The 54527-nt window shown below is 72.8% G+C and carries 49 protein-coding genes; 17 read left to right on the top strand and 32 right to left on the bottom strand.

Translation table 11 applies throughout. The features are described 5' to 3' along the window. Positions 1–481: 481 nt before the first annotated feature. From tyrS to argC, 10 genes are all read right to left on the bottom strand, one after another. Positions 482–1759 carry a tyrosine--tRNA ligase gene (gene tyrS, locus ACH34T_RS41550; RefSeq protein ID WP_396026517.1) on the bottom strand — a complete coding sequence of 426 codons (1278 nt, stop codon included), beginning with the start codon at positions 1757–1759 and terminating at the stop codon, positions 482–484. 106 nt (positions 1760–1865) lie between these two features. Next, a complete protein-coding gene (locus ACH34T_RS41555; RefSeq protein WP_396026518.1) occupies positions 1866–2501 on the bottom strand; it encodes a DNA-3-methyladenine glycosylase in 636 nt (211 codons plus the stop codon). A 45-nt stretch (positions 2502–2546) separates the two neighbouring features. After that, entirely contained in the window at positions 2547–3965 is a 1419-nt protein-coding gene (gene argH / locus ACH34T_RS41560; RefSeq protein ID WP_396026519.1) for an argininosuccinate lyase, read from the bottom strand. A gap of 183 nt (positions 3966–4148) precedes the next feature. Continuing rightward, positions 4149–5345: an argininosuccinate synthase gene (locus tag ACH34T_RS41565; protein WP_396026520.1), complete on the bottom strand. Its 1197-nt coding sequence runs from the start codon at positions 5343–5345 to the stop codon at positions 4149–4151. Between the two features lie 69 nt (positions 5346–5414). Next, positions 5415–5918 (bottom strand): arginine repressor, encoded by a 504-nt coding sequence (locus tag ACH34T_RS41570; protein WP_396026559.1) that lies wholly within the window; start codon positions 5916–5918, stop codon positions 5415–5417. A gap of 8 nt (positions 5919–5926) precedes the next feature. After that, complete coding sequence (gene argF / locus ACH34T_RS41575) at positions 5927–6844, bottom strand: ornithine carbamoyltransferase (protein ID WP_396026521.1); 918 nt, start codon at positions 6842–6844, stop codon at positions 5927–5929. Then, positions 6841–8064, bottom strand: a complete 1224-nt coding sequence (locus ACH34T_RS41580; RefSeq protein ID WP_396026522.1) for an acetylornithine transaminase — start codon at positions 8062–8064, stop codon at positions 6841–6843. The genes argF and ACH34T_RS41580 overlap by 4 nt, the downstream gene beginning before the upstream one ends. Further along, positions 8061–8975 (bottom strand): acetylglutamate kinase, encoded by a 915-nt coding sequence (gene argB / locus ACH34T_RS41585; protein WP_396026560.1) that lies wholly within the window; start codon positions 8973–8975, stop codon positions 8061–8063. The genes ACH34T_RS41580 and argB overlap by 4 nt, the downstream gene beginning before the upstream one ends. A 47-nt stretch (positions 8976–9022) precedes the next feature. Then, entirely contained in the window at positions 9023–10180 is a 1158-nt protein-coding gene (gene argJ, locus ACH34T_RS41590) for a bifunctional glutamate N-acetyltransferase/amino-acid acetyltransferase ArgJ (RefSeq protein ID WP_396026523.1), read from the bottom strand. Then, complete coding sequence (gene argC, locus ACH34T_RS41595; protein WP_396026524.1) at positions 10177–11205, bottom strand: N-acetyl-gamma-glutamyl-phosphate reductase; 1029 nt, start codon at positions 11203–11205, stop codon at positions 10177–10179. The genes argJ and argC overlap by 4 nt, the downstream gene beginning before the upstream one ends. A 170-nt stretch (positions 11206–11375) precedes the next feature. Between argC and ACH34T_RS41600 the strand changes: the two genes are divergently transcribed. Genes ACH34T_RS41600 through ACH34T_RS41610 form a run of 3 tightly spaced genes read left to right on the top strand, consistent with a single transcriptional unit; the run spans position 11376 to position 13731 of the window. Then, positions 11376–11891 carry a MarR family winged helix-turn-helix transcriptional regulator gene (locus ACH34T_RS41600; protein ID WP_396026525.1) on the top strand — a complete coding sequence of 172 codons (516 nt, stop codon included), beginning with the start codon at positions 11376–11378 and terminating at the stop codon, positions 11889–11891. Further along, positions 11888–12856 carry an ATP-binding cassette domain-containing protein gene (locus ACH34T_RS41605; RefSeq protein ID WP_396026526.1) on the top strand — a complete coding sequence of 323 codons (969 nt, stop codon included), beginning with the start codon at positions 11888–11890 and terminating at the stop codon, positions 12854–12856. The genes ACH34T_RS41600 and ACH34T_RS41605 overlap by 4 nt, the downstream gene beginning before the upstream one ends. After that, the gene (locus ACH34T_RS41610) at positions 12853–13731 is read left to right on the top strand and encodes an ABC transporter permease (protein ID WP_396026527.1); all 879 of its coding nucleotides are present in this window, start codon (positions 12853–12855) and stop codon (positions 13729–13731) included. Before ACH34T_RS41605 ends, ACH34T_RS41610 begins: the two co-directional genes overlap by 4 nt. A gap of 210 nt (positions 13732–13941) precedes the next feature. On the opposite strand, the gene ACH34T_RS41615 is transcribed toward ACH34T_RS41610, so the two are convergent. Continuing rightward, positions 13942–15558 carry an ABC-F family ATP-binding cassette domain-containing protein gene (locus ACH34T_RS41615; protein ID WP_396026528.1) on the bottom strand — a complete coding sequence of 539 codons (1617 nt, stop codon included), beginning with the start codon at positions 15556–15558 and terminating at the stop codon, positions 13942–13944. A gap of 262 nt (positions 15559–15820) precedes the next feature. On the opposite strand from ACH34T_RS41615, the gene ACH34T_RS41620 reads away from it, so the two are divergent. The 4 genes from ACH34T_RS41620 to ACH34T_RS41635 all read left to right on the top strand — a co-directional run bounded on the left by ACH34T_RS41620 (position 15821) and on the right by ACH34T_RS41635 (position 21216). Beyond that, entirely contained in the window at positions 15821–18553 is a 2733-nt protein-coding gene (locus ACH34T_RS41620; RefSeq protein ID WP_396026529.1) for an ATP-binding protein, read from the top strand. A gap of 136 nt (positions 18554–18689) precedes the next feature. Further along, the gene (locus ACH34T_RS41625; protein ID WP_396026530.1) at positions 18690–19643 is read left to right on the top strand and encodes an ATP-binding cassette domain-containing protein; all 954 of its coding nucleotides are present in this window, start codon (positions 18690–18692) and stop codon (positions 19641–19643) included. Further along, the gene (locus ACH34T_RS41630; RefSeq protein ID WP_396026531.1) at positions 19640–20425 is read left to right on the top strand and encodes an ABC transporter permease; all 786 of its coding nucleotides are present in this window, start codon (positions 19640–19642) and stop codon (positions 20423–20425) included. Before ACH34T_RS41625 ends, ACH34T_RS41630 begins: the two co-directional genes overlap by 4 nt. Further along, positions 20422–21216, top strand: coding sequence for an ABC transporter permease (locus ACH34T_RS41635; RefSeq protein ID WP_396026532.1), 795 nt, complete (start codon positions 20422–20424; stop codon positions 21214–21216). The genes ACH34T_RS41630 and ACH34T_RS41635 overlap by 4 nt, the downstream gene beginning before the upstream one ends. Positions 21217–21296: 80 nt before the next feature. Here the strand turns inward: ACH34T_RS41635 and pheT are convergent, their stop codons facing one another. The 8 genes from pheT to infC all read right to left on the bottom strand — a co-directional run bounded on the left by pheT (position 21297) and on the right by infC (position 29416). Further along, positions 21297–23774: a phenylalanine--tRNA ligase subunit beta gene (pheT, locus tag ACH34T_RS41640; protein WP_396026533.1), complete on the bottom strand. Its 2478-nt coding sequence runs from the start codon at positions 23772–23774 to the stop codon at positions 21297–21299. Next, on the bottom strand, positions 23774–24883 hold the full coding sequence (pheS, locus tag ACH34T_RS41645; RefSeq protein WP_396026534.1) for a phenylalanine--tRNA ligase subunit alpha: 1110 nt from the start codon (positions 24881–24883) through the stop codon (positions 23774–23776). The genes pheT and pheS overlap by 1 nt, the downstream gene beginning before the upstream one ends. A gap of 141 nt (positions 24884–25024) precedes the next feature. Next, complete coding sequence (locus ACH34T_RS41650) at positions 25025–26125, bottom strand: ATP-binding protein (RefSeq protein WP_396026561.1); 1101 nt, start codon at positions 26123–26125, stop codon at positions 25025–25027. A gap of 227 nt (positions 26126–26352) precedes the next feature. Beyond that, entirely contained in the window at positions 26353–26847 is a 495-nt protein-coding gene (locus ACH34T_RS41655; RefSeq protein ID WP_396026535.1) for an STAS domain-containing protein, read from the bottom strand. 278 nt (positions 26848–27125) lie between these two features. Beyond that, positions 27126–27941 carry a TrmH family RNA methyltransferase gene (locus ACH34T_RS41660; protein ID WP_396026536.1) on the bottom strand — a complete coding sequence of 272 codons (816 nt, stop codon included), beginning with the start codon at positions 27939–27941 and terminating at the stop codon, positions 27126–27128. A 34-nt stretch (positions 27942–27975) separates the two neighbouring features. Then, positions 27976–28356 carry a 50S ribosomal protein L20 gene (rplT, locus tag ACH34T_RS41665; protein WP_083980979.1) on the bottom strand — a complete coding sequence of 127 codons (381 nt, stop codon included), beginning with the start codon at positions 28354–28356 and terminating at the stop codon, positions 27976–27978. A gap of 79 nt (positions 28357–28435) precedes the next feature. Continuing rightward, on the bottom strand, positions 28436–28630 hold the full coding sequence (gene rpmI, locus ACH34T_RS41670) for a 50S ribosomal protein L35 (protein ID WP_396026537.1): 195 nt from the start codon (positions 28628–28630) through the stop codon (positions 28436–28438). 234 nt (positions 28631–28864) lie between these two features. Next, on the bottom strand, positions 28865–29416 hold the full coding sequence (infC, locus tag ACH34T_RS41675; RefSeq protein ID WP_205717825.1) for a translation initiation factor IF-3: 552 nt from the start codon (positions 29414–29416) through the stop codon (positions 28865–28867). A 629-nt stretch (positions 29417–30045) separates the two neighbouring features. Here infC and ACH34T_RS41680 point away from each other — a divergent pair. Together ACH34T_RS41680 and ACH34T_RS41685 are read left to right on the top strand one after the other, a co-directional pair. Further along, a complete protein-coding gene (locus ACH34T_RS41680; protein ID WP_396026538.1) occupies positions 30046–30555 on the top strand; it encodes an NUDIX domain-containing protein in 510 nt (169 codons plus the stop codon). A 10-nt stretch (positions 30556–30565) separates the two neighbouring features. Then, a complete protein-coding gene (locus ACH34T_RS41685) occupies positions 30566–31570 on the top strand; it encodes a carbohydrate kinase family protein (RefSeq protein WP_396026539.1) in 1005 nt (334 codons plus the stop codon). Here ACH34T_RS41685 and ACH34T_RS41690 read toward each other — a convergent pair. Continuing rightward, positions 31504–32208, bottom strand: coding sequence for an HIT family protein (locus tag ACH34T_RS41690; RefSeq protein ID WP_396026540.1), 705 nt, complete (start codon positions 32206–32208; stop codon positions 31504–31506). The genes ACH34T_RS41685 and ACH34T_RS41690 overlap by 67 nt on opposite strands. Positions 32209–32414: 206 nt before the next feature. On the opposite strand from ACH34T_RS41690, the gene ACH34T_RS41695 reads away from it, so the two are divergent. After that, positions 32415–33827 carry a prenyltransferase/squalene oxidase repeat-containing protein gene (locus tag ACH34T_RS41695; RefSeq protein ID WP_396026541.1) on the top strand — a complete coding sequence of 471 codons (1413 nt, stop codon included), beginning with the start codon at positions 32415–32417 and terminating at the stop codon, positions 33825–33827. Between the two features lie 43 nt (positions 33828–33870). Here ACH34T_RS41695 and ACH34T_RS41700 read toward each other — a convergent pair whose 3' ends face one another. The 8 genes from ACH34T_RS41700 to ACH34T_RS41735 form a co-directional block, all read right to left on the bottom strand. Further along, positions 33871–34719 carry a shikimate dehydrogenase gene (locus tag ACH34T_RS41700; RefSeq protein ID WP_396026542.1) on the bottom strand — a complete coding sequence of 283 codons (849 nt, stop codon included), beginning with the start codon at positions 34717–34719 and terminating at the stop codon, positions 33871–33873. Then, complete coding sequence (gene mltG, locus ACH34T_RS41705) at positions 34692–35852, bottom strand: endolytic transglycosylase MltG (protein WP_396026543.1); 1161 nt, start codon at positions 35850–35852, stop codon at positions 34692–34694. Before mltG ends, ACH34T_RS41700 begins: the two co-directional genes overlap by 28 nt. Further along, positions 35849–36307 carry a Holliday junction resolvase RuvX gene (gene ruvX, locus ACH34T_RS41710; RefSeq protein ID WP_396026544.1) on the bottom strand — a complete coding sequence of 153 codons (459 nt, stop codon included), beginning with the start codon at positions 36305–36307 and terminating at the stop codon, positions 35849–35851. Before ruvX ends, mltG begins: the two co-directional genes overlap by 4 nt. Positions 36308–36362: 55 nt before the next feature. Beyond that, positions 36363–39032 carry an alanine--tRNA ligase gene (alaS, locus tag ACH34T_RS41715; protein ID WP_396026545.1) on the bottom strand — a complete coding sequence of 890 codons (2670 nt, stop codon included), beginning with the start codon at positions 39030–39032 and terminating at the stop codon, positions 36363–36365. 2 nt (positions 39033–39034) lie between these two features. Continuing rightward, the gene (locus tag ACH34T_RS41720) at positions 39035–39400 is read right to left on the bottom strand and encodes a hypothetical protein (protein ID WP_396026546.1); all 366 of its coding nucleotides are present in this window, start codon (positions 39398–39400) and stop codon (positions 39035–39037) included. Continuing rightward, on the bottom strand, positions 39397–39918 hold the full coding sequence (locus ACH34T_RS41725; protein WP_396026547.1) for a DUF948 domain-containing protein: 522 nt from the start codon (positions 39916–39918) through the stop codon (positions 39397–39399). Before ACH34T_RS41725 ends, ACH34T_RS41720 begins: the two co-directional genes overlap by 4 nt. Positions 39919–40042: 124 nt before the next feature. Then, positions 40043–41317 (bottom strand): replication-associated recombination protein A, encoded by a 1275-nt coding sequence (locus tag ACH34T_RS41730; protein ID WP_396026562.1) that lies wholly within the window; start codon positions 41315–41317, stop codon positions 40043–40045. Positions 41318–41454: 137 nt separating this feature from the next. Further along, positions 41455–42249 carry a phosphatase PAP2 family protein gene (locus ACH34T_RS41735; RefSeq protein WP_396026548.1) on the bottom strand — a complete coding sequence of 265 codons (795 nt, stop codon included), beginning with the start codon at positions 42247–42249 and terminating at the stop codon, positions 41455–41457. A gap of 144 nt (positions 42250–42393) precedes the next feature. Between ACH34T_RS41735 and ACH34T_RS41740 the strand changes: the two genes are divergently transcribed. The 4 genes from ACH34T_RS41740 to ACH34T_RS41755 all read left to right on the top strand — a co-directional run bounded on the left by ACH34T_RS41740 (position 42394) and on the right by ACH34T_RS41755 (position 44839). Beyond that, a complete protein-coding gene (locus tag ACH34T_RS41740) occupies positions 42394–42843 on the top strand; it encodes a hypothetical protein (protein ID WP_396026549.1) in 450 nt (149 codons plus the stop codon). Positions 42844–42947: 104 nt separating this feature from the next. Further along, entirely contained in the window at positions 42948–43565 is a 618-nt protein-coding gene (locus tag ACH34T_RS41745; RefSeq protein WP_396026550.1) for a DUF3105 domain-containing protein, read from the top strand. Then, a complete protein-coding gene (locus ACH34T_RS41750; protein ID WP_396026551.1) occupies positions 43562–44200 on the top strand; it encodes a DUF305 domain-containing protein in 639 nt (212 codons plus the stop codon). Before ACH34T_RS41745 ends, ACH34T_RS41750 begins: the two co-directional genes overlap by 4 nt. 72 nt (positions 44201–44272) lie before the next feature. Next, a complete protein-coding gene (locus ACH34T_RS41755; RefSeq protein ID WP_396026552.1) occupies positions 44273–44839 on the top strand; it encodes a TIGR03086 family metal-binding protein in 567 nt (188 codons plus the stop codon). Between the two features lie 403 nt (positions 44840–45242). Here the strand turns inward: ACH34T_RS41755 and ACH34T_RS41760 are convergent, their stop codons facing one another. Together ACH34T_RS41760 and ACH34T_RS41765 are read right to left on the bottom strand one after the other, a co-directional pair. Beyond that, positions 45243–46478 (bottom strand): DUF349 domain-containing protein, encoded by a 1236-nt coding sequence (locus ACH34T_RS41760; RefSeq protein WP_396026553.1) that lies wholly within the window; start codon positions 46476–46478, stop codon positions 45243–45245. Positions 46479–46551: 73 nt separating this feature from the next. Further along, positions 46552–47523: a peptidylprolyl isomerase gene (locus ACH34T_RS41765; protein ID WP_396026554.1), complete on the bottom strand. Its 972-nt coding sequence runs from the start codon at positions 47521–47523 to the stop codon at positions 46552–46554. 28 nt (positions 47524–47551) lie between these two features. Between ACH34T_RS41765 and ACH34T_RS41770 the strand changes: the two genes are divergently transcribed. Genes ACH34T_RS41770 through aspS form a run of 3 tightly spaced genes read left to right on the top strand, consistent with a single transcriptional unit; the run spans position 47552 to position 51297 of the window. Next, entirely contained in the window at positions 47552–48247 is a 696-nt protein-coding gene (locus tag ACH34T_RS41770) for an MBL fold metallo-hydrolase (RefSeq protein ID WP_396026555.1), read from the top strand. 12 nt (positions 48248–48259) lie between these two features. Then, on the top strand, positions 48260–49540 hold the full coding sequence (gene hisS / locus ACH34T_RS41775) for a histidine--tRNA ligase (RefSeq protein WP_396026556.1): 1281 nt from the start codon (positions 48260–48262) through the stop codon (positions 49538–49540). Beyond that, complete coding sequence (aspS, locus tag ACH34T_RS41780) at positions 49537–51297, top strand: aspartate--tRNA ligase (RefSeq protein ID WP_396026557.1); 1761 nt, start codon at positions 49537–49539, stop codon at positions 51295–51297. Before hisS ends, aspS begins: the two co-directional genes overlap by 4 nt. A gap of 40 nt (positions 51298–51337) precedes the next feature. Here aspS and ACH34T_RS41785 read toward each other — a convergent pair whose 3' ends face one another. Both ACH34T_RS41785 and ACH34T_RS41790 read right to left on the bottom strand, forming a co-directional pair. Then, positions 51338–53512: a RelA/SpoT family protein gene (locus tag ACH34T_RS41785; protein WP_396026563.1), complete on the bottom strand. Its 2175-nt coding sequence runs from the start codon at positions 53510–53512 to the stop codon at positions 51338–51340. A gap of 426 nt (positions 53513–53938) precedes the next feature. Next, complete coding sequence (locus ACH34T_RS41790; RefSeq protein WP_396026558.1) at positions 53939–54463, bottom strand: adenine phosphoribosyltransferase; 525 nt, start codon at positions 54461–54463, stop codon at positions 53939–53941. Positions 54464–54527 lie beyond the last annotated feature (64 nt).

A 54527-nucleotide genomic window follows, 5' to 3' on the forward strand; every position in this document is an offset into this window, starting at 1 on the left:
GATCCAAAAACAGACCCGGCCGTATAAAGGCACTGGCTTTTAACACGCTGTTGAGTTCTCAAGAAACGGACACCCACCGCGCCGTGAACCCGCTCCCGCAGGCCCCGGCTCCGGGGCAACCCTTCTAGCCTAGCCGATTCGCCCTGTTTGTCAAAATCTGGGCAGTTCGACCTCGTACGTCCGTTTCCGGACAGAGACAGGTCTCAACCCGGTTGGTTCGTCGAGGGTTTTCCCCTGAGGCCGGGCCGCTTGTCGCGTCCCGCTCCCCCGTGGGGCGTGTAAAACATTAGGTCCCGCCCCGGGGGCCGTCAAATCGACGTTGTGCGGCGCGAAACCCCAGCTCAAGTACGGTTTTCAAGACCTGAATCATGCCCGGCGACGGATCCTTGTAACCGCACTGTGACGTGTATTTGCCGAAGTTTGCCCCCGACATGGCGCCCGCCCGCCCGGAGAGGCTCCGGACGGGCGGTCGCGGACGGGCTCAGGACGCGATGACCTCGACGCCGCCCACGCTGCGCTTGCCGCGTCGCAGGACGAGGAAGCGGCCGTGGAGCAGGTCCGCGGCGGCGGGCGTGGCGTCCTCCGACTCGACCTTGGCGTTGTTGAGGTAGGCACCGCCCTGGGCGATCGCCCGCCGTGCTTCGGACTTGCTCTTGCACAGCCCTGAGGCCGCCAGCAGGTCGACGACGGTCGGCAGCTCGCCCGGGGCCACCTCGGCGCGGGGTACCTCGGCCAGTGCGGCTTTCAGCGTGCGTTCGTCCAGCTCCTCCAGGGCGCCTTGGCCGAACAGGGCGCGGGAGGCGGCGATGACCCGGGCGGTCTCGTCCGCGTCGTGGACGAGCGTGGTCATCTCCTCCGCGAGCGCCCGCTGCGGGGCCCGTGCGGCGGGACGGTCGGCCCCCTGCTTGACCAGATCGTCGATCTCCTCATGGGAGCGGAAGCTGAAGACCTTGAGGAACTTCTCCACGTCCCGGTCGTCGGCGTTGAACCAGAACTGGTAGAACGCGTACGGCGAGGTCAGGTCGGGGTCGAGCCAGTAGGTCTCGCCGCCGGCGGTCTTGCCGAACTTGGATCCGTCCGCCTTGGTGAGGAGCGGGGTCGTGAGCGCGTGCGCGCTGCCGCCCTCGACGCGGCGGATGAGGTCGACCCCGGCGGTGAGGTTGCCCCACTGGTCGCTGCCGCCGGTCTGGAGCAGGCAGCCGTGCCGCCGGTAGAGCTCCAGGAAGTCCATCGACTGGAGCAGGACGTAGCTGAACTCGGTGTAGCTCATGCCGGTGGTGTCGAGCCTGGCCTTGACGGTCTCGCGGGCCAGCATCCGGTTGACCGGGAAGTGCTTGCCGATGTCGCGGAGGAACTCGATGGCGGACATGGGGGCCGTCCAGTCGAGGTTGCTGACCATCGTCGCGCCGGTGGGGCCCTCGCCGAAGTCGAGGAACTTCGACACCTGGCCGCGGATGCGCTCGACCCAGCCCGCCACGGTCTCCGCGGAGTTCAGGACGCGTTCGGCGCTCTTGCCGCTCGGGTCGCCGATCAGGCCGGTGGCGCCGCCGACGAGGCCGATGGGCCGGTGCCCGGCCAGCTGGAAGCGGCGCAGCGTGAGGATCTGGATCAGGTTGCCGAGGTGCAGCGAAGGGGCCGTCGGGTCGAAGCCGCAATAGAGGGTGACCGGTCCCGCGGCGAGCAGGGCCCGCAGATCGTCCAGGTCGGTGGACTGCGCGATCAGGTCGCGCCACGCGAGATCGTCCAGGATGTCGGTCACGGTCTCCTCGTTCCGGCTTGCGTTCGGTGTGCCCACCAGGGTGCCCGGGCGGGCGGGTGTCACGCCAACGATATTCAGCGCCCGATCGCGTTCGGGGCACGGCGCGTCAGTCGCCGGCGGTGATCTTCTTGCGCTGCCTCGGGACGTGCGCGCGGTACGGGGAGACGGTCGGGTCGGCGTCGATCCAGAACCGCCACGGCACCTCCTTGGCGCCGTTGACGCCGGTGCGCGGACCGTTGCGGATGAGCGCGGGGTCGGCGGGTTCACCGGCGAGGACGGTGAGCGGCCCGCCGGGCGTGCAGACGTCCAGGCCGTTCTGCTCGCGGGCGATGCCGAGCGCCTGGCAGAGCCGAGCCGGGCCGCGGGCCAGGTCGCGGACGGACGAGCGCGGCCGCCGGGCACGCGCCGTCTCCTCCCCCGCGACGATCTCGCCGGCGCGGAGAAGGACCGCCATTGACGTCCCGTCCGGGCCGCACACGAGGTTCACGCAGAAGTGCATGCCGTAGGTGAAGTAGACGTAGGCGTGGCCGGGCGGGCCGAACATCACGGCGTTGCGGGGCGTCCGGCCGCGGTAGGCGTGGGAGGCGGGGTCGAGGGGGCCCGCGTACGCCTCGACCTCGGTGAGCCGGACCGCGACCTCGCCGCCGGGCGTGCGGTGGGTGAGCACGTGCCCGAGCAGGGACGGCGCCACCTCGTCGACGGGACGGTCGAAGAAGTCCCGTGGCAGCAGCGCTCCGTTCATCGCGTCACCTCAGGGCGAAGATCTCCGTCGATCATGCGGACCAGGTCAGGCGTCCGAGCCGGCGGCCCAGGCGGCGTGCTCGTTGACGAGGCCGCGGAGCGCGCCGAGCTGCTCGCGGACGCGGTCGGGCGCCGTCCCCCCGTACGCCTTCCGGGACGCCAGCGCCCCCTGGACGTTCAGGACCTCGCGGACGTCCGGCGTCAGATGCGGCGACACCTTGGCGAGCTCCTCGTCGGTGAGGTCGTCGAAGTCCTTGTCGTTGACCTGGCACCAGACGACGAGGTGCCCGACGACCTCGTGGGCGTCGCGGAACGCGGTGCCGCGCCGGACGAGCAGCTCGGCGAGGTCGGTGGCGAGTGCGAAGCCGTCCGGCGCGAGGGCCTCCAGGCGCTCGGTGTTGACCCGCATGGTCGCGATCAGCCCGGACATGGCGGGCAGGACGAGCAGCAGCGTCTCGACGGCGTCGAACGCGCCCTCCTTGTCCTCCTGGAGGTCGCGGTTGTAGGTGAGCGGCAGGCCCTTGAGGGTGGTGAGCAGGCCGACGAGGTGGCCGATGAGGCGTCCGGCCTTGCCGCGCGCCAGTTCGGCGACGTCGGGGTTCTTCTTCTGCGGCATGATCGACGACCCGGTGGCGTAGGTGTCGTCCATCTCGATCCAGCGGAACTCCTGCGACGCCCAGAGGCAGATCTCCTCGCCGAGGCGCGACAGATGGACGCCGATCAGCGCGGCGGCGAAGAGGAACTCGGCGACGAAGTCGCGGTCGGCGACGGCGTCCATGGAGTTGGGCGCGGCGGCGTCGAAGCCGAGCTCGGCGGCCGTGGCCTGCGGGTCGAGCGGCAGGGACGACCCGGCGAGCGCGCCGGACCCGAGCGGGGAGATCGCGGCGCGCCTGTCCCAGTCGCGGAGCCGGTCGACGTCGCGGGTGAGCGGCTGGACGTGCGCGAGGAGCTGGTGGGAGAACAGCACGGGCTGCGCGTGCTGCAGGTGCGTCATGCCGGGCGCGGCGACGCCGAGGTTGTGCTCGGCCTGCGCGATCAGCGCGGTCTCCAGCTCGACGAGGCGGGACACGATCTGGCGGGCGTGGTCGCGCAGGTAGAGGCGCAGGTCGGTGGCGACCTGGTCGTTGCGGCTGCGGCCCGCGCGGAGTTTGCCGCCGAGCGCGCCGAGCCGCTCCAGCAGGCCGCGTTCGAGGGCGGTGTGAACGTCCTCGTCGGCGACCGTGGGGCGGAACTCGCCGGTGCGGCAGGCCTCCTCCAGGCCGTCCAGGGCGCCGATCATGCGGTCGAGCTCGTCGTCGGTGAGCAGCCCCGCCCGGTTGAGGACGCGGGCGTGCGCGCGCGAGCCCATCAGGTCGTAGGGGGCGAGCCGCCAGTCGAACTGGACGCTCACCGAGAGCCGCGCGAGCGCGTCCGACGGGCCGCCTTCGAACCGGCCGCCCCACAGCCGCGTCGGTGCCTTCGTCACGAAAATCCTCTTCTTCCCGCCGCTGAACGTATTTGACGTCTCAATCTCACCACGCCCGGGCGCAGACGCACGACGTGGGGACGCCGTGGTCACGGAGTCCCCACGCGGTGCCGCGGCGTCCGCCACAGGGTACGGCGAAAACCCGTGCCGGCGGCGGGCAGCCGTCTCGGGCGGCCTTCCCGGTCAGGCCTCGCGGTCGCGCTTGGCGGCGATCTTGCTGGGCAGGCTCCACAGCTCGACGAAGCCCTTGGCGAGGCTCTGGTCGAAGGTGTCGCCGGTGTCGTAGGTGGCGAGGTCGTAGTCGTAGAGGGACGCGCCGCTGCGCCGTCCGGTGACGACGGCGCGGCCGCTGTGCAGGGTCAGCCGGACGTCGCCGGACACGCGCTTCTGCGCGTCGGCGATGAACGCGTCCAGGGAGTCCTTCAGCGGCGAGAACCACAGGCCGTCGTAGACGAGCTCGCCCCACCGCTGGTCGACGGACCGCTTGAAGCGGGCCAGGTCGCGTTCGACGGTGACGTTCTCCAGCTCCATGTGCGCGGTGATCAGCGCGATCGCGGCGGGGGCCTCGTAGACCTCGCGGCTCTTGATGCCGACGAGCCGGTCCTCGACCATGTCGATCCGCCCGACGCCCTGGGCCCCGGCGCGCCGGTTCAGCTCGGCGACGATCGCGTACGGGGTGAGCGGGCGGCCGTCCAGCGCGACGGGCACGCCGGACGCGAACGTGATGACGACCTCGTCGGCCTCGCGCGGCTCGGCGGGGTCGGCGGTGTAGTCGTAGACGTCCTCGATGGGGCCGTTCCAGATGTCCTCAAGGAAGCCGGTCTCGACGGCGCGTCCCCACAGGTTCTGGTCGATGGAGTACGGGGACTTGGCCGACACGTCGATCGGCAGGCCCTTCTCCTCGGCGAACGCGATGGCCTTGTCGCGCGTCCAGGCGAAGTCGCGGGCGGGCGCGATGACCTTCAGGCCGGGGTCGAGCGCGGACAGGCCAGCCTCGAACCTGACCTGGTCGTTGCCCTTGCCGGTGCAGCCATGCGACACGGTCGTGCCGCCGAACTTCTTGGCGGCGGCGACGAGGTGCTTGACGATCAGCGGCCTGGACAGGGCGGACAGCAGCGGGTAGCGGTCCATGTAGAGGGCGTTGGCCTGCATGGCGGGGACGCAGAAGTCCGCGGCGAACTCCTCCTTGGCGTCCACGACGACGGCCTCGGCCGCGCCGCAGGCGAGGGCCCGCTTGCGGATGGTCTCCAGTTCGTCGCCGCCCTGGCCGACGTCGACGGCCACCGCGATGACGTCCCCGCCGGTCTGCTCGGCGAGGTACGGGATGGCGACGGAGGTGTCCAGGCCCCCGGAGTACGCGAGTACGACGCGCTCGCTCATGATCGTTATCTCCTGTGCGAAGTGGGTGCGGGTTCGGGTCTTACCTGCTGGGACGGGCCGTCACCGGCCCTAACTTCGTCGTTCGCGTCCGTCGGTCAGCCTGAGGAGCGCCTGCGCGACGTCGTCGCCGCCGGTCGGGTCGCGGGCGACGACTCGATCCTCGTCATCGCCCGCGACGGTGCCGAGGATCGACGGCCATTCGGCGTGGTCGATCGCCGACGCCAGGTACTGCGCGGCCCCGGGCGGGGTCCGGACCATGACCAGGTTCGCCGACGCCTCGGCGGAGACGAGCAGCTCCGCGGCGAGGCGGGTGAGCCGTCCGGTGAAGGTCTCGGCGGCGCCGGTGCGGGCCCGCCGGATCCGGTCGCCGCCCTCCCCCGGGACGGCGTAGATCAGGCTGCCGTCGTCGGCGCGCAGCCGCACCGCGCCGATCTCCACCAGGTCGCGCGACAGCGTGGCCTGGGTGACGTCGACGCCCTCGTCCGCGAGGAGCTTGGCGAGCTCGCCCTGCGAGTGGACGGGATGCCGGGTCAGCAGCTCGATCACCCGGGCGTGCCGGGCGGCCTTGGTCATGGGGGTCGTCACCGGGAGCGCTCCAGCAGCCAGATCAGCAGCGCCTTCTGAGCGTGCAGGCGGTTCTCGGCCTCGTCCCAGACGCGGCTCCGCGGGCCGTCCAGGACGGACGCGGCGATCTCCCTGCCGCGGTAGGCGGGCAGGCAGTGCAGGACGATCGCGTCCGCGCCGGCGAGGGAGAGCAGGTCCTCGGTGACGGCGTACGGCTCGTAGAGGGCGGTGTCCTTGCCGTCCTGGCCCATGGACACCCAGGTGTCGGTGGCGAGGACGTCGGCTCCGGCGGCGGCCTGCTTCGGGTCGTCGGTGACGGTCACGGACCCGCCGGTCGCGGCGGCGATCTCGGTGGCGCGGGCCACGACGGCGGGGTCCGGCGGCTGGGACGCGGGCGCGCCGACGCGGACGTGCATCCCGGCGGTGGCGCAGCCGAGCAGGTAGGAGTGGGCCATGTTGTTGGCGCCGTCGCCGAAGTAGGCGAGCGTGGCGCCGGGGAGGTCGCCCTTCGCCTCCCGGACGGTCTGCAGGTCGGCGAGGATCTGGCAGGGGTGGAACTCGTCGGTGAGGGCGTTGACGACCGGGACGGTGGTTCCGGCGGCCATCTCGTCGATGCGCTCCTGCCCGGCCGTCCGCCACACGATGGCGCTGACCTGGCGTTCCAGGACGCGGGCGGTGTCGGCGATGGTCTCGCCGCGGCCGAGCTGGCTGGTTCCGGCGTCCATGACGAGGGGGTGGCCGCCGAGTTCGGCGATGCCGGCGGCGAACGACAGCCGCGTCCGGGTGGACGGCTTGTCGAACAGCACGGCGACGGACCGCGGGCCGTCGAGGGGCCGGAAGCGGAAGCGGTCCCGTTTCACCTCGGCGGCGAGGCCGAGCACCTCGGCCTGTTCGGCGGGCGTGAGGTCGTCGTCGCGGAGGAAGTGCCTGGTCATGCTGAATTCTCCGTCTTGGGGGCGGCGGCGTCGAGGATCGCGGGGAGCGCGGCGGTGAACGACCGCGCCTGCCCGGCGGTGAGGATCAGCGGCGGGGCGATGCGCAGGGCGTCCGGCGCGAGCGCGTTGATCAGGAATCCGGCGTCGCGGGCGGCGGCCTCGACGGCGGGCGCGTGCGGTCCGGTGAGCACGGCGGCGCGCCACAGCCCGCGGCCCCGCACACCCTTGAGCAGCGGGTGGTCGATGGCGCGGATGCCGTCGGCGAGGGTCTCCCCCACGGATGCGGCGTTGGCGAGCAGGCCGTCCTTCTCGATCGTGGTGAGGACGGTGAGCGCCGCGGCGGCGCTGACGGGGTTTCCGCCGAACGTGCTGCCGTGGTCGCCCTTCGCGAACAGGTCGCCGTGCGGGCCGAACGCGACGCACGCCCCGATCGGCAGGCCGCCGCCGAGGCCCTTGGCGAGGGTCAGGACGTCCGGCTTGGCGTTCTCGTGCTGGAACGCGAACCAGGCGCCCGTCCGGCCGATCGCGGACTGGATCTCGTCGGCGACGAACAGCGCGCCGGTGGCGTCGCAGATGGCGCGGGCGGCGGCGAAGTACCCGTCGGGCGGGGGGACGACGCCCGCCTCGCCCTGCGTGGGCTCCAGGAAGACGGCGGCGCAGTTCTCGTCCACGGCGGCCTTGAGCGCGCCGGCGTCGCCGTAGGGGACGAACCGGACGTCGATGCCGTACGGCCCGAACGGCTCCCGGATCGCCGCCTTCCCGGTCAGCGACAGCGCGCCCATGCTCCGGCCGTGGAAGCCGTTCTCCGCCGCGACGAAATACGACCGGCCGCTGTGTTTCCGCCCCCGGCCATTGCCGTACTTGATGGCGAGTTTCAGCGCGCATTCGTTCGCTTCGGTGCCGCTGTTGCTGAGGAACACCTTCCCGTCGCCGCCGTCCCCGTTGAGAAGGCCGAGGAGGCGTTCGGCGAGCAGCACCTCAGGCTCGTGCAGGAACAGGTTGGACGTGTGCGCCAGCGTCGCGACCTGCGACGACACCGCCTCGACGAGGGCCGGGTGGCCGTGGCCGAGGGAGGTGACCGCGATTCCCGCGATCAGGTCGAGGTACTCGCGTCCGTCGACGTCCCACACGCGGCAGCCCTCGCCGCGCGCCAGCGCCAGCGGCGGGACGCCGTAGTTCGGCATGAACGCGGCCTCGAACCGTTCCCTCAGGTCGCTCATGCCGAAACCTCCTGCGCGGGGCCCGGGGGGCTGGGGAGGACCATCGTTCCGATCCCTTCGTCGGTGAAGATCTCCAGGAGGAGGGAGTGCGGGACGCGCCCGTCCAGCACGTGGGCCTGCGGGACGCCGCCGCGCACGGCCGCCAGGCAGGCCTCCATCTTCGGGACCATCCCTGCCGACAGGTCGGGCAGTAGGACGGCCAACTCGTCGGCGGTGAGCCTGTCGATCACGTCGTCGCTCCCGGGCCAGTCGGCGTACAGGCCCTCGACGTCGGTGAGGACGACGAGCTTCGCGGCGTCCAGCGCGACGGCCAGCGCGGCGGCGGCGGTGTCGGCGTTGACGTTGTAGACCTCGCCGTCGTCGCCGCGCGCGATGCTGGAGATCACCGGGATGCGGCCGTCGTCCAGCAGCGCCCGCAGGGCCCCGACCTGCACCTCGACGATCTCGCCCACCTGGCCGATGTCGACGGCCTCGCCGTCCACGACCGCCTGCTTGCGCTCGGCGGTGAACAGGTGCGCGTCCTCGCCCGACATGCCGAGCGCGAACGGGCCGTGCCGGTTGATCAGCCCGACGACGTCGCGCTGCACCTGGCCGGTCAGCACCATCCGGACGACCTCCATGGCCTCCGGCGTCGTCACCCGCAGCCCGGCGGTGAACGTCGAGTCGATGCCGTTGCGGGCGAGGGCCGCGTTGATCTGCGGGCCGCCGCCGTGCACGATCACCGGCTTCAGCCCGGCGTAGCGGAGGAACACGACGTCCTCGGCGAAGGAGTGGCGCAGCTCCTCGTCGGTCATCGCGTGGCCGCCGTACTTGATCACGACGGTGGTGCCGTGGAACCGCTCCAGCCACGGCAGCGCCTTGATCAGCGTCTCGGCCCTGCTCATGAGTTCGCTACGCTCACCGGCGGCCATGACGCCGAGGCGGTTCTTGCGCATGTCCGCGCCCGAGGTGACGGCCGTCATGTGGAGTACGCCGAGTTCTCGTGGACGTAGTCGGCCGTGAGGTCGGTCGTCCAGACGGTCGCGCTGTGCGGGCCCGCCGACAGGTCGACGGTGATCGTCACGTCGCGGGGGCGCAGGTCGACCTTGTCGCGGTCGTCGCCGAACGAGCCGTTCCGGCACACCCACACGCCGTTGATCGCGACGTTCAGCTCGCCGGGCTCGAACACGGCGTCGGTGGTGCCGACCGCCGAGAGGACGCGGCCCCAGTTCGGGTCCTCGCCGTGGATGGCGCATTTGAGGAGGTTGTTACGGGCGATGGAGCGCCCGACGGTGACCGCGTCGCCGCCGGACGCGGCGCCGACGACCTCGATCGCGATGGCCTTGGACGCGCCTTCGGCGTCCACGAGCAGCTGCCGGGTCAGGTCGGCGCACACGTCGGTGAGCAGCGCGGTGAACTCGTCCTCGGCGGGGACGACCCCGGCGGCGCCGGACGCCAGCAGCAGCACGGTGTCGTTGGTGGACATGCAGCCGTCGGAGTCGAGCCGGTCGAGGGTGACGCCGGTCGCCGCGCGGAGCGCCCGGTCCAGGACGTCGGCGGGCAGGTCGGCGTCGGTGGTGATCACGCTGAGCATGGTCGCCAGGGACGGCGCCAGCATGCCCGCGCCCTTCGCCATCGCGCCGATCATGTAGCCGCCCGGCCCCTGCCGGAAGGAGATCTTCGCGACGGTGTCGGTGGTGCGGATCGCGTCGGCGGCGGCGAGCCCGCCGTCGCCGCGCGACAGCTCGGCGGCGGCCTTGTCGACGCCGGGGAGCAGCAGGTCCATCGGGAGGCGCTCGCCGATCAGGCCGGTGGAGCAGACGGCGATCTCGCCGGCGGAGTCGTCCAGGACGCCCGCGACCTTCTCGGCGGTGGCGTGCGCGTCCTGGAAGCCGGGGGCGCCGGTGCATGCGTTGGCACCGCCGGCGTTCAGCACGACGGCGTGGACGCGTCCGCCCTTGAGAACCTGCTCCGACCACAGGACGGGCGCCGCCTTCACGCGGTTGCGGGTGAAGACGCCGGCGGCCGCGCGGGACGGCCCGTCGTTGACGACGAGGGCCAGGTCGCGGTTTCCGCTGGGCTTCAGCCCGGCGACGACGCCGGCGGCGCGGAACCCCCGGGGGGCGGTGACGCTCAAGGGGACACTCCGATCGTGGTCAGGCCGAGTTCTTCGGGGAGGCCGAGGGCGAGGTTGGCGCTCTGCACGGCGCCGCCCGCGGTGCCCTTGGCGAGGTTGTCGACGGCGGCGACGGCGACGACGCGTCCGGCGGCCTCGTCGAGCGCGACCTGGACGAGCGCGGTGTTGGCGCCGAGCGTCATGGACGTGGCGGGCCACCGGCCGTCCGGGAGGAGGCCGAGGAACGGCTCGCCGGTGTACGCCTTGCCGTAGGCGGCGCGCAGCGCGGCGGCGGTGACGCCGGGACGGGCCTTGGCCGTGCAGGTGGCGAGGATGCCGCGGCTCATCGGCGCGAGCGTCGGCGTGAAGGAGACCGTGACCGGTTCGCCCGCGACGTCGCTCAGGTTCTGGACCATCTCCGGTGTATGCCTATGCGTCCCGCCGACGGCGTAGGCGGACACCGAGCCCATGACCTCGCTGCCCAGCAGGTGCGGTTTGAGCGCCCGTCCCGCGCCGGACGTGCCGGACGCGGCGACCACGACGACGTCGGGTTCGGCGAGCCCGGCGGCGAACGCCGGGAACAGCGCGAGCGTGACGGCGGTCGGGTAGCAGCCGGGGACGGCGACGCGACGCGCCCCGCGGAGCGCCTCGCGATGGCCGGGCAGTTCGGGCAGTCCGTAGGGCCAGGCGCCCGCGTGGGGCGTCCCGTAGAACTTCTCCCAGTCGGCCGGGTCGGTGAGCCGGTGGTCGGCGCCGCAGTCGATGACCAGGACGTCCTCGCCGAGTTCCGCGGCGAGCGGCCCCGACTGTCCGTGCGGCAGCGCCAGGAACACGACGTCGTGGCCGGACAGCGTCTCCGGGGTGGTCTCGGCGAGGACGCGTCCGGCCAGGGAGCGCAGGTGTGGCTGGTGCGCGCCCAGTTCGGCGCCCGCGTTGGAGCCCGCGGTCAGCGCGCCGATCTCGAACTCTGGATGTCCCGCCAGGATGCGCAGCAGCTCGCCGCCCGCGTATCCGCTGGCGCCGGCGACCGCCGTCCGGATGCCCATGTCCCACTCTGCCCTTCGGGATCGATAAGCAAGAGTATGCATGATGCTGGATGCCTATTCAATATCGCCGCCGTCCTCCGGGCCCGGTGAGACGAGCGCCACAGAGCCGGACATATATTTAGATAGCTAAAGATTTGCCCTCTAACCATCAGATCTCTAACATCACGGCCATGGAGAACCTTGGCTTCGGGGACCTGAAGACGCTCGGGCCCATGGAGGAGTGGCCGATCGGCCGCCTCTTCGGCCTGGCCTCACGGCTGGCGCATCCGGTGTTCTCGCGGATCATCGAGAAGCACGGCATCAGCCCCGCCGGGTTCTTCGTGCTCCGCATGCTCATCGTCGAGGACGGGCTGCGCCCCGGCGAGGTCGCCAAGCGGCTCCTCGTCACCCCCGCGACGATCACCTCGGTGGTCGACACGCTGGAGCGCAACGGGCACGTCAGGCGGGAGCGCTCGTACCGCGACCGGCGCGGCGTGATGCTGCGCATCACCGACTCGGGACGGCAGCTGCTCGCGGAGAAGTCGAAGCCCATCGGACGAGACCTCTCGCAGGTGTACGACGTCGTGGACGAGGCCGACGAGGCCGCAGTCCGGCGGTTCCTCGTCGGCCTCATTAAACGGTTCGAGGATTTCCCGGCCGAAGAGGACGATTCACACAGCGATGAAGCGAAGGGAGACGGCGCGTGACCGAACCCCCAGAAGCCGCCGTTAGGACGGTCGACCTCAAGAAGACCTATCCGGCGTCCGGGCCGCGTCCGGCGGTGCCCGCCGTGCAGGGCATCGACCTCGACGTCCCGCGCGGCGAGTTCTTCGGGCTGCTCGGCCCGAACGGCGCGGGCAAGTCGACCACCATCGGCATGCTCACCACCCTCGTCGTGCCGACCGGCGGCAGCGCCCGCGTCTGCGACCTGGACGTGGTGAAGGACGCCGTCGAGATCAAGCGCCGCATCGGCGTCGTGTCGCAGAACAACACCCTCGACAGCGACCTGACCGTCGCCGAGAACCTGGAGTTCCGGGGCCGGTACTTCGGGCTCGGCGCCCGCGACGCCCGCAGGCGCGCGGGCGAGCTGCTGGAGCTGTTCGGGCTGACCGAGCAGCGCGGCGGCAACCCGTTCGAGATCTCCGGCGGGCAGGCCAAGCGGGTCATGATCTGCCGCGCCCTCATGCACGGCCCCGAGGTCCTGTTCCTGGACGAGCCGACCGCCGGGCTCGACCCGCAGACCCGCACCAACCTGTGGGAGGTGCTGCGCGGGCTCCAGGCCGCCGGGCAGACCATCCTGCTCACCACCCACTACATGGAGGAGGCGGAGGCGCTCTGCGACCGGGTCGCCGTCGTCGACCACGGCAAGATCCTCGCCAGCGGCACGGTGGACGAGCTGAAGTCCAGCGCGGGCGCCGACACCGTCATCACCGTGACCTACGACGCCGCCGCCCCGGACGGGATCCACGCTCTCTCCGAGCGGGAGGGCATCAGCAAGGTCGAGGTCAACGACGGCCAGGTCCGCGTGTTCGCCGCCGACTCCGACGGCCTGCTCGGCGAGCTGGTCACGATCGGCTCCCGCGCCGGCGTCGGCGTCACCGACGCCACCCAGCTCCGTCCCAGCCTGGAGACCGTCTTCCTCACCCTCACCGGAAGGGAATACCGCGAATGACCGCGTCCGCCGCCCCGGCGGCCTCCGCCTCCCCCGCCACCCCCGCCGTCATCGCCCCGCCGCCGCCCGCCCGGGCGACGATCTCCCGCACCTTCGCCGCGATGATGGCGCGCGAGGGGCGGGTCATGCGCAAGAACGTCGTGTCGACGTTCACGCGGGTGCTCGTGCAGCCGGTGATGTTCGTGTTCGTGTTCGCCTACGTCCTGCCGAAGCTCGGCGGCGGCGCGACGGCGGGCGGGCCGGGCGGGGCGACGTTCTCCACGATCCTCGTGCCGGGACTCGTCGGCTCGTCCATCATCATGCAGGCGATGATGGCGGTGATCTTCCCGCTGATGATGGAGCTGACCTGGCAGAAGTCCATCACCGACCGGGCGCTGGCGCCGGTGCCGATCCCGCTGCTGGCCGCCCAGAAGATCATCGCCGCGGCGACGCAGGGCCTGATCGGCGGGCTGCTGGTGTTCCCCGCGGTGCTGCTCATCCACGCCGAGGGCCAGGCGCCGGAGGTGCACGTCGACAACTGGCCCGTGCTGATCCTGGTGATGGTGGCCGGGGCGCTGCTGTCGGCTTCGGGCGGGCTGCTGCTCGGCACGCTGATGAACCCGCAGAAGGTCCAGGTGCTGTTCGCGATCGTGCTGCTGCCGATGACCATGCTCGGCTGCGTGTACTACCCGTGGTCGGCGCTGGACGACATCCGCTGGCTGCAGATCGTCAGCCTGTTCAACCCCCTCGTATACGTCAGCGAGGGCCTGCGCAGCACGCTGACGCCGGACGTCCCGCACATGCCGGTGTGGGCGCTCCTGCTCGCCATCCTCGGCGGGACGGTCCTGCTGACCTGGGCGTCGATGCGCACGTTCACCAAACGCGTGCTCACGTAGCCCAGGGGGCGACCCCCTGGAACCCCCGTCAGCGGGCTGTGTTAGCCCAGGGGGCGACCCCTGGAACCCCGTCAGCGGGCGGTGAACCGTTTCCCGCGCCGCTGGCGCGTCTCGGGAAACGGTCCTCCGCCCGTCGGGTCGTGCGGCCTCCGGCGCTGGGCGCCTCCGGCCGCACGACCCGTGACCTCGGCTCAGGTCCCGTCCACGTGGTTACAACGGGTCTATCTCTGTTAGGCCGGTCGTTTTGTCCATTCGGAGCCAGCGGGTGATTTTCAGGGTTCGGAGGAACGGGACGTCGTGGCTCACCACGATCAGGGCGCCCTGGTAGGCGGTGAGGGCCTGGGCCAGTTGTGCGGTGCTCGCCATGTCGAGGTTGTTCGTCGGCTCGTCCAGCAGGAGCAGCTGCGGGGCGGGCTCGGCGAGCAGCAGGGACGCGAGCACGGCGCGGAACCTCTCCCCGCCCGAGAGCGTCCCTGCGGGCCGCTCGGCCCGGGTGCCGCGGAACAGGAAGCGCGCCAGGCCGGCCCTGATCTTGGACGGAGGCGCCGACGGCGCCCGCAGCCGGACGTTGTCGACGACGGTGAGGTCGTCGTCGAGGACGTCGAGCCGCTGCGGCAGGTAGCGGACGCCGTCCACGCCGATCTTGACGTCCGTCCCCTCGGGGACGCGGTCGCCGGTGAGCGTCCGCAGGAACGTGGTCTTGCCGGAGCCGTTCGGGCCGGTCAGCGCGATCCGCTCCGGGCCCCGGACGATCAGTTCGGCCAAGGTGCCGACGTCCGGGTCGGGCGCGGTCAGGCCCGTCACGGTCGCGACGGTCCGGGCGGCCGGGACGCGGGTGGCGGGCAGGTCGACGCGGATCTCGGCGTCCTCGCGGACCGCATCCTCCGCCTCGCCTAGCCGGTCGCGGGCGTCGGCGAGCCGCTCCTCGTGCAGGATGCGGTGCTTGCCCGCCGACTCCTGGGCCTGCCGCTTGCGCGCCCCCATCACGATCTTCGGTTCGCGCTTGTTCTCCTCCATCTTGGCTCCGTAGCGCTTGCGGCGGGCCAGCTTGACGTGCGCCTCCACCAGGTCGCGCTTCTGGCGCCGCACGTCGGTCTCGGCGGCGCGGACCGCGCGCTCGGCGGCCTCCCGCTCGACCGCGAGCAGCTCCTCGTAGGCGGACAGGTTCCCGCCGAACGTCCGGACGGCCCCGTCGCGCAGGTCGGCGATCTCGTCGACCCGGTCGAGCAGCTCGCGGTCGTGGCTGACGACGACGAGGACGCCCGTCCAGGACGCGACCGCGTCGTACAGGCGGTGCCGGGCGTCCAGGTCGAGGTTGTTGGTCGGCTCGTCCAGCAGGAGGACGTCGGGACGGGCGAGGAACCTGGCGGCGAGGGCGACCATCACGGCCTCGCCGCCGGACAGGGTCGGGACGGTCCGGTCCAGGTCGAGGTGGTCGAGGCCGAGCCGGTCGAGTTCGGCGCGGGCGCGTTCCTCGACGTCCCATTCGTCCCCCACCGCGGTGAAGTTCTCCTCGGTGGCCTCGCCGCGCTCGATGGCGTGCAGCGCGTCGCGGACCCGGCTGATGCCGAGCAGGTCCGCGACGGTCGCGGCGCCGTCGAGGACGAGGTTCTGCGGCAGGTAGCCGATCTCCCCCGCGACGCTCACCGCGCCCGACGCGGGCCGCAGCTCACCGGCGATGATCTTCAGCAGGGTGGACTTGCCGGAGCCGTTGACGCCGATCAGGCCCGTCCGGCCGGTGCCGAACGCGGCGTCCAGGCCGGTCAGGACGGGGCTGCCGTCCGCCCAGGCGAACGACAGGTCCGAGCACACGATGGCGTATGACATAGGCGGTCTCCATGGTGATTGAGCAGGTGCGGGACGCATGGAGACACCGCGGGTCGCGCGACGCGCCGGCGGGCATGAGAAAGCCCGGCGAGACGGGAGTCCGTACTGAGGTCACGTGCGCGGGCCGACGGACGGCCGGTGCGCGGTGTCGGACCTCAGATCCTCAATGGACTCCCCTGCCGGGCGGTGATGTGACCACAGCGAGGTTACCCGATGTCTTATCGCAACACAAGTAGCGATAAGACTGCGGCATGCTGGCCGGGTGGATCCTGTCAGCCCGGTGTTCGCCGGGCGCACCGCCGAGCTCGCCGCGTTACGCGCCGCGCACGCGCGGGCCTGCGCGGGCGAACCCGCCGCCGTCCTGGTCGGCGGCGAGGCGGGCGGCGGCAAGACGCGCCTCGTCGCCGAGTTCGCGCGCGGCCTGCGCACGCTGACCGGGGCCTGCCTCGACCTCGGCGCCGCGAGCCTGCCGTACGCCCCGTTCACCGCGATCCTGCGGCGCCTCGGCCGGGACGCGATCGTCTCGCTGATGCCCGCGGCGACCCTGCCCGAGCTGGCGCGGCTGACGCCGGGCCTCACCGCGGCCGAGCCCCCGCCGGACGACGGCACCGGGCAGCTGCGGCTGTTCGAGCACGTCCTGGCGCTGGCCGAACGGCTCGGCGCCCGGGATCCGGTGACTCTGGTGTTGGAGGACGCGCACTGGGCCGACCGCTCCACCCGCGACCTGCTGTCGTTCCTGTTCCGCAACCCGCCGCGCGCGGGCGTGCTGCTGGTGGTCACCTTCCGTCCCGAGGAGCCGGGCACGCGGCCGCTGTTCGCCGACCTCGCCCGGCTCCCCCACGTGACCCGGCTCGACCTGCCGCCGCTCACCCGGGCGGAGGTCGCCGACCAGGTCCGCGGCATCCTCGGGGCCGCCGACCCGGCCATAGTGCGGGACGTGCACGCGCGTGGCGGCGGCAACCCGCTGTTCGTCGAGGCGCTCGTCGGAAGCACCGGCCCGGCCGTGCCCGGGTCGCTGCGGGAACTGCTGCTCGCCCGCGTCCACCGGCTGCCCGAGGACGCGCGGGCGGCGCTGCGGGCGGCGAGCGCCGCGGGCGACCGGGTCGGGCACGGCCTGCTCGCGGCCGTGACCGGCCTGTCCGATTCCGGTCTGGGCGAGGCGCTGCGCCCGGCCGCCGACCACGGGCTGCTCGTCGCGGACGGCGACGGCTACGCCTTCCGGCACGCGCTCATCCGCGAGGCCGTCCACGAGGACCTGCTGCCCGGCGAGCGCTCCGCCCTCCACCGCCGCTACGCCGCGACGATCGAGCGCTCGCCGGAGCTCAGCGACGCGCCGGCGAGCGCGCTGGCCGTCCACTGGCAGGGCTGCGGCGACCACGCCCAGGCCCTGGCCGCCGCGTGGCGCGCCGCCCGGGAGCGGTATGCCGCCGCCGCCCACGCCGAGCAACTGTCGCTGCTGGAACGCGTCCTCGGCCTGTGGGACCGGGTGCCCGGCGCCGCCGCCCTCACCGGCCGCACCCGCCACCAGGTGCTGGAGGCCGCGACCGAGGCCGCCGGCGCGATCGGCGAACCCGGGCGCGGGCTGCCGCTCGTCCAGCGGGCCCTGGACGAGACGGACCGCCGCCGCGAACCCGCCGCGGCCGCCCGGCGGCTGGCCCTCCGCGCGCTGATGCGCGGCTACCAGGGCGAGGAGAGCGAGCTGGACGACCTGCGCGAGGCCGAACGGCTCGCGACCGGCCCGGCCCGCGTCCTGGCCCTCACGCGGCTGAGCTCCCGGCTCCTCGTCTACGGGGAGATGGACGAGGGCGAGCGGTTCGGCCGGGAGGGGCTGGCGCTGGCCCGCGCCGGCGGCGACCGCGAGGCGATCCCGCACCTGGAGATCACCGTCGCGGCGGCCGCCGCGCGGGACGGCGACGGCGACCCGGCGGCGCTGGAACGGCTCCGGGAACGCGATCTCGGCGGGTGGGAGCGCGTCCGGGTGCTGAACACGCTGGCGCACTGCCGGCTGAACACCGGCGGCCCGGCGGGCGCGCTGGCGCTGACGGCCGAGGGGCTCGCGGTCGCAGAGGACGCCGGGCTGGCGCGCAGCGGGGGGCTGGCGCTGGCCGTCAACCGGGTCGAGGCGCTGTACCGGCTCGGCCGCTGGGACGAGGCCGCCAAGACGCTCCAGCGGTACCTGGACCGGCACCACGCGCCCGCGTTCCGCCTCCAGACGATGATCTGGCGGATCGCGCTGCTGGCCGCCCGCGGGGACGGCCCCGAGCCCGATCCGGAGGCGCTCGCCGTACCGCTCGACGCCGGGTTCCCGCAGACGACGCTGCCCCTCGCCCAGATGATCGTCGAGTGGCGGCTGGCGGACGACGACCGTCCGGCGGCCCGCGCCGTCGTGGACGCCGTCCTGCGCCATCCGCGGCTGACCGTGCAGCCCTGCTACCTGTGGCCGCTGCTGGAGGCCGCCGCGCACGCGGGCGGGCCGCGCCTCCCCGAGATCGCCGGGCTGGCGGCGCGGCTGCCCGTCGCGACCCCGATGGCGGAGGCGCACGCGGCGGCCGTGTCCGCGCTGACCGGCGGCCCCGCCGCGTGGGACGCCGTGATCGCCGCCTGGGAGCGGATGGAGCAGCCCTATCCGCTGGCGCGGGCGCTGTTCCACGCCGCGTGCGCCGACCTGTCCGCCGGGGACCGCGCGGCCGCCGGGACGCGTCTCGACCGCGCCGCCGGGATCGCCGCCCGGCTCGGCGCCGCGCCGCTGGCCAGGCGGATCTCCGAGCGCGCCCGCCGCGCGGGCCTGTCAGGACCGGACGGCGGACCGCTCACCGCCCGCGAGTCGGAGGTGCTGCGGCTGCTGGCGCGCGGCCGCTCCAACCGGGAGATCGCCGAGGACCTGGTGATCTCCCCGAAGACCGCCAGCGTCCACGTCTCGCACATCCTGGCCAAGCTCGGCGTCTCCTCGCGCGGCGAGGCCGCCGCGGCCGCCCGCGACCGCGGCCTGGCCTAGCCCGCGGCCGCCCGCGACCGCCCGCGACCGTCGCCTGCCTTGCGCGCGCGACCGCGGTCGGGCTTAGCGCGCCGGCGGCCGACAATAAGCCGCCGCCTTATGGCCGCGGGCCGGGCCTTACCCGGACGGTGGTGGCATGGAAGCCGCCGTCCGCACCACCGGCCTGCGCCGCGTCTACGCGCGCAAGCGCCGGGACACCGTCGTCGCCCTGGACGACCTGTCCCTCACCGTCGACCAGAACGAGATCCACGGGCTGCTCGGGCCGAACGGCGCGGGCAAGACCACGCTCGTCAGGATCCTCTCCACCGTGCTGCTGCCGTCGGCCGGGTCGGCGCGCGTCCTCGGCCACGACGTCGTGGCGGACGCGCGGGACGTCCGGTCCCTGATCGGGCTCGTGCTCGGCGGCGACCGGGGCCTCTACGACCGGCTCACCGCCCGCCGCAACCTGCTGTTCTGGGGCGCGCTCTACAAGCTCGACGCCAGGACGGTCCGCAAGCGCGCCGACGCGCTGCTGGAACGCGCCGGCCTCGCCGAACGGGCGGACGACCCCGTCGAGAGGTTCTCGCGCGGGATGCGGCAGCGGCTGCACCTGGCGCGCGGGCTGCTGCACGAGCCGCGCGTGATGTTCCTCGACGAGCCGACCTCCGGGCTCGACCCGGTCGCGGCCGGCGCCTTCCGGCGGCTCGTCCGCGAGCTGCGCGACGAGGGCCGCACGTTCCTGCTCGCCACCCACGACATGGACGAGGCGACGGCGCTCTGCGACCGGGTCACGCTCATCGACCGCGGCCGGATGCTGCTGACCGGCGAGCCCGCGCGCGCCGGACGGTTCCTCGGCGACCGCGAATGCGTCGACTACACCGACCAGGACCCGGCCCTCGCCGAGGCAGTGGCCGTGCTGCCCGGCGTGACCGACGTCGAACGGCGCGACGGCGCGCCCGGGCAATGGCGCGTCCACACCGCCGACCGGGACGCCACCCGCCGCGTCCTCACCCACCTCCTGGACCTCGACGTCCTCACCGCCCGGCGCGGCGAGCCGACCCTCGAAGAGGTCTACCTGCGCGCCGTGGGCGACCGGGGGATGCGGGTGTGAGCGGCCCGCCGGCGACGCTGCGCGTGCTGTGGCAGGCCGTGCTGCTCCAGGTCGGGCTGTCGCGGCGGAGCCCGGAGCACGCCCTCATCCTGCTGATCGCGCCCTTGCAGACGACGACGATGCTCGCGCTGGCGGTCACGGCGGACCGCCCGGACGTCGTGGCGAACGCCGTCCTGGCGCCGGGGCTGATCGGGCTGTGGGTCGCCGCCCTCGACTACGCCGGACGCGTCGTGACCGAGGACCGCTGGATGGGACGTTTCACCCCGATGATCGCGGCGCCCGTCCCGCTGGGCCTGGTCGTGGCCGGACGCGTCGCGACGGTGGTGCTGGTCGGCGCGGCGGCGTTCGCCGAATCCTGGCTGGTCGCGGCCCTCGGGTTCGGACGGGTCCTGACGATCGCCGACCCGCCGCTGTTCGCGGTCGCGGTCGCCGCGACCTGCCTGGCGACGGTCGGGACGGCCACGCTCATCTCGGCGGTGTTCGTGATGTCGCGGGCCCACGAGGTGCTGCAGAACTCGCTCGGCTACCCGTTCTACATCCTCGGCGGGATCCTCGTCCCGGTGGCCGTGCTGCCGGACTGGCTGCACCCGTTCAGCCGTGTCGTGTTCCTGTCGTGGAGCGCGGAGCTGCTGCGCGACGCCGTCCACGGGGACGGCCACGGCTGGGCGTGGCCGGTCGCGGCGATCCTCGGGCTGGGCGCCGCGGCGATGGCGGCCGGGCTGTGGCTGACGCGCCGCTACGTCGACCAGGCTCGCCGCGAGGGGACGGTGGGGTTCGCATGAGGCACGCGGTCCGGATCGCCCGCGAGTCGCTGGTGCTGGGGTTCGCCGAGATGGGCGCCGTCTACACCTGGCGGACGTGGACGTTCGGCTGGCTGGTGCGGCTGCTCTGCCAGGCGACGTTCTACGCCCTGCTGGGCCGCTACGTCGGCGACGAGCCGACCATGCGCTACGTGCTGGTCGGCAACATCGTGGTGCTGGCCTGCATGGAGTCCACCATCGTGGTGATCTCGCTGGCCGGGGAGCGGGCCATGGGGACGCTGCCGCTGCTCGCCATCGCGCCGTCCGGGCACCTGCCGGTGTATCTGGGCCGCGGGCTGCAGTGGATGGTGACCGGCCTGACCAGCTCGCTCGTCGCGTGGCTGGTCCTGCCGCCGCTGCTGGGCGTCCCGCTGCCGTGGCCGCGCGCCCTGTACGCGGCGCCGGTGATCGTGCTCGTCCTCGTCAGCAGCTACGGGTACGGGTGCGCGCTGGCGGGCGTCGCGCTGCGGATGCGCGGCGTCGAGTGGCTGGTGCTGAACTTCGCCTACGGCGTCGTCATGACGTTCGGCGGCGTGAACGTCCCGATCGACGTGTGGCCCGGGCCGCTGCGGATCGCGGTGAACGCGCTGCCCGTCGTGCACGGCCTGGAGGCGGTGCGCGGCATCCTGGACGGCGCGCCTCCCGGCCACATCATGGGCCTGATCGGGATCGAGGCGCTGGTCGGCGCCTGCTGGTACGCGGTGGCGGCGCTGTCGATGGGACGGCTCGTGTCCGTCGGCCGCCGCGACGGAAGCCTCGACCACGCCGGCTGAGACGCGAACGCGCGCCCCGGGCGAACCCGGGACGCGCACTCGACACTCAAGCCCCGGCGCCGGTCGGGTGAGGCCGCCGGTCAGGCGCCGCGCAGGACGGCGCCGGTCCGCTCGGACGCGGACGCGACGGCGCCGGCCCTGGCCCGGGACGTCTCCTCCGCGGTGAGCGTCCGGTCCGGGGCGCGGAACCGCAGCGCGTACGCCAGCGACTTGCGGCCCTCGCCGACCTGCTCGCCGGTGTAGACGTCGAACAGGCGGATGGCCTCCAGCAGCTCCCCCGCGCCCTCGCGCAGCGCGTCCTCCACCTCGGCGGCGGGCACTGCGGCGTCGACGATCAGCGCGACGTCCTGCGTGGCGACCGGGTAGCTCGACACGTGCGGCGCGCGGACCGGCACCGGGTCGCCGAGGCGGCGCAGCTCCAGCTCCATCGCGCACGACCGCGCCGGGATCCCGTACGCCTTCGTGACGCGCGGGTGCAGCTCGCCCGCGTGCCCGACCAGCGTGTCGCCCGCGTACAGCGCGGCGCAGCGGCCCGGATGCCACGGCGCGTGCTGGTCGGCCTGCACGGTCAGCTCGACGCCGACCTCGCGGGCCACCGTGCGGGCGGCCTCGACCGCGTCCGCCCACAGCGCCGGACGCCCCCCGCCCCACCAGCCGGACGGCTCCCGGTCGCCGGACAGCACGACCGCGACCCGCTGCGGCTGATCGGGCAGCGCCGCCTGGAGGGAGGCCAGCTCGTCGGCCGTCGGGCCCCGGTCGACCGCCAGGCGCGGCGCCCGCTCAGGCGCGTCCGGACGCGGCCGGAACACCACGCCCGTCTCGTACAGGGCGGCGTCGCCGAAGCCGCGTCCCACGTTCAACGCCAGCACCTTGAGCAGGCCGGGCAGCAGCGTGGTCCGCAGCAGCGGCTCCTCCTCCGACATCGGGTTCGCGAGCCGCAGCGCCCGGCGGCGGGCGTCGTCGGCGGGCAGGTTCAGGGCGTCCCAGTCCTTCTCGGCGACGAACGGGAACGCCAGCACCTCGACGTACCCGGCGCCGGCCAGCGCGCGGCCGACGCGGCGGCGCAGCCGCTGCCGTACGGTCAGCCCCTTCCCCTTGGCCGGGCGCGGCGGCCTGGCCGGGATGTCCTCGTACCCCTCCAGCCGGACGACCTCCTCGGCGAGGTCGTTCGGGTCGGTGAGGTCGGGACGCCACGACGGCGGCGTCACCGTCAGCACGTCGTCCCCGTCCACCGTGCAGCCGACCTGCTCCAGCCGCCGGACGACCGCGTCCCGCCCGTAGGCCATGCCCGCGACCTTGTCGGGGTGCCCGGCGGGCATCGTCACCGTGACCGGCTCGACCGGCGCCTCGGCGTGCGTGACGCCGGGCATGACCTCCGCGCCGCCCAGCTCGGCGAGCATCCGCACCGCCCGGTACGAGGCGTACAGCGGCAGCTCGCGGTCGACGCCCCGCTCGAACCGGTAGGACGCCTCGCTGTGCAGCCGGTGGCGGCGGCTCATCCGGGCGGTGCCGATGTCGGCGAAGTGCGCGGCCTCGATCACCATGTCGGACGACCGGTCGTCGATCTCGGTGGCGAGGCCGCCCATCGTGCCCGCCATGGAGATCGGGCCCGACTCGTCGGTGATGAGGATGTCCTCGGGGTCGAGGGTCCGCTTGACGTGGTCGAGCGTCTCCAGCTTCTCGCCGGGCGCGGCGCGGCGCACCACGATCGGGCCGGTGAGCTTGCCCCGGTCGAAGGCGTGCAGCGGCTGCCCGAGCTCCAGCATCAGGTAGTTGGTGATGTCCACGGCCAGCGACACCGGCCGCATCCCCGCGCGGTGCAGGCGGACCCGCATCCACAGCGGGGTCTTCGCGTCCGGGTCGAAGCCGCGCACCTCCCGCAGCACGAACCGGTCGCACGCCGTCGGATCGGCGATGCTCGCCGGATACGATTCCCCGTTCTTCGGGGGAAGCTCCACGTGGGCCGGATCGGTGAACGGCACCCCGTACGCGACGGCGGCCTCGCGGGCGATGCCGCGGATCGACAGGGCGTAACCGCGGTCCGGGCTGACGGCGATGTCCAGGACGTCGTCGCGCAACCCGAGCAGCTCCACCGCGTCCGCGCCGACGGGCGTGCCCGCCGGCAGGACGAGGATGCCGTCGTGGTCGTCCCCGATGCCGAGCTCGGCGACCGAGCAGATCATGCCCTCCGACACCCGCCCGTAGGTCGTGCGGGCGCCGATCTCGAACCCGCCGGGCAGCACGCCGCCCGGCAGGATGACGGCCACATGGTCGCCGGCGGAGAAGTTGGACGCGCCGCAGATGATGTTCTGCGGCTCGCCGGTGCCGTTGGCCTTGCCGACGTCCACCCGGCAGTAGCGGATCGGCTTCTTGAACCCGGTCAGCTCCTCGATCGCCAGCACCTCGCCGACGACGAGCGGGCCGGTGATGTCGGCGCCGGCCTGATCGACGGTCTCGACCTCCAGGCCCGCCGCGATCAGCTTCTCGGCGAGCGCGCGTCCCGTGACGCCGGCGGGCAGCTCGACGTACTCGCGCAGCCAGGAAAGCGGGGCCCGCATCAGATCTCCATCCCGAACGGGAGGGTGAACCGGACGTCACCCTCCACCATGTCGTACATGTCCTCGACGCCGTGCCGGAACATCAGCGTCCGCTCGATGCCGAGCCCGAACGCCCAGCCGCTGTAGCGGTCCGGGTCGACGCCGCAGGCCACCAGCACCCGCGGGTTGACCATGCCGCAGCCGCCGAGCTCGATCCAGCCCTCCGAGCCGCAGGTGCGGCACGGCGCAGCCCCCGGCTCCGCGGACACGCCGCGGCACACGAAGCACTGCATGTCGACCTCGCCGGACGGCTCGGTGAACGGGAAGTACGACGGCCGGAACCGCGTCTTCAGCCCCTCGCCGAACATGCCGGTCACGTAGGCGTCGATGCCGCCGCGCAGGTCGGCCATCGTCAGGCCCTCGTCGACGGCGAGGCCCTCCAGCTGGTGGAAGACGGGGCTGTGGGTGGCGTCCAGCTCGTCGGTGCGGAACGTCTTCCCGGGCGCCACCACGTACACCGGCAGCTCCCGCGACAGCAGCGACCGGATCTGCATCGGCGACGTGTGCGTGCGCATCACCAGCCCCGACTCCTCCGACTCGACGAACAGGGTGTCCTGCATCGTGCGGGCGGGATGGTCGGGCAGGAAATTGAGCGCGTCGAAGTTGAACCACTCCGCCTCGACCTCGGGGCCCTCGGAGACCTCGAAGCCGAGCGAGACGAAGACGTCCGCCATCCGCTCCTGCATGGTGGTCAGCGGGTGCCGGGCGCCGCGCGGTGCGCGGTCCCACGGCAGGGTGACGTCGACGGTCTCCTCGACGAGGACGCGCTGGTCGCGTTCCTCCTCCAGTTCGGCCTGGCGCTTCTTCACGGCCTGGGCGACGGCGCCGCGGGCTGCGCCGATGCGCTTGCCGGCGTCGGCGCGGGCCGCGGGCGGCAGCGCGCCGATCTCGCGGTTGGCGAGGGCCAGTGGCGAGCGGTCGCCCGCGTGCGCCAGGCGGACCTGCTTCAGGTCGTCGAGGTCGGCCGCGGCGGCGATGGCGGCGAGGGCCTCGTCGCGGGCCCGTTCGAGCTCTTCCGGCTGCAACGCGGACACCTCGACGGGATCGTAGGACTTGTTGGGTGCAGACATGGCTGTGTGATCGACTCCGGTCGGCGTGGGACGCCCGCAGTCTAGTGCGCGGGCGGTGAAGATCCGGAAAGCGTGCGCGAAACGCGCTGGCCCGCCCAGGGGCCCTGGTGACCGGCCGTCCCGGCGCGTTCGGCGCCGGGCTCAGGTGGCGTAGTCGGGGGCCCCTGCGGGCACGGTAAATCGGAACTCGGCGCCGCCGCCGGGCGCCCGCCGCACGGTGATCACGCCGCCGTGCGCCTCGACGAGCCCCTTGACGATGTAGAGCCCGAGGCCGGTGCCGCCGCGGCGGTTGCCGCCCGGACCGCGCCAGAACTGCCGGAAGACGCGCGGGACGGCCTCGGGCGGTATGCCCTCGCCCTCGTCGCGCACCGACACGGCGGCTCCCTCCTTGTGCGCGTCCGGCTCAACCACGATGGTGACGGTCCCCGCACCGTGGCGCACCGCGTTCTCGACCAGGTTACCGAGGATCTGATCCATCTTGTCGGGGTCGAGCCACATCTCGGGCAGCACGCCCCGGGACTCGAACCTGAACCGGTCCTCCGGCTCGCCGGCCGCGACCCGGCCCGCGATGACCTTGCGGACCTCGTCGGGCAGGTCGACGACCTGGCGGTGCATCTCCAGCCGGCCGGCCTCGATGCGGGACACGTCCAGCAGCTCGGTGATCAGCCGCGTGACGCGGTCGGCGTCGGCGTTGACCGTCTCCAGCATGACGCGCTTCTGGTCGTCGTTGAAGCGGTGCCACTTGGCCAGCAGCGTCGCGGTGAACCCCTTGACGCTGGTCAGCGGGGAGCGCAGCTCGTGGGCGACGGTGGAGACGAGGTCGGCGCGGTCGCGTTCGCGGCGGGCGCGCTGCAGGGCGTCGCGCAGGCACACCGTGAACCGCTCCACGCGGCCGTCGCCGTCCCGCCGGTACGCGGCCGTCACCAGCACCTCGGCGCCGCCGGGCAGGAACAGCACGCGCTCGGGGTGGCGGGTGCGGGTCGACAGGCCGTCGTAGGGGGCCAGGCACTTCCACCAGTCGCGGCCCTCGGCATCGTGCAGCGGGAGGACGTCGCGGAAGTCGCGGCCTACGGCGGACGCGGCGGCGACCCCGGTCATCCGCGTGGCGGCGGCGTTGAACACCGTCACGCGGGCGTCGCGGCCGGCGACGACGAGCCCGTCGGGCAGGTCGTCCGGCGACACTCCGCCGGGGCCCGGGACGGCGGCGTCCGCGGAAGTCGCCGCGGGCCGTTCCGCGGGCATGCGTGCGGCCACGCGAGGGGGTTCCTCTCCGCCCACAGCGGCCTCCAGAACACCGAAGAGTACGCGGCCTGTCGAGAAGAGACTCTAGCCGCAGTCGGGCGCCTTGCGGGACCCGCAAAGCGCCCCGCGGCAAGGCATGTGTAGCCCTCGGGCCGTGTCGCGGCGGGCCTGGAACGCCCCCTCACCAGGGGGCCTGCGGCCGGAGCCCGCGGACCTCGTCCGCGGCCTCACCGGGATGTGGTCGACGAGTCGTGCTCGGCGAGCGCCGCGGCGACGTCCGGGTGGACGGCGAACAGCCGGTCGAGACCGGTGATGCGCAGCAGCCGCAGCTGGGCGGGACGGACCCCGGCCAGCGAGATCTCACCGCCGGACACCGCGATCCTGTTGTGCGCCGCGACCAGCGCGCCGAGCCCGGCCGCGTCGCAGAACGGGACGGCGGCGAAGTCGACCACCAGCCGGCGCGGGCCCTCCCCGCGCGCCTCGACGAGCCGCGAGCAGAGCGTGTCGGCGGTGCGCAGGTCGATCTCGCCGGTCACCACGAGGACGGCGGTGTCGCCGCGCACCCTGGCGATCTCGACCTCCAGCTCGGCGGCGGCGCCCTGGATCCCGATGGCGGGAAGCTGCGGGGCCGCGGGTGCCGGGCCGGCGGCCGGCGCCGTCCGGCACCGCACCTCCGGCCCGCGCCGGCCCGCCCTCCTGGCCGGCCTGAACTCCTCGGTCATCACTTCGCCCCCACTCTGCACGGCATCGTCGCCGCCCCTGGTCAACGCACTGATCAACACGGTATGCACCGGACGACCTGGGCGGATCCATCGCCCGGCCCGTTTGCGGCTCCTACCTGCGGACGAGTCCGGCGCGGTCGCCGGCCCCCCCGGCCCGCGTCCGCGCGCAGCCCATCTTCGCAGCTCACCGGTCGGCAAGCGGCGCTTATGGCGACCGATTGCGGCCATCCGATCACGGATCGCACTGAACCGCCGCGACCGTCGGCACGTGCGGTCCGTCACGTCCCGCGCTGGGCGCGGGCCGATGCATAGAGGCATACGGCCGCGGCCGTCGCCAGGTTCAGGCTCTCGGCGCGCCCGTGGATCGGCACCCGGACGACCTCGTCCACGTGCCGGAGGATCTCGTCCGGCAGGCCCCAGGCCTCGTTGCCGAACACCCAGGCGGTGGGGCGCGCGAGGAGCCCGTCGTCGATCGCGTCGTCGAGGGTGCGGTCGCCTGCGCCGTCCGCCGCGAGGACGGTGAGCCCGGCGCCCCGCAGTTCGGGGATGAGCTCGTCGAACCGCGGGCCGACGACGACCGGCAGGTGGAACAGGCTGCCCGCCGAGGCGCGCACGCACTTGCCGTTGTAGGGGTCGACGGACGCGTCGGTGAACACGACGGTCTCCGAGCCCGCGGCGTCGGCGGTGCGCAGGACCGTGCCCGCGTTGCCGGGGTCGCGGACGTGCGCGAGGACGGTCACCAGCCGCGGCCCCGCCTCCAGCGCCTTGCCCAGCGGGACGTCGACGAACCCGCAGACCGCCAGCAGCCCCTGCGGCGTGACGGTCTGCGCGAGCTCGGCCATGATCTCGCCGCTGACGCGCAGCACCGGCGCGCCGGCGCGCTCGGCGGCGAGGACCAGGTCGGGGTGGCGGGCCTCGGCCTCCGCCGTGGTGAACAGCTCGGCGAGGCCGCCGGGGATCTCCAGCGCCTCCCGCACCGCCTGCGGCCCCTCGGCGAGGAACCGGTTCTCGCGGCGGCGGAAGGCGCGCTTGGCGAGCCGGCGAGCGGCCTTCACCCTCGGTGACCGCAGGGAGGTCAGCTCGCGGCCCGCCATGTCGCTCCGCCCGCCCGAGTCCGGGAGACCCGGATCAGGCGGCCTCCGTGCTTCCCTCGGCCGGGAGCGCGTCCTTGGCGACCTTGACCAGGGCGGCGAACGCGGGCGCGTCGTTGACGGCGAGCTCGGCGAGCATGCGCCGGTCGACCTCGACCTCCGCGGCCTTCAGGCCCTGGATGAACCGGTTGTAGGTGATGCCGTTGGCGCGGGCCGCGGCGTTGATCCGCTGGATCCACAGCCGGCGGAACTGGCCCTTGCGGTCCTTACGGTCCCGGAACGCGTAGGTCATCGAGTGGAGCTGCTGCTCCTTGGCCTTGCGGTACAGGCGCGAACGCTGACCGCGGTAGCCGCTCGACCGCTCCAGGACGACCCGACGCTTCTTGGCGGCGTTGACCGCCCGCTTCACGCGTGCCACGTGCTGTGCTCCTTCGTGGGGGCCGGGGCCGTCCGGGCCTCGGCCGGTCGCTGATGTTCCTGTCGCTGATGTTCGAGTGCTACTTGCGCAGCAGCTTCTTGACGTTCTTCGCGTCGGCGTCGGCCACCACGGCCGGGCCGCTGAGCCGCCGGGTCCGCTTGGACGGCTTGTGCTCGAGCAGATGGTTGCGGTTGGCGCGGCGGCGCATCACCTTGCCGGTGCCGGTCACCTTGAAGCGCTTCTTGGCACCGCTGTGTGTCTTGGTCTTCGGCATGGTCGCCGTCGTCTCCCTCTGTCCCTGCCCCCGTGCGGACGGCACGGGGGCGCACCTGATCGGCGCATCGCACGGGGTGCGTTCGCTCCCGGTGTCCGTGGACGCGCCAGGTCAGGCTTCAATGTACGTGCGCCGCGACCCCGCTCTGCGCGAGGCCGCGGAGATGGAACCGCCGCGAGGTCGTGGAGCCGGATCCGGCTCCCCGTCGGCCGCGTGGCCGGTCCCGGGCGGCCGTCAGGCGGTGCCCGCCTCGGTCTCCTGCCCGCGGGCCGTCTTCTTCTTGTGCGGACCGATCACCATGATCATGTTCCGGCCGTCCTGCTTGGGCCGCGACTCGACGAAGCCGAGCTCCTCGACGTCGTCGGCGAGCCGCTGCAGCAGCCGGTAGCCGAGCTCGGGGCGGGACTGCTCACGACCGCGGAACATGATCGTGACCTTCACCTTGTCCCCGGCCTTCAGGAACCGCACCACGTGACCCTTCTTGGTCTCGTAGTCGTGCGGGTCGATCTTCGGGCGGAGCTTGATCTCCTTGATGACCGTGTGCGCCTGGTTCTTCCGCGCTTCCCGTGCCTTCATCGCAGACTCGTACTTGAACTTGCCGTAGTCCATGAGCCTCGCGACGGGCGGGCGCGCGGTGGGCGCCACCTCGACCAGGTCGAGGTCCGACTCACGCGCGATTTCAAGGGCCTTGGCGATGGGCACTATGCCCACCTGTTCGCCGTTCGGGCCGACGAGACGGACCTCGGGCACGCGAATGCGGTCGTTGATACGCGGTTCGGCGCTGATGGGACCTCCTTGGGGCCGTTCTCACGTTGGTTGGACCGGTCGTACCCCGAGGCTCCCACGAGAAAAGCCCCGCACGACTCACGTACGGGGCCACCTTCGGTCTCCCTGGACGGCCATGCCGTCCAGGGACGACGGCGGGACGGGCACCGAACGCCCGCTCGCCGGACCGCGGACCCACCGGCTTCGGGTCTGGGGTCGTTCCCCAGGTGAACACCGCGGGCTCCGGCAAACCGCCCTCTGGGCGGCGAACAGGAACCGCGGCTTCGTCAGCCGGTCAGGTGGGAGGTGGCCTCCGCTTGTGCGCCCGGCGCACGCTCCAATGGCAGTCGCGCGCGCAGGGCCGGTCGGCCACAAAGACTACCACCTGCGGGGGTGTTGTGCGTCATGCCCCCCGGCCGCCCTCGTGGGACCCGCGTGAGGTACGCCACCTTCGTCAACGGCGGCGGCCTCCCGCCCATTCCCGGGGAGGGTGAGGGCGTTCTGACGCGGCGGGGCCCTCGGCATGTCGGCGGCGGCTTGTTACGGTGAAGCGAGGACGGCCCGTCCTCCAGCCCCCACCCACCGCCATTCAACGGACGAGCTCCGCTCGACGCCCGGTGGGGCCGGCACCAAGGGAGGTTGATCCCGCGATGCCCTCGGTCGAGGCCGGCGAAGCCGGCCCCCTCACCGCTTTGTCACCGATCAGCCTGGCGTTCGCCCAGAAGGCGTTCATCGTCTCCGGGGGGCGGCTGCTGCTCGTCCGCAAGTCGGCGTCCGACCCGTTCCACCCGGGCCGCTGGGAGGTTCCCGGCGGGCGGCTGGAGGTCGAGGACGACCTGGACCTGGACGACCACATCCGCCGGGAGGTGTGGGAGGAGGTCGGCCTCAAGATCGACCCGGGGCCGCCGTTCCACCTGTGGCAGTGGTTCATGCCCGACCGTTCACCGCTCGGCGGCGGTCAGGCGCGGGGCGGGCAGATACGCGTGGTGGCGGCGGCGCGGCGGTGCAGGCCGGTGACGCTGGACGCCACCCTGGAGAACCAGGAGACCGGCGACCATCTGGACGGCTGCGCCTGGGTGCCGCTTCCCGAGGTGCGCGCGTACGACCTGATCCCGAGCCTGCGTCCGGTGATGCGGGCGTTCCTGCTCGCGCCCGGGTGACGCCGGAGCCATGGTCTCGTCCCGATCGCCGGCGGAGTGGCCCGGCCTCGACGGCGTGGACGAGCGCCGCTTCGACGTGTTCGTCATCGGGGACGTGGGGATCGAGGTCCGCGCGACGCTGCCGGACGTCCGGTTCGCGGAGCTGGACGCCGACCGGCTCGCCTACGCGCCGGCGCGGGCGATGGTCGCCGGGACGGCGGTCAACCTGGCCCGGTGCGCGACGCGCTACTTCCGCCGGGTGGGCGTGCTGGGCAAGGTCGGCGACGACGACTTCACGCCGGTGATCCGCCGGGAGCTGCGGCGGATCGGGGCGGACGACCACCTGCGCGTCGAGCCGGGCACGCCGAACGGCGTCTCGGTGATGCTGCGCGACCGTCCGGGCGGCGATCGGCGGGGAGTGGGGCGGCCTGGGGCGGCGGGCGTGCGGCTGCTGGTCGTCCAGGACGAGCCGCCGGGGCGGCGCCTCGCCGCGCCGGAGGTCCGCGCGGCGGCGGCCGGGATCGAGGGCGCGGACGTGCTGGTCACCGACGGGTACTCGCTGCTGTCCCCGGTGTCGCGGGCGGCGCTGCACACGGCGGCGCGCATCGCCCGCGACGCGGGGACGCGGGTGGCGTTCGACCTCGTCCCGCACGACGTCGACGCGCGGCTCCCCGCGGACGACGTCCTGCCGATGACGGCGCTGGCCGATCTCGTGATCTCCGAAGCGCCCACGCTGGCGCGGCTGCTCGGGCAGCCGTCCCCGGCGACGGGGGGCGAGGTGCGGGAACTGCTCCCCGTGCTGGACCGGGCCGTGCCCGGACGTCCGCTGTGGCTGCTGCGCTTCGGCGACACGTCGCTGGAGCACACGCTCGCGTACCAGCGGGACGGGCTGCTGATGGAGTACCCGACGGGCTACGCGGACGGTGTGGAGCGCGCCGGGTTCGGCGACCGGCTGGCCGCGTCGGAGCTCTACTGGTGGCTTTCGGGAGGGGCGTCCGCGTCCGGTAGCGCGGTGGTCGCTCCGCGCAGCGCCTGAAGGGTGCGGAAGAAACGGCGTCTGCTGGACGGGAGCCCGAACGTCTCCTGCCAGCGCCAGGTCTCGTCCTGTCCGGCGGCCGTGACGGCCCAGCGCAGGAACTGGCTCCGGACGCCGTCACCAGGATGGACGGTCGCGATGCCGTCCTCCTCGATGAGGAGGTAGGAGCGGCCGGTGCGAAGGTATGCCCGCAGTGCGGCGTGGTCGGCGGGCGTGCCGGTGAGGCCTCGTTCCTCCACGACCGTCCGGACGCCGGGTGTCCCTGGGAGGAAGTGCCAGTGGGCGTGGTCGATGCACGCGCCTCCGCCTTGGGAGCTCGCCGGTCCGTGCTCGAACAGCAGCAGTTCGCGGGTGCCGTAGGCCCGGAGGTAGAGGCGGGCGACGCGGTCCCGCCAGCGCAGCGCGCGTTCCCACAGCGCCGGGCAGAACGCGGCGGCGCATTGGTGGTGTTCGCGGGTGACCAGCAGGACGTGCCCTTCGGCGAGCGGCGCGACGTCCGGTATCAGGAGGAAGTCGGCGTCGCGGGCGATGACGCCCGACTCCCCCGGCAGGTCGGCCATCCCGTTGAAGCGGAATCGCAGGGGCGGGCACAGGACGCATTCGGGACCGGGCTCGCTCCACGCCGTCGGCTCGACCAAGCCTCCTCCAGCTCCACGGGTCGTCGCGGGGAATCGCTCGACTTCCAGCGTGCCCGGCGCCCGCGCGGGCGATCCTCGTCGCCACGGTTGTGTACGGCCGTGGATACCGACATGGAGCGCAAGGGGTACGGGGCTCGACTTTGCGGGCACAAATGGAGCAGAAGGCAGAACCGTGAACCAGAAACCTCCGTGAACCAGAAACCTCTGTGAATCAGACACCTCCGCTCCCCGCACCGGCGCCTCGCGCCGACCGTCCCCCCGCCATACCCCGAGCGCGGTCCCGGTCGGCGCGCGGCGCGTCCCGGGCGGGCGAGGACGCCGCCGTCATCGACATGGCGGTGCTCGACGCCCGGCTGAACGAGTCGCTGGACGTCCTGCGCGACACCTACGCGCCCGCGCTCGGCACCGGCGGCGGCTGGTACCACGAGCTGACGAGGCCCGAGCCCGGTACGACCGCGACCGCGCTCGGGCTGCTGGCGTTCGTGGAGGCGGGCCACCCGTTCGAGTACTTCGACGAGGGCCTGGCGTTCCTCGCCGCCCGGCAGACGAGCTCCGACGACGCGCTGCGCGACGGCGGCTGGGCCACCAAGACCAGCCTCGGCATGCCGGTGGTGGAGGCGACCGGCTGGATCGCGCGGTTCCTGGCCCGCGCCCGCTGCGACCTGCGCGACGACGCCCCCGACCTGAGGCGCGCCTACCGCTGGCTCCTGCACAACCAGAACCCCGACGGCGGCTGGGGATCGCTGCACGGCTGCCGGTCCCGGGTGTGGCTGACGTGCCTGGCGCTCCGCGCGCTCAGCCAGCTCAACCCGTACGACCCGGCCGTCGACCGGGGCGTGGAGTGGCTGACGGCGGACCGCACGGCGAACCGTCCAGGCTGGGGGCCGACGCAGGCGTCCAGGCCGACCGTCACCCACACCGCGTTCGCGCTGGTGACGCTGGCGGAGGCGCGTCCCGACCTGCGGTCCGAGCGGCTGCTCGACGCCTACGACTGGCTGCTGGCCAGCCTCGACCCCGACGACGAGCACGCCTGGATCGAGACCTACGACGTCTCGCCCCAGGGCGCCGGGTCGAAGCCGGTGTGGCGGCTGGCGCTCTGGCACTACGGGCTCCCGATCGCGCTCGCCGCGCTGCTGCGGGACCCACGCGGCCCGAACGGCCCGGCCGTCGCCCACGCGTTCCGGACGCTGGCCCGCGGCGAGGTCGCCGACCCGCGCTGGAACGGCTACCCGGGCAGCGGGCGCACGTCCCTGTGGACGCTGTGGTGGCGGCTGGAGGCGCTGATCGCGCTCGCCAGGCTCCCGCTCGCGGGGAGCGCCGACGTCCTGCACTGGCTGCCGGACGCGGCGATCGTGCAGCGCGGCCACGCCCGCGAACGTCCCCTGGCGGACCTGCTGCCGCACCGCCGGCTCGTCGACCCGGCGGCGCTCGCGCGGCGGCACTGGGCGGCGGGCCTGCTGGTCCTGGTGTGCCTGTGCAGCGCGTTCGGCGTCGCGGCCGGGATGTGGGGGTGGAAGGACTTCTGGCTGAGCGTGATCCTGCCGGTCGTCCTCACCGGGGTCAGCGAGTCGATGCGGCGGCGCCGCGGCCAGCGCGCACCGCCCCCCGCCCCGCCCTGACCGGCCCTGCTGGGTGCTGGCGGGTTCTGGCGGAGATGCCTGGTCAGGCGCGGCGGTCGAGTTCGGCCTCGCCGGCGGCGCGCATCGCCTCCACGGGGACGTCCTCGCGGCCGGTCATCAGCGTCACCTGCCGGACGGCCTGGTGCAGGAGCATCGCGAACCCGCCGACGACCGTCCCGCCGGACCGCCGGACGGCCGCCGCGAGCGCCGTCGGCCACGGCGCGTACGCCACGTCGAACAGGGCCGCGCCGGACGCGGCGACCGGCTCGGCGAACGGGTCGGCGGCCCGTCCGGGCAGCGTCGACACCACCAGCTCGGCGGGCAGGTGCGCGGTCACGTCGTCGAGCGGCACGACCCGGACCGCGAGCCCGAACCGCTCCCCCACCCGCGCGGCCTCGGCGGCGCGCTCGGGCGTCCGCGCGGCGAGGACGGCCTCGTCCATCCCGAGGCCGGCGAGCGCGGCCAGCGCGGACGCCGCCGTCGCGCCGCCGCCGAGCACCAGCGCGGACCCGGGCGCCTTCAGGCCCGCCTCGGCGAGCGCCGTCACGATGCCGTGCACGTCGGTGTTGTCGCCGTGCCGCCGCCCGTCCCGCAGGACGATCGTGTTGGCGCCGCCGACCTTCACCGCCAGGTCCGACACCGTGTCGACCAGGCCGAGCGCGACCCGCTTGAGCGGCATCGTCAGCGACAGGCCCGCCCATTCGGGGCCGAGGCCGTCCAGCAGCGCGGCCAGGCCGTCCTCGCCGCACTCGATCGCGTCGTAGGACCACGCGTCCAGGCCCATCGCCGCGTACGCCGCGCGGTGCAGCACCGGCGACAGCGAATGCTCGATCGGCGACCCCAGCACCGCCGCGCGGCGGCCGCTCACTGCCCCGGGTGCGCTTTCTGCCATGCCCGGAACTTCTTCTCCAGCCGCTGCCGCTCTTCCTCCGTCGTGGCGAACTCGGTGATCTTGTTGGTGGGGTCGGTGGCGATGAAGAACAGCCACGGGCCCTGCTTCGGCGTGAGCGCCGCCTCGATCGCGTCCGGGCCCGGGTTGGCGATCGGGCCGGGCGGCAGGCCCTTGTGCTTGTAGGTGTTGTACGGCGAGTCGACCTGGAGGTCCTGGTTGGTCACCGTCAGGGTCCGCTTGTTCAGCGCGTACAGCACCGTGGTGTCGAACTGGAGCGGCATGCCCTTCTCCACCCGGTTGTAGATCACCTGGGAGATCTGCGGCAGGTCGCTGGGCTTGCCGCCCTCCGCCTGGACGAGGCTGGCCAGCGTGATGACCTTCGCCGGGCTCAGGCCCGCGTCCCGCGCCTTGCCCTCCAGATCGACGCTCTCGGCCTCCTGGTTGAAGCGGGCGACCATCTGCTTGAGGATCTGCTCCGCCGAGGCGTTCGGGTCGAGGTCGTAGCGTCCCGGGTAGAGATACCCCTCCACCTTGCCCTTCGCGTACGAGGGCAGTTCGAGCGCGTCCGGCTTCTTCGCGGCCGCCTGGAACTCCTTGACGGAGATGCCGGTCTTCTTCGCCAGCAGCTCGTAGGTCTCGACGGCCCGGCGGCCCTCCGGGATGGTGATCTGGTTGCCGGCGCGGGACTTCGGGTCCAGCAGCAGCGCCATCGCCGCCGCCGACGACATCCTCTGCCGCATCTGGTAGAAGCCCGGCTGGATGGTGGAGGCGCGCGTCTCCTTCGTGTACGCCTTCACGAACGCGCGGGCGCTCTTCACCACGCGGTGCTCCTCCAGCGTCGACCCGATCGCGAAGCCGCTCGCGCCGTCCTTGATCTGGACGGTGACGTTCCCCGAGCCCTGGCCGTCGTAGTCCGGCGGGTGGCGCTTGTTGTCGAGCCACGCGTACCCGAGGACGCCGCCGGTGCCGAACACCGCGACCAGGAACGCCATGGCGAACAGGGCGGCGGCGCGGCCGTTGCGCCTGCGCCGCTTCTGCCGCTTGCGGACGCGCCGCTGGTCGCGCCTGCCGTACCGGTCGTCCTGCGGACGCCCGTCGCCGTACGGGTCTGAGAAGAGGTCCAAGTCGTTCATGAGCTCCCCCGGACGATCTCGCCTGGGGGGCGTCCCGTCAACCGTTCCGCGTCAAGGGCGGCCTGGAGCAGGACGGACGCGGCGGCCTGGTCGACGACCGCCCGCCGCGCCTTGCCGTGCACCCCGCCCGCGCGCAGGCCGCTCTCGGCCGTGACGGTGGTGAGCCTCTCGTCGTACAGCCGGACCGTGTCCGGGGGGAGCCGGTCGGCCAGCCGGGCCGCGAAGCGCCGCGCCGCCTCCGCAGCCGGGCCCTCGCGGCCCGACAGCGACGTCGGCAGGCCCACGACCACCTCGATCGCCTCGTGCTCGGCGACGAGCGCCACGAGCCGGTCGATGTCGCCCTTGCCGCTCTTCACGGTCTCCAGCGGCGACGCGAGGATCCCGCCGGGGTCGCAGCGCGCGACCCCGATCCGAACACTCCCGACATCGATTCCCAACCGGACACCGTCCCTCATCGGCGTGCCCCCGCCCGGCGGGCCGGTCCCGGTGTCTTGCCCCGATATCCCGGGCTCACGCGGCCCCTACGGCTTGTTCGACGGCGGCGAGGGCGTCGCCTATGGCGGACGGGTCGGCCCCGCCGCCCTGGGCGAGGTCGTCCTTGCCTCCGCCGCCCCCGCCGAGCGCCTTGGCGGCGAGGCCGACGAGCGCGCCCGCCCTGAGGCCGCGGTCGCGGGCTCCGGGGGTGACGGCGACGACCACGACCGGACGGTCCTTCGGCACGCCGGTGACCATCACGACGGCGGGCCGGGACGTGAGGCGTCCGCGGACGTCGACGGCGAGCTTGCGCAGGTCGTCGGCGCCGGTGCCGTCCGGGGCGCGGTGCCCGACGAACGCGGTGCCGTGCACGTCCTTGGCGCCGTCGGCGAGCGAGCCGGCGATGGCGAGGACCTGCTGGGAGCGGAGCTTGTCCAGCTCCTTCTCCGCGTCGCGGAGCCGCGTGACGACGCCCGAGATCCGCTCGGGCAGCTCCTCCTTGCGGGCCTTCAGCTGCTCGGAGAGCTGCGCGACGAGGACGCTCTCGCGGGCCAGGAACCGGAACGCGTCGATGCCGACGAGGGCCTCCACGCGGCGGACGCCCGCGCCGATCGACGACTCGCCCAGCACCTTGATCAGGCCGAGCTGCCCGGACCGCGCGACGTGCGTGCCGCCGCACAGCTCGCGGGAGTAGTCGCCGACCTCGACGACGCGGACCTCGTCGCCGTACTTCTCGCCGAACAGGGCGAGCGCGCCCATCGCGCGGGCCTCGTCGATCGAGGTGTGGAACGCGCGGACGTCCAGGTCGCCGACGAGGACCTCGTTGACCTCGTCCTCGACGTCGCGGAGCACGCTGACGGGGACGGCGCCGGACGCGGTGAAGTCGAACCGGAACCGGCCCGGCGAGTTCTCCGATCCGGCCTGCGCCGCGGACTCGCCGAGCGCCCGGCGGAACCCGGCGTGCACCAGGTGGGTCGCGGTGTGCGAGCGGGAGATCGCGCGGCGGCGCTCGACGTCCACCTCGGCGTGCGCGGAGTCGCCGGCCTGCGCCTCGCCGCCGGTGACGCGTCCGCGGTGCACGATGAGGCCCGCGAGGGGGGACTGCACGTCCGTGATCTCGATGACGGCGCCGTTGCCGAGCCTGATCAGGCCGTGGTCGGCGAGCTGCCCGCCGCCCTCGGCGTAGAAGGGGGTGCGGTCGAGGACGACCTCGACGTCGGTGCCCTCCCCGGCCGCGGGCGCGTTGGCGCCGTTGACCAGCAGCCCGACGAGGCGGGCGTCGCCGAGCAGGTGCCGGTAGCCGATGAAGTCGACCTTGCCGCCGGCGCCGGTGAGCAGCTCGTCGAGGACGGACACGTCCAGGTTGCCGGTCCTCTTGTCGCGGGCGTCCTTCTTGGCGCGGTCCCGCTGCTCGCGCATGAGGCGGCGGAAGCCGTCCTCGTCGACCTGGAGGCCCTGCTCGGACGCCATCTCCAGCGTCAGGTCGATCGGGAAGCCGTAGGTGTCGTGGAGCTTGAACGCCTGCTCGCCCGCCAGGGTCGCGCCGCCCGACCGGCGGGTCTCCTCGACGGCGGTGTCGAAGATGGCGGTGCCGGTGCGGAGCGTCTGGAGGAAGGAGTCCTCTTCGGCGTCGATGACCGTGTGGATGTTCGCGGCCGTGCGGACCAGCTCCGGGTACTGCTCGCCCATCGCCGCGACGGCGACGGCGGTCAGCTCGTGCATGAGGCCCGCGTCCTGGCCGCCGAGCAGGCGGAGGTTGCGGATGGAGCGGCGCAGGATGCGGCGCAGCACGTAGCCGCGTCCCTCGTTGCCGGGACGGATGCCGTCGGCGACCATCATGGTCCCGCTGCGGACGTGGTCGGCGATGACGCGCAGCGACACGTCCGCGCGGTGGTCGCGGCCGTACCGGACGCCGGTCAGCCCGGCGGCGCGGTCGAGGACGCGCCACAGCGTGTCCGTCTCGTAGATGTTGTCGACGCCCTGCAGGATCGCCGCCATGCGCTCCAGGCCCATGCCGGTGTCGATGTTCTTGGCGGGCAGGTCGCCGAGGATCGGGAAGTCGGTCTTGCTCTCCCCCGGGCCCCGCTCGTACTGCATGAAGACGAGGTTCCACACTTCGAGGTAGCGGTCCTCGTCGGCGACGGGGCCGCCCTCGCGGCCGTACTCGGGGCCCCGGTCGTAGTAGATCTCCGAGCAGGGGCCGCACGGGCCGGGGACGCCCATCGACCAGAAGTTGTCCTCCATGCCGCGCCGCTGGATGCGCTCATGGGGGACGCCGACCTTGTCGTGCCAGAGGCCCGCGGCCTCGTCGTCGTCGGTGAAGACCGTCACCCAGAGCTTCTCCTCGGGGAACCCGAAGCCGCCGTCGTCCCGGGACCGGGTCAGCAGCTCCCAGGCGAACGGGATCGCCTGCTCCTTGAAGTAGTCGCCGATGGAGAAGTTGCCCAGCATCTGGAAGAACGTGGCGTGCCGGGTGGTCTTGCCGACCTCTTCGATGTCGGGCGTCCGCACGCACTTCTGGGCGCTGGTCATCCGGGCGGACGGAGGCGTGCGCTGGCCCAGGAAGTACGGCTTGAACGGGACCATGCCGGCGTTGACCAGCAGGAGGGTCGGGTCCTCGGCGACCAGGCTGGCCGAGGGCACCACCGTGTGCCCGCGCTCCTCGAAGAACGTGAGGAAGCGGCGCGCCACCTCTGCCGACTCCATGATCAGTGGCCATCCTTGTCGTGGTCGATGTGGTCGTGGTCGCGGTCGATGTGCCCGCGGTCGGTGTGGTCGATGATCGTGTAGCGCGCCCTGAGGACGCGGCGGGGCCGGGCGAGCTCGGCGTCGGGCGGAGCCTGGTCCATGCGGACGGCCTCGCGCAGCTCCTCCTCGCGGGCCTTCATCTCCGTACGGACGTCGGAGGCGAAATGCCTCAGCCGTTCGCCCGCGCCGTGCCCGGTCGACACCGCGCGCGCCGCGACGCCCTCCGGGGACAGGGCCCGCGTGAACCGCACCACGCGCCGCTTGACGCGGTGCGAGACGTAGACGCCCGCGCCCGCGCCGAGCGTGAGCCAGAACAGCCGCCTCATCCGCGTCCCCTGCCCGAGGACCGGGCCGGCAGCTCGGGCCGCCCATTGCCGGACCGGCCGCCGCGGGTCCGGCCGCCGCGGGACCGGCCCTGCCGGGAGCGGGACTCCCGGGAGCGGCCGTTGGCCGCGGAGCGGTCGCCGTCGTGGTCGTGGTCGCCCCCGGCGTCGCCGTCGCGGCTTCCGAGGGCCTTGCGGACGCCGTAGGAGAAGGCGGCGGCCTTCACCAGCGGCCCGCCCACCACCGACGTCATGACGGTGGTGACGGCCGACACGTTCTGGGTGACGCCCGCGACCTGCTTGGTGATGACGTCGGTGCGGCCGAGCTGCTCGTTGGCGCGTTGCACCGTGCGGGTCATGTCGTCCATCAGGGGGCCCGCCTGGTCGCCGATGTCGCGGACGACCTCGCCGGCCTCGCGGAGGAGGCGGGCGAGCCTCAGCAGGGTGAGCGCGATGAACGTGACGAGCACCGCCCAGAACACGGCCACGATGAGACCCGCGAGCTGTCCACCAGTGAGCATCAGGGCTTTCCGTTCGTGCGATTCCGGCTCCCACGCCGGGCATGGCGTCACGACTCTATAGGGTCCCCCGGACCCTACCGGTCCCCCGGTCGGCGCGGCGGGAGCACCGGCCGGACGAGATCGGTCAGCGTCCGTCCCGCCCCTCGCCGGTCGGTCCGCGCAGGACGGACCGTATCCGCGCGAGGACCTCGGTGAACCGCGCCTCGGCGCCGTGCCGGGTCGGCCGATAGTACTCCCGTCCGTCGACCGAGTCGGGCGCGTACTGCTGTTTCACCACGCCGCCTGGGTGGCTGTGGGCGTACTTGTAGCCCTCGCCGTGCCCGATCTTCGCCGCGCCCTTGTAGTGCGCGTCGCGCAGATGCCCGGGGACGGGCCCCACCAGGCCCTTGCGGACGTCGCCGAGCGCCTCGTCCACGGCCGTGATGACCGCGTTCGACTTGGGGGCCAGGGCGAGGTGGATCACCGCCTGGGCGAGGTTGATGCGGGCCTCGGGCAGGCCGACGAACTCCACCGCCTGCGCCGCGGCGACGGCGGTCTGCAGGGCGGTCGGGTCGGCCATGCCGACGTCCTCGCTGGCGTGCACGATCAGGCGCCTGGCGATGAACCGCGGGTCCTCACCGGCCTCGATCATGCGGGCCAGGTAGTGCAGGGCGGCGTCGGCGTCGCTGCCGCGGATGCTCTTGATGAACGCGCTGATGACGTCGTAGTGCTGGTCGCCCTCGCGGTCGTAGCGGACGGCGGCCCGGTCGACGGCCTTCTCCAGCAGGCCGACGTCGATCGCGCCGCCGTCGTCGACGACCAGCGCCGCGGCCTCCAGGTAGGTGAGGGCGCGGCGGGCGTCGCCTCCGGCCAGCCGGACGAGGTGGTCTTCGGCGGCGGAGTCCAGGCTGACGGCGCCGCCGAGGCCGCGCTCGTCGGCGAGGGCCCGGTGGATCACCTCGCGCAGGTCGTCCTCGCCGAGCGGCTCCAGGGTCAGCAGCAGCGAGCGCGACAGCAGCGGGCTGATGACGGAGAAGAACGGGTTCTCGGTGGTGGCGCCGATGAAGGACACCCAGCGGTTCTCCACGGCGGGGAGCAGCGCGTCCTGCTGGGCCTTGTTGAAGCGGTGGACCTCGTCGACGAACAGGACCGTCTGCCGCCCGGCCATGCCGAGCTCGCGGCGCGCCAGGTCGATCTCGGCGCGGACGCGCTTGACGCCGTCGCTGACCGCGGAGATCTCCACGAACCGGCGGGACGTGACGTGGCTGACGACCGTGGCCAGGGTCGTCTTGCCGGTGCCCGGCGGGCCCCACAGGACGAGCGACATCGGCACGTCGCGGTCGACGAGCTGCCGGATCGGGGTGCCGGGGCCGAGCAGATGGGCCTGGCCTACGACCTCGTCCAGGGCGCGGGGACGCATCCGCACGGCGAGTGGCTGCCGCACGTCTCCCCCGCCGGAGGCTGCCGGACCCAGCGGCGCCGGTGGGGCCACCGGGACGCGCTCCGGTACCGGTGCGTCGAAGAGGCCCTCCGGCTCGCCCGATTCCGCCCTGCTGGTCACGCTCCGACACTATCTCGCGGCGCCGACATCACCGTCCGCCCCGGCCCGCGGTCGCTCAGCCGCGCGACGGTAGACGTCAGCCCCAGCGCCGCGAGGACGATCGACGCCCCGGCGACGCCGTCCAGCCAGTAGTGGTTCGCGGTCAGCACGACAACCAGGAGGGTGATCACCGGGTGCGCCGCGATGGCGTACCGCCACCGGCCGCGCCCGTAGCGGATCACGCCCCAGGCGACCAGCAGCGCCCAGCCGACGTGCAGCGACGGCATCGCGGCGAACTGGTTCGCCAGCCCGCTGCCGGGCTCCGCCGCGTACGCGCTGGGTCCGTGGATGCGCATCACGTCCACGAGCCCGTGACCGGACAGCATCCGGGGCGGCGCCAGCGGAAACGCGAAATGGACGGCCAGCGCCATCACCAGCGACAGGACGATCGCGGCGCGGACGCGCGGCCACGCCCGCCGGTGCCTGACCCACACCCAGATCATGAACACGGTGGTTCCCGGGAAGTGCACGCGGACGTAGTACTCGTTGGCCGCCCGCACCCAGCCGTCCCAGCCGAGCGCCCACTTCTGCAGGGACGACTCGTCCGGCAGGCGCAGGGCACGCTCGGCGTCCCACAGCCACCGCGCGTTCGCGAACGCCTGGGCCGACCGCCCGTCCGCGAGGTGACGCCCGTACTCATAGACGGACAGCACCACGGCGATGACGCCGATCTGCACGGCCGTGGCTAGCACCAGGTGCAGCGTCCTCCTGTCCGGCCGCAGCGTCGCTTCCTCGGCCCCCGATCGCGTCATAGGGTTCATCTTCGGGCCGTCCGGAGCGACGCTCCTGCTACGTCAGGAGGGTTCTGTCTCCGTCCAAGGTCCAAGAGGCGTGTGGAACCTGAGGCTTGGTTCCCGCGTTGGAGTGGCGCGAAAGAGGCATTCAGGAGCGTGACGGTGTCCGGTACGACCCCGCGCAGGCGCCACGGGCCGGCAGGACTGCTCGTGGTGCTCTTCGTCGTGGGCGGGCTGATCTTCAGCTACGGGCTGGGACACGGCCCGGTCGAGCGGCTGTGCACCGAGCACGCCGTGAGCGTCCCGGTGGCGGCCGCGTCCGCCGCCACCGGCCACCACACCCCCGATCCCGGGGTTTCGGCGCTCTCGGGCCTTCACAGGCTCGCTGACACGGCATTGACAGCGCCCCCGGAGGACCGGCCCTCGCAGACGCCGATGGACGCGTGCCTGTGCATGGCCGTCCTGTTCACTCTCGTCCTGCTCGCCCTGGCGGCCGCACTGCGCCGCCCTGCCTCGCGGCTGCCCGCCCGCTTCGGCTGGACGCTCGTCTCGTCCGCCCTTGGCGCGCCCAGACCCGCGCTCCGGCCCGCCCTCCAGGTGCTCCGGCTGTGACAGACCGGCCGTAAAGCCACCGCATGCGCCGTATCGACGCCTACCGCGATACGGCGCAGCTCTCCTGTCCAACAGCCATTCACAGCATCGAGAGGACCGCTCTCATGTCCAAGAGCGCCCGGAACAAGAACGCCCGCAAGAACCCGACGAAGAACGCGCTCACGCAACGGGAGACGCCGTGGGGCGCCATCGCCTTCTTCACCCTGATCGGCGTGGTGGCGGCCGTCGCCATCGGCTACGCGTTCATGCAGTCACGGCCGTCGTCCGCGGAGGACTCCGCGTCCATCGCGGGCATGGTGACCAAGGACGGCCTCGGTCGCGACCACACCGCCGGCAACGTCGACTACGCCACCGACCCGCCCATGGGCGGCAACCACGACTCCGCCTGGCAGAACTGCAACGGCCGCGTGTACGACGCTCCGCTGCGCAACGAGAACGCCGTGCACTCACTGGAACACGGCGCCGTGTGGATCACGTACCGTCCCGGCCTGGCCGCGGCACAGCTCGACGTCCTCAAGGGCAAGGTCACCGGCGCCGACTACACGTTCATGAGCCCGTACCCGTCGCTGGACACCCCGATCGCGCTCAGCGCCTGGGGCCGCCAGGTCAAGCTCCAGGACGCGTCCGACCCGCGCGTCGACGAGTTCCTGCGCGCCTTCGTGAAGGGCCCGCAGACACCCGAGCCCGGCGCGCCGTGCGACGGCGCGAAGGACACCCCGTGACGCCCGACGCGGCGCCGGAACCCCTAACGGGCAAGGGACGGCGCGTAACCGTCGTCCTCGCGGCCCTCGTCCTCCTCACCGGCGCGGCACTGGTGGCGCTCACCGTGTTCCGCGGCGGCGACCCGGGAACGGACGACCCGGAGGCCGGGTTCGCCCGCGACATGAGCGCCCACCACGCGCAGGCGGTGCGGATGTCGTTCATCGTCCGGGACCGGACGGACGACCGCGACGTCCGCCTGCTGGCCTACGACATCATCAACACCCAGTCGGCGCAGATCGGCATGATGACCGCCTGGCTGGACGAGTGGGGCCTGCCCAAGACCGACCCCGCGGGCCCCATGCGGTGGGTGTCCGGGCACGGCGCGCACCGGGGCGACGCGGTCGCGATGCCGGGGATGGCGACGCGCGAGCAGCTCGCCGACTTGGAGAGGGCGTCCGGCCGCGCCGCCGAGGTCCGGTTCCTGCGCCTGATGGCCGCCCACCATCGCGGCGGCGTCGCCATGGCCGAGGCGGTGCTGGCCCGCACCGACCACGACCGGGTGCGCCGCCTCGCCCGCACGATGGTGGACGGCCAGCGCGCGGAGATCACCCTGATGGAGCAGATGGTCCGGCGGCGGGCCGGCCCGTCGGCCTGATCCCGTGCCGGAGGGAGGCGACCTTCGCGATAGCGCTTGACAGGGCGGTCGGATCGCGCGTCACTGACCAGCATGGCTCAGAACCTCAGCGGCTACCACCGGGCCCTCGACCTGTTCGAGGGCCTGGTCGCCGGCGTCTCCCGGGACGGCTGGGACGCGGCGTCGCCCTGCGCGGGGTGGACCGCCAGGGACGTCGCCGGTCACGTCACCGGCGGGCAGCACCTGGTCAGGGCCCTGGCCGCCGGGGAGCCCGCGCCGGACGTCAGCCGCGACCCGTCCCGGTTCGTCCCGGGCGACGTCCTGATGAGCTGGCGGACGGCGCGCAAGGAGTGCGCCGCCGCGCTGACCCAGGACGCCCTGGACGCCCTCATCCCCTTCGGCGCCCTGGGCGACCTGCCGCTGGCCGACTACCTGGAGGCCTACATCCTGGAGCCGCTCGTCCACGCCTGGGACCTGGCCCAGGCGACGGGCCAGCCGTCACACCTCGACCCGGACCTCGTCCACCACGCCTTCGCCACCGCCCAGGTAGTCTCCGCCCCACTCCGAGCCAACGGCCGCCTGGGCCCGCCCCTAGCGCCCCCGAACGGCGCCACAGAACAAACCCGCCTCCTAGCCTTCCTAGGCCGCAGAACCGCCTAGCCCCCGCCACAGGACGGCTAGAACCCAACCCCCGCAGATTGATCCCAACCAGGCAGGTTGACCCAACCCCCGCAGATTGATCCCAACCAGGCAGGTTGACCCAACCCCGGCAGGTTGAACCCCAACCGGCCAGGCTGAACCCAACCCCGCCGGGTTGAACCCAACCGGACAAGTTGAACTCAACCGCCGGCGGACTGAACCCCGACCGGGCAAGTTGAACTCAACCCCGGCGGATTGAACCTCAGCCGACGGTTACGGGCAGGGACGCGGAGCGAGCGCCAGCGAGCGCAGCGGCCATGACCGGCGCGCCGCGTCCCCGCAGCGCAGGGAGCGCCAGCGACCGGAGCGAGGAGACCCGTGCCGCGCAGCCGGGGGGTATGGGGGGTCGCCCCCCCCAATAAACTTAAGAGAATTCGGCGAGGGTGCGTTCGGCTTCTTCGAGCCAGGCGCGGCGGGCGTCGAGGGCCTCTTCGGCCTCCTTGACGTCCTTGTCGCGGCCGGCGTCGCGGGCCTTGCCGAGGCGCCCTTCGAGCTGCTCGATGGAGCTGCGCAGCTGGTTGACCGTGGCCTCGGCGCGGGCGCGGGCCTCGGGGTTGGTGCGGCGCCACTCGTTCTCCTCGGCGGCGCGGATGGTCTCCTCGATCTTGCGGAGCCGGCCTTCGAGGCGGTCGCGCTGGTCGCGGGGCACCATGCCGGCGGCCTCCCAGCGCTCCTGGATGGCGCGCAGCGCCTGCCTGGCCTGCCGGACGTCCTTCACGGGCAGCAGCCGCTCGGCCTCGGCGAGGATCTTCTCCTTCTCCTCGGCGTGCTCGCGGAACTCGGCGTCGCGTTCGGCGAACGCGGCGCCGCGGGCCTGGAAGAAGGTGTCCTGGGCGCCCTTGAAGCGGGCCCACAGGTCCTCTTCGGCGTCGCGGGAGGCGCGGCCGGCCGTCTTCCAGCGGCGCATCAGGTCGCGGTAGGCGGCGGCGGTGTCGCCCCAGTCGGTCGAGCCGGACAGCGCCTCGGCCTCGGCGACCAGGCGCTCCTTCTCCCTGCGGGACTCCTCGCGCTGGTCGTCCAGGGTCGCGAAGTAGGCCTTGCGGCGCTTGGTGAAGGCGTTGCGGGCCGACGACAGCCGCTTCCACAGGGCGGTCTCGGTGGGCCGGTCGATGCGGTCGGCGGCCTTCCACTCCTCGACCAGCTGCCGCAGCCGCTCCCCGCCGTTCTTCCAGTGGGTCTCCTCGACCGCGATCCGCTCGGCCTCGGCGACGATGCGCTCCTTGACCTCGCGGGCCTCGTGGCGGTGCTGCTCGCGCTGGGCCTTGACCTCCTCGCGGCGCCGCCCGACCTGCTCGCTCAGGCCGTCCAGGCGGCGGCCGAGCGCGTCGAGGTCGCCGACCGCGTGCGCGTCGGAGACGGCCTCGCGGAGCCGGTCGATGCTCTGCTGCGCCTGCGCGGGCTGCAGGTCGGTGGTGCGGACGCGCTGTTCGAGCAGGCCGATCTCGGTGACGAGCGCGTCGTACTTGCGCTTGAAGTAGGCCAGGGCCTCTTCGGGCGCCCCGGCCTGCCAGGAGCCGACGACCCGCTCGCCGTCGGTCGTCTTGACATAAACGGTGCCGTCCTCGTCCACCCGGCCCCAGGGATCGGTCGCGCTGGACACCCTTGCCTCCTGAATCGCGGGTCCGAACGGGCGCACGCCCTCCGGACCCTCCACACCTTAGTATCCCGTTCGCCTAATTCCCGGCGATCGTGACGTCCTGGATCTCTACCTTCTTTTTCGGCTTGCCATCGCCTTTCGGGTCGGAGCCGTCGTCGGCGACCTTCTTCAGCACGTCCAGCCCCTTGGTTATCTTCCCGAACACGGTGTAGTCGGGCTGAAGCTGAGAGTCCTTGTAGACCAGGAAGAACTGGCTGCCGTTGGTGTCCGGACCGCCGTTCGCCATGGCGAGCGTGCCTTCGGTGTACTTGGCGCCTTCGGTGTTCTCGTTGGCGAACTGGTAGCCGGGCCCGCCCGTCCCCTGTCCGGTGGGGTCGCCGCATTGAAGGACGTTGAGACCGCCACTCGTCAGCCGGTGGCACGGCGTCTTGTCGAAGTAGTTCTTCTGCGCCAGGTGCGTGAATGAGTTGACGGCACAGGGCGCCTTAGCGCCGTACAACTGCATCTCCACGTCGCCGCGATTGGTCTTGACCGTCGCCTGGACGGTGCCCGTCCCGGCGGGCTTGCCGGACGGTTTGCCGACGTCCTTGGACGCCGGCGCCGGCGCGGTCTTGTAGTCGCATTTCGGCCCGGCGGCCGTGGACTCGTCGTCCTTGCCCGTGACGATCATGAACACGGCGCCGCCGGCGGCGATGACCGCCACCGCCGCGGCCGAGCTGATGATCTTGACTCGGCGGGCCTTCGCCGCCTCCTGCGCGCGTCGCTGCTGCTGGCGCTCGTAGCGTTGCCGCGCGAGCTCCTTCTTGCGGTCCTTCCCCGCCACGTGCTGCCCCTCCACTGTGATCAGTTGAACGTGCAGCGCATAGTAGCGGCACCGGACGGTAAAAGCGCCTCCCCTTTCAGGGAGCGCTTTCCGGCCCCGTCCTTTCGCGCGGCGGCGCGCTGCGGGGGCGCCGCGGAAGCGCGGTGCGGGCGTCTCGCGACACGGCGACCGCGCTATCTCGTTCGCGGAGGCAATGGCCGCGCCGGTACCCTCGGACACGCCCACCCGAGATGGTTCCGAAGGAAGGACGACCGTGCTCGTCGCCGGGTTCCCCGCGGGGTCTTTCGCCGCGAACTGCTATGTCGTGGCGCCCGCCGCGGGTGAGGAGTGCGTGATCGTCGACCCCGGCCAGGACGCCGAGGCCGGGATCGACACGATCCTGCGCGAGCACCGGCTGAAGCCGGTCGCGGTGCTGCTGACGCACGGCCACATCGATCACGTCTGGTCGGTGGCCCCGGTCTGCGGCGCCAAGGACGTCCCCGCCTACATCCACCCGGACGACCGCGAACTACTCACCGACCCGGCGAAGGGCCTCTCGCTCGGCGCCGGGCAGCAGCTGTTCGGCGGCCTGGAGCTGTCGGAGCCGGACGACGTGCAGGAGCTCGCCGACGGTTCGACGCTGGAGCTGGCCGGGCTGAGCTTCACCGTCGACCACGCCCCCGGCCATACGCCCGGGTCGGTGACGTTCCGGACCCCGAAGACGCAGGAGATCCCGGACGTGATGTTCAGCGGCGACCTGCTGTTCGCCGGGTCCATCGGGCGCACCGACCTGCCGGGCGGATCGTACGAGGAGATCCTCGCGAGCCTGTCCCGGGTGTGCCTCGCCATGCCCGACGAGACGGCCGTCCTGCCCGGCCACGGCGAGCAGACCACAATCGGCCGCGAGCGCGCGACGAATCCGTTCCTGTCGGAACTGATTCCGGCGGACGGGCCCAACAAGGGATTCTGAGCCTAAGAGACAATGAGTTCGAGCTTCCGGGCCCCCAAGGGGGTCAGTGAATACGTTCCGCCGCGCGCGGACCTCTTCTACGCCGTCCGCGAGGCGTTCGCCGAGCAGGCGCGGCTCGCCGGTTACGGCTATATGGAGCTGGCCGTCTTCGAGGACACCAATCTGTTCAAGCGCGGCGTCGGAGAGTCGACGGACGTGGTGTCCAAGGAGATGTACACGTTCGAGGACAGGGGCGGCCGGTCGCTGACGCTGCGTCCGGAGTTCACCGCGACGGTGCTGCGGTCCGTCCTGGAGAACAACCTGCACAGGGGCGCGCTGCCGGTGAAGGTGTGGACGACCGGCCCGGCGTTCCGCGCCGAGCGGCCGCAGCAGGGCCGCTACCGGCAGTTCTACCAGCTCGACCTGGAGGCGATCGGCAGCGAGGACCCGCGGGTCGACGCCGAGACGATCGCGATCGCGTGGAACTGGTACCGGTCCCTCGGCCTGACACGGGTGCGGCTGCTGCTGAACTCGCTCGGCTGCCGCGAGTGCCGTCCGGCCTACCGGGCGCTGCTGCAGGACTTCCTGCGCGGCCTCGACCTGGACGACGACACCCGCGCCCGCGTGGAGATCAACCCGCTGCGGGTCCTGGACGACAAGCGCCCCCAGGTGCGGGCCCAGCTCGCGGACGCCCCGCTGATGGCCGACCACCTGTGCCCGGCCTGCAAGGCGTACCACGACCGGGTCCGCGAGCTGCTCGCCGACCTCGGCATCGCATGGGAGGACAACCCGACCCTCGTCCGCGGCCTCGACTACTACACCCGCACGACGTACGAGTTCGACCACCCGCTGCTGGGCGCGCAGTCCGGCATCGGCGGCGGCGGCCGCTACGACGGGCTGTCGGAGGACATCGGCGGCCCGCCGCTGCCCGGCATCGGGTTCGCCGTCGGCCTGGATCGCACGCTCCTCGCGGTCGACGCCGAAAGGCAGGAGAACGGGGGCGCCGCGCTCGCCGTCGGGCCGCGCTGCGAGGCGTTCGCGGTGCCGCTCGGCGAGGCCGCGGAGCGCCGCCTCTTCACGCTGGTCGACGAGCTGCGCCGCGCCGGGATCGCCGCCGACATGGCGTTCGGCGGCAAGCGGCTGAAGGGCGCCATGAAGGACGCCGACCGCTCGGGCGCCCGGTACGCCGTGATCCTCGGGGAGCGAGATATCGCGGACGGCGTCGCCCAGGTCAAGGACCTGGCCGAGGGCGAGCAGACCGCCGTCCCGCTCACCGACATCATCACGACGTTGAAGGAAAGGCTCGCACCATGATCCGCTCGCACGAGGCGGGGACGCTCCGCAAGGAGCACGCAGGACAGCAGGTCACCCTCGCCGGCTGGGTAGGCCGCCGCCGCGACCACGGCGGCGTCACGTTCATCGACCTGCGCGACGCGTCCGGCACGGCCCAGGTGGTGTTCAGGGAAGAGGACGCGGCGCACGACCTGCGGTCGGAGTTCTGCGTCAGGGTCGTCGGCGAGGTCCGCGTACGGCCGCCCGGCAACGAGAACCCGGAGCTGCCCACCGGCGACGTCGAGGTCGCCGCCGCCGACATCGAGGTGCTGTCGGACGCGGCGCCGCTGCCGTTCCCCATCGAGGGCGACGTCAACGTCAACGAGGAGATCCGCCTCAAGTACCGGTACCTGGACCTGCGCCGCGACGCCGTCGCGCGGGCCATGAAGATCCGCTCGGAAGCGTCGTTCCTGACGCACGAGGTGATGCGCGAGCACGGGTTCGTCAACGTGGAGACGCCGACGCTGACCCGGTCGACGCCGGAGGGCGCCCGCGACTTCCTCGTGCCCGTCCGGTTGCAGCCGGGCCACTGGTACGCGCTGCCGCAGTCGCCGCAGCTGTTCAAGCAGCTGCTCATGGTCGGCGGGCTGGAGCGCTACTACCAGATCGCGCGCTGCTACCGCGACGAGGACTTCCGCGCCGACCGGCAACCGGAGTTCACCCAGATCGACATCGAGATGTCGTTCTGCGACCAGGACGACGTTCTGGCCGTCGGCGAGGACCTCGTCGCCCGGCTGTGGCAGGAGATCGCCGGGTACGAGATCCCCCGCCCGATCCCGCACATCACCTACGCCGACGCGATGGCCAGGTTCGGGTCCGACAAGCCCGACCTGCGGTTCGGCGTCGAGCTGACCGACATGACCGAGTACTTCGCCGGGACGTCGTTCCGCGTGTTCCAGGCCCCGTACGTCGGCGCGGTCGTGATGCCGGGCGGCGCGGCCCAGACCCGCAAGGAGCTGGACGCCTGGCAGGACTGGGCGAAGGCCCGCGGCGCCCGCGGGCTCGCGTACGTGCTCGTCCAGGAGGACGGGACGCTCGGCGGCCCGGTCGCGAAGAACCTGTCCGACGCCGAGAAGTCGGGCCTCGCCGCGAAGGTCGGCGCCGACGCCGGCGACGCGATCTTCTTCGGCGCGGGCAGGCGGCACGCCACGCAGGAGCTGCTCGGCGCGGCCCGGCTGGAGATCGGCCGCCGCCGCGGCCTGGTCGACGAGTCGGCCTGGAAGTTCGTGTGGGTCGTCGACGCGCCGATCTTCGAGCCGGTCGAGGACGACAAGGGCGAGCACATCGGCTGGACGTCCGTGCACCACCCGTTCACGGCGCCGAAGCCGGAGTTCGCCGCGACGTTCCAGGACGACCCGGGCGGCGCGCTCGCGAACGCGTACGACCTCGTCCTGAACGGCACGGAGATCGGCGGCGGGTCCATCCGTATCCACCGCGCGGAGATGCAGCAGCGGGTGTTCGACGTGCTGGGCCTGTCGAAGGAGGAGGCCGAGTCGAAGTTCGGGTTCCTGCTGGAGGCGTTCAAGTTCGGGCCGCCGCCGCACGGCGGCATCGCGTTCGGCTGGGACCGGACGGTCATGCTCCTCGCCCGCCAGGACTCGATCCGCGACGTGATCGCGTTCCCGAAGGCGGCGTCCGGCTACGACCCGCTGACGGCCGCGCCGACGCCGATCACCCCGCAGCAGCGCACCGAGGCCGGGGTCGACGTGATCCCCGAGGACGAGCCCGCCGAGAACTGACGAAGACCGAGAACTGACGAAGACAGAAGCGGCGCCGCCCCTATCGGGTGGCGCCGCTGGTCGTCCGGTAGACGTCGTAGACCCCGTCGATGGACCGGACGGCCTTCAGCACGTGCCCGAGATGCTTCGGGTCGCCCATCTCGAACGTGAACCGGGACACCGCCACACGGTCGCGGGTCGTGGTGACCGACGCCGACAGGATGTTGACGTGCTGGTCGGACAGGACGCGGGTCACGTCCGACAGCAGCCGCGGCCGGTCGAGCGCCTCCACCTGGATCGCCACGAGGAAGACCGAGTCCTCGCCCGGGGACCATTTGACGTCGATCAGCCGGTCGGGCTGCGCCTTCAGGCTCTCGACGTTGGCGCAGTCGGCGCGGTGCACGGACACGCCGTGCCCGCGCGTCACGAACCCGACGATGTCGTCGCCGGGCACCGGGGTGCAGCAGCGCGACAGCCGGACCCACACGTCCGGGTCGTCGGCGACGACGACGCCCGGGTCGCCGGCGGGACGGCCCCGCTTGCGGCGGGTCGGCAGCGCGATCTCGGCGAGGTCCTCGTCGGCGCTCTCCACGCCGCCGAGCGCGTCCACCAGCTTCTGGACGACGTGCTGCGCCGACACCTGACTCTCGCCGACGGCCGCGTACAGCGACGAAACGTCGGGATAGCGCATGTCGCGGGCGAGGGCGAGCAGCGCCTCGCCGGACATCATCCGCTGCAGCGGCATGTTCTGCTTGCGCATCGCGCGGGCGATGGCGTCCTTGCCGGACTCGATCGCGGTGTCGCGGCGTTCCTTGGAGAACCAGTGCTTGATCTTGTTGCGGGCGCGGGCGCTCTTGACGAAGCCGAGCCAGTCGCGGCTCGGGCCGGCGTCCTGCGACTTGGAGGTGAAGACCTCGACTGTGTCGCCGTTGTCGAGGGTCGATTCGAGGGGGACGAGACGCCCGTTGACGCGGGCGCCGATACATCGGTGCCCGACCTCGGTGTGGATCGCGTACGCGAAGTCGACCGGCGTCGCGCCCTGCGGCAGCGCGATCACGTCGCCCTTCGGGGTGAACACGAACACCTCGGACACCGACAGGTCGAACCGCAGCGACTCCAGGAACTCGGCCGGGTCGGCGGTCTCCTTCTGCCAGTCGAGGAGCTGGCGGAGCCACTGCATGTCACCGGCCTTGCGGCCGCCGACCGTCTCCTCCTTGTACTTCCAGTGCGCGGCGACGCCGTACTCGGCGCGGCGGTGCATCCCCCACGTGCGGATCTGGAGCTCGACGGGCTTGCCCTCCGGGCCGATCACCGTGGTGTGCAGCGACTGGTACATATTGAACTTCGGCATCGCGATGTAGTCCTTGAACCGGCCGGGGACCGGGTTCCATCGCGCGTGGATCGAGCCGAGCGCGGCGTAGCAGTCGCGGACGCTGTCGACCAGGACCCGGATGCCGACCAGGTCGTAGATGTCGTCGAAGCTGACGTCCCGCGCGATCATCTTCTGGTAGATCGAGTAGTAGTGCTTGGGCCGTCCGGTCACGGTGGCCTTGATCCGGGCCTCGCGCAGGTCGGTGGAGACGTTCTCGATCACTTCCTGCAGGTAGACGTCGCGGCGCGGGGCGCGTTCGGACACCAGCCGGGCGATCTCGTCGAACCGCTTCGGGTACATGGTGGCGAACGCGAGGTCCTCCAGCTCCCACTTCAGCGTGTTCATGCCGAGGCGGTGCGCGAGCGGGGCGAACACCTCAAGCGTCTCGCGGGCCTTCTTCTCCTGCTTGTGGCGCGGCATGTAGCGCAGCGTCCGCATGTTGTGCAGCCGGTCGCCGAGCTTGATCACCAGGACGCGGATGTCGCGGGACATCGCCACGACCATCTTCCGGACGGTCTCGGCCTCCGCGGCCTCCCCGTACTTGACCTTGTCGAGCTTGGTGACGCCGTCGACGAGCGCGCCGATCTCGTCGCCGAAGTCGGTGGTCAGCTGCTCCAGCGTGTACGGGGTGTCCTCGACGGTGTCGTGCAGCAGCGCCGCGCAGAGCGTCTCGGTGTTCATGCCGAGCTCGGCGAGGATCGTCGCGACGGCGAGCGGATGCGTGATGTACGGGTCGCCGCTCTTGCGCTTCTGGTTGCGGTGGTAGTGCGCCGCGACGTCGTAGGCGCGCTCGATGAGCCGCAGGTCCGCCTTGGGATGCGTGTTGCGGACGGTCTTGATCAGTGGTTCGAGTACCGGGTTCATAGCGGGGCCGCGCTGGGCGCCCAACCTGGCGAGCCTACGGCGCACCCGGGCGGCAGACGGTGGAATCGTGGCCGGCGTGGGCCTGGACGGAACTGCGGGCTCGGACGCGTCGGCGTCCGGTGGCGGGCCGGGCGCTGCGGGCGCGGCGGCGTCCGCGGGGCGGCCGGGGGCCTGGGGAGGCGGGGCGGTGGACGCTTCGGGGGGTTTCGGCGCGGGCGGGCGCGGCGGCTCCCCCGCGGTCTCCGGCGCCGGGCGGGCCCCGGGCGTGGGGGGCGCGGCGGCGTCGTTCACCGCGTCGGTCGATACCACCTCACCTGGCACCCAGCCTCCTTAGCCTGTGCGGGCGCGTTTCTCGCCGTGCCCCGCGGGACGCGCCCGTCCCCACCGGGCCCTGATGGCGCCAGTGTATCCGGCGCCCATTTCGTACTAGACCGTAACCAGCGAATGAACGTCCAGATTCCCCAGCCTGTCGCGTCCGTGAAGGAACGACAGTTCGAGGAGGACGGACAGCCCGGCGACCTCTCCCCCGCCCCTGCGGACGAGTTCGGCGGCGGCCGCGGCCGTGCCCCCGGTGGCGAGGACGTCGTCGACGATCAGCACCCGCTCCCCCGGTCGCAGCGCGTCGAGATGGATCTCGATCGTCTCCGTCCCGTATTCGAGATCATAGGTCTCCTCGTGCGTCCGCGACGGTAGCTTCCCCTTTTTGCGGACGGGGACGAAGCCCGCGCCGAAGTGGTAGGCGACGGGCGCGGCGAGGATGAAGCCGCGGGCCTCGATCCCGACGATCTTGTCGATGGTGCCGCGGCCGTAGTGGTTGACGATCGCGTCGACGACGCCGGCGAACGCGACGTGGTCGGCCAGCAGCGGCGTGATGTCCTTGAAGACCACCCCGGGCTTCGGGTAGTCGTCCACGTCGCGGATCCGGTCCTGGATCAGCTTGCCGAGGTCCACGTTGCGCTCCCTGTGCCGATTGTCCGCTCATGTACCCGCATACGGGTCGTGCCCGCGCCCCCCC

The organism is Actinomadura sp. 9N215 (assembly GCF_044326345.1).
Taxonomy (GTDB): Bacteria; Actinomycetota; Actinomycetes; order Streptosporangiales; family Streptosporangiaceae; genus Spirillospora.

Coding starts and splice junctions, on each gene's coding strand:
- ruvX (WP_396026544.1), bottom strand. CDS start 36,307: ATGAGGGACGGTGTCCGGTTGGGAATCGATGTCGGGAGTGTTCGGATC.
- ACH34T_RS41720 (WP_396026546.1), bottom strand. CDS start 39,400: ATGAGGCGGCTGTTCTGGCTCACGCTCGGCGCGGGCGCGGGCGTCTAC.
- ACH34T_RS41680 (WP_396026538.1), top strand. CDS start 30,046: ATGCCCTCGGTCGAGGCCGGCGAAGCCGGCCCCCTCACCGCTTTGTCA.
- ACH34T_RS41735 (WP_396026548.1), bottom strand. CDS start 42,249: ATGACGCGATCGGGGGCCGAGGAAGCGACGCTGCGGCCGGACAGGAGG.
- mltG (WP_396026543.1), bottom strand. CDS start 35,852: ATGAACGACTTGGACCTCTTCTCAGACCCGTACGGCGACGGGCGTCCG.
- argC (WP_396026524.1), bottom strand. CDS start 11,205: ATGGGCATCCGGACGGCGGTCGCCGGCGCCAGCGGATACGCGGGCGGC.
- pheT (WP_396026533.1), bottom strand. CDS start 23,774: ATGCGGGCCCCGCTTTCCTGGCTGCGCGAGTACGTCGAGCTGCCCGCC.
- alaS (WP_396026545.1), bottom strand. CDS start 39,032: ATGGAGTCGGCAGAGGTGGCGCGCCGCTTCCTCACGTTCTTCGAGGAG.
- ACH34T_RS41655 (WP_396026535.1), bottom strand. CDS start 26,847: ATGACCGAGGAGTTCAGGCCGGCCAGGAGGGCGGGCCGGCGCGGGCCG.
- argF (WP_396026521.1), bottom strand. CDS start 6,844: ATGACCAGGCACTTCCTCCGCGACGACGACCTCACGCCCGCCGAACAG.
- ACH34T_RS41755 (WP_396026552.1), top strand. CDS start 44,273: ATGGCTCAGAACCTCAGCGGCTACCACCGGGCCCTCGACCTGTTCGAG.
- hisS (WP_396026556.1), top strand. CDS start 48,260: ATGAGTTCGAGCTTCCGGGCCCCCAAGGGGGTCAGTGAATACGTTCCG.
- ACH34T_RS41610 (WP_396026527.1), top strand. CDS start 12,853: ATGACCGCGTCCGCCGCCCCGGCGGCCTCCGCCTCCCCCGCCACCCCC.
- ACH34T_RS41600 (WP_396026525.1), top strand. CDS start 11,376: ATGGAGAACCTTGGCTTCGGGGACCTGAAGACGCTCGGGCCCATGGAG.
- ACH34T_RS41625 (WP_396026530.1), top strand. CDS start 18,690: ATGGAAGCCGCCGTCCGCACCACCGGCCTGCGCCGCGTCTACGCGCGC.
- ACH34T_RS41565 (WP_396026520.1), bottom strand. CDS start 5,345: ATGAGCGAGCGCGTCGTACTCGCGTACTCCGGGGGCCTGGACACCTCC.
- ACH34T_RS41730 (WP_396026562.1), bottom strand. CDS start 41,317: ATGCGTCCCCGCGCCCTGGACGAGGTCGTAGGCCAGGCCCATCTGCTC.
- ACH34T_RS41555 (WP_396026518.1), bottom strand. CDS start 2,501: ATGAACGGAGCGCTGCTGCCACGGGACTTCTTCGACCGTCCCGTCGAC.
- argB (WP_396026560.1), bottom strand. CDS start 8,975: ATGGCCGCCGGTGAGCGTAGCGAACTCATGAGCAGGGCCGAGACGCTG.
- rpmI (WP_396026537.1), bottom strand. CDS start 28,630: ATGCCGAAGACCAAGACACACAGCGGTGCCAAGAAGCGCTTCAAGGTG.
- ACH34T_RS41745 (WP_396026550.1), top strand. CDS start 42,948: ATGTCCAAGAGCGCCCGGAACAAGAACGCCCGCAAGAACCCGACGAAG.
- pheS (WP_396026534.1), bottom strand. CDS start 24,883: ATGTCTGCACCCAACAAGTCCTACGATCCCGTCGAGGTGTCCGCGTTG.
- ACH34T_RS41570 (WP_396026559.1), bottom strand. CDS start 5,918: ATGACCAAGGCCGCCCGGCACGCCCGGGTGATCGAGCTGCTGACCCGG.
- ACH34T_RS41785 (WP_396026563.1), bottom strand. CDS start 53,512: ATGAACCCGGTACTCGAACCACTGATCAAGACCGTCCGCAACACGCAT.
- ACH34T_RS41580 (WP_396026522.1), bottom strand. CDS start 8,064: ATGAGCGACCTGAGGGAACGGTTCGAGGCCGCGTTCATGCCGAACTAC.
- ACH34T_RS41635 (WP_396026532.1), top strand. CDS start 20,422: ATGAGGCACGCGGTCCGGATCGCCCGCGAGTCGCTGGTGCTGGGGTTC.
- ACH34T_RS41615 (WP_396026528.1), bottom strand. CDS start 15,558: ATGTCATACGCCATCGTGTGCTCGGACCTGTCGTTCGCCTGGGCGGAC.
- ACH34T_RS41660 (WP_396026536.1), bottom strand. CDS start 27,941: ATGGCGGGCCGCGAGCTGACCTCCCTGCGGTCACCGAGGGTGAAGGCC.
- ACH34T_RS41650 (WP_396026561.1), bottom strand. CDS start 26,125: ATGCCCGCGGAACGGCCCGCGGCGACTTCCGCGGACGCCGCCGTCCCG.
- ACH34T_RS41685 (WP_396026539.1), top strand. CDS start 30,566: ATGGTCTCGTCCCGATCGCCGGCGGAGTGGCCCGGCCTCGACGGCGTG.
- ACH34T_RS41700 (WP_396026542.1), bottom strand. CDS start 34,719: ATGGCAGAAAGCGCACCCGGGGCAGTGAGCGGCCGCCGCGCGGCGGTG.
- ACH34T_RS41725 (WP_396026547.1), bottom strand. CDS start 39,918: ATGCTCACTGGTGGACAGCTCGCGGGTCTCATCGTGGCCGTGTTCTGG.
- aspS (WP_396026557.1), top strand. CDS start 49,537: ATGATCCGCTCGCACGAGGCGGGGACGCTCCGCAAGGAGCACGCAGGA.